The 56,454-nt window shown below is 72.0% G+C and carries 52 protein-coding genes (2 of these 52 running past the window's edge); 26 read left to right on the top strand and 26 right to left on the bottom strand.

Annotation, left to right across the window (positions count from 1 at the left end):
- Positions 1-723, top strand: partial view of an NHLP bacteriocin export ABC transporter permease/ATPase subunit gene (locus ACIRQ7_RS08840; RefSeq protein WP_404261033.1) — the final stretch only. The gene continues 2,181 nt to the left of window position 1, outside the view; only the last 723 of its 2,904 coding nucleotides appear in the window; the start codon falls outside the window, past its left edge; the stop codon is at positions 721-723.
- Between the two features lie 25 nt (positions 724-748).
- On the opposite strand, the gene ACIRQ7_RS08835 is transcribed toward ACIRQ7_RS08840, so the two are convergent.
- Positions 749-2,026 (bottom strand): extracellular solute-binding protein, encoded by a 1,278-nt coding sequence (locus ACIRQ7_RS08835; RefSeq protein ID WP_404261031.1) that lies wholly within the window; start codon positions 2,024-2,026, stop codon positions 749-751.
- A gap of 109 nt (positions 2,027-2,135) precedes the next feature.
- Positions 2,136-3,434 carry a PAS domain S-box protein gene (locus ACIRQ7_RS08830; RefSeq protein ID WP_404261029.1) on the bottom strand — a complete coding sequence of 433 codons (1,299 nt, stop codon included), beginning with the start codon at positions 3,432-3,434 and terminating at the stop codon, positions 2,136-2,138.
- A gap of 482 nt (positions 3,435-3,916) precedes the next feature.
- On the opposite strand from ACIRQ7_RS08830, the gene ACIRQ7_RS08825 reads away from it, so the two are divergent.
- Genes ACIRQ7_RS08825 through ACIRQ7_RS08815 form a run of 3 tightly spaced genes read left to right on the top strand, consistent with a single transcriptional unit; the run spans position 3,917 to position 8,711 of the window.
- Positions 3,917-5,290, top strand: a complete 1,374-nt coding sequence (locus tag ACIRQ7_RS08825; RefSeq protein ID WP_404261028.1) for an acetyl-CoA carboxylase biotin carboxylase subunit family protein — start codon at positions 3,917-3,919, stop codon at positions 5,288-5,290.
- Positions 5,287-7,308 carry a PEP/pyruvate-binding domain-containing protein gene (locus ACIRQ7_RS08820; protein ID WP_404261026.1) on the top strand — a complete coding sequence of 674 codons (2,022 nt, stop codon included), beginning with the start codon at positions 5,287-5,289 and terminating at the stop codon, positions 7,306-7,308. Before ACIRQ7_RS08825 ends, ACIRQ7_RS08820 begins: the two co-directional genes overlap by 4 nt.
- 41 nt (positions 7,309-7,349) lie before the next feature.
- Entirely contained in the window at positions 7,350-8,711 is a 1,362-nt protein-coding gene (locus ACIRQ7_RS08815) for an MFS transporter (RefSeq protein ID WP_404261025.1), read from the top strand.
- Between the two features lie 52 nt (positions 8,712-8,763).
- Here ACIRQ7_RS08815 and ACIRQ7_RS08810 read toward each other — a convergent pair whose 3' ends face one another.
- Positions 8,764-9,249: a peroxiredoxin gene (locus ACIRQ7_RS08810; RefSeq protein WP_404261024.1), complete on the bottom strand. Its 486-nt coding sequence runs from the start codon at positions 9,247-9,249 to the stop codon at positions 8,764-8,766.
- Positions 9,250-9,447: 198 nt separating this feature from the next.
- Between ACIRQ7_RS08810 and ACIRQ7_RS08805 the strand changes: the two genes are divergently transcribed.
- From ACIRQ7_RS08805 to ACIRQ7_RS08795, 3 genes are all read left to right on the top strand, one after another.
- Positions 9,448-9,945, top strand: coding sequence for a winged helix-turn-helix transcriptional regulator (locus ACIRQ7_RS08805; protein WP_404261022.1), 498 nt, complete (start codon positions 9,448-9,450; stop codon positions 9,943-9,945).
- 120 nt (positions 9,946-10,065) lie between these two features.
- Complete coding sequence (locus ACIRQ7_RS08800) at positions 10,066-10,590, top strand: SRPBCC family protein (RefSeq protein ID WP_404261021.1); 525 nt, start codon at positions 10,066-10,068, stop codon at positions 10,588-10,590.
- A gap of 4 nt (positions 10,591-10,594) precedes the next feature.
- Positions 10,595-11,656, top strand: a complete 1,062-nt coding sequence (locus tag ACIRQ7_RS08795; RefSeq protein ID WP_404261019.1) for an LLM class flavin-dependent oxidoreductase — start codon at positions 10,595-10,597, stop codon at positions 11,654-11,656.
- Positions 11,657-11,661: 5 nt separating this feature from the next.
- Here the strand turns inward: ACIRQ7_RS08795 and ACIRQ7_RS08790 are convergent, their stop codons facing one another.
- Positions 11,662-12,987 carry an MFS transporter gene (locus ACIRQ7_RS08790; protein ID WP_404261018.1) on the bottom strand — a complete coding sequence of 442 codons (1,326 nt, stop codon included), beginning with the start codon at positions 12,985-12,987 and terminating at the stop codon, positions 11,662-11,664.
- A 67-nt stretch (positions 12,988-13,054) separates the two neighbouring features.
- Between ACIRQ7_RS08790 and ACIRQ7_RS08785 the strand changes: the two genes are divergently transcribed.
- Positions 13,055-14,008 carry a LysR family transcriptional regulator gene (locus ACIRQ7_RS08785; protein WP_404261016.1) on the top strand — a complete coding sequence of 318 codons (954 nt, stop codon included), beginning with the start codon at positions 13,055-13,057 and terminating at the stop codon, positions 14,006-14,008.
- A 19-nt stretch (positions 14,009-14,027) separates the two neighbouring features.
- Here the strand turns inward: ACIRQ7_RS08785 and ACIRQ7_RS08780 are convergent, their stop codons facing one another.
- Positions 14,028-16,901, bottom strand: coding sequence for a SpoIIE family protein phosphatase (locus ACIRQ7_RS08780; RefSeq protein WP_404261015.1), 2,874 nt, complete (start codon positions 16,899-16,901; stop codon positions 14,028-14,030).
- 274 nt (positions 16,902-17,175) lie between these two features.
- Between ACIRQ7_RS08780 and ACIRQ7_RS08775 the strand changes: the two genes are divergently transcribed.
- Entirely contained in the window at positions 17,176-18,351 is a 1,176-nt protein-coding gene (locus tag ACIRQ7_RS08775) for an aromatic acid exporter family protein (protein WP_404261013.1), read from the top strand.
- Between the two features lie 46 nt (positions 18,352-18,397).
- Here ACIRQ7_RS08775 and ACIRQ7_RS08770 read toward each other — a convergent pair whose 3' ends face one another.
- Positions 18,398-19,612 carry a PP2C family protein-serine/threonine phosphatase gene (locus ACIRQ7_RS08770; protein WP_404261012.1) on the bottom strand — a complete coding sequence of 405 codons (1,215 nt, stop codon included), beginning with the start codon at positions 19,610-19,612 and terminating at the stop codon, positions 18,398-18,400.
- Between the two features lie 185 nt (positions 19,613-19,797).
- Here ACIRQ7_RS08770 and ACIRQ7_RS08765 point away from each other — a divergent pair, with 185 nt between their 5' ends.
- From ACIRQ7_RS08765 to ACIRQ7_RS08710, 12 genes are all read left to right on the top strand, one after another.
- The gene (locus ACIRQ7_RS08765; protein ID WP_404261010.1) at positions 19,798-20,337 is read left to right on the top strand and encodes an isochorismatase family cysteine hydrolase; all 540 of its coding nucleotides are present in this window, start codon (positions 19,798-19,800) and stop codon (positions 20,335-20,337) included.
- Positions 20,338-20,580: 243 nt separating this feature from the next.
- A complete protein-coding gene (locus ACIRQ7_RS08760) occupies positions 20,581-21,738 on the top strand; it encodes a Vms1/Ankzf1 family peptidyl-tRNA hydrolase (protein WP_404261009.1) in 1,158 nt (385 codons plus the stop codon).
- A gap of 127 nt (positions 21,739-21,865) precedes the next feature.
- On the top strand, positions 21,866-22,192 hold the full coding sequence (locus ACIRQ7_RS08755) for a plasmid stabilization protein (RefSeq protein WP_401468259.1): 327 nt from the start codon (positions 21,866-21,868) through the stop codon (positions 22,190-22,192).
- Between the two features lie 69 nt (positions 22,193-22,261).
- The gene (locus ACIRQ7_RS08750; protein WP_404261007.1) at positions 22,262-23,041 is read left to right on the top strand and encodes a VOC family protein; all 780 of its coding nucleotides are present in this window, start codon (positions 22,262-22,264) and stop codon (positions 23,039-23,041) included.
- Positions 23,042-23,210: 169 nt separating this feature from the next.
- The gene (locus ACIRQ7_RS08745; protein WP_401468265.1) at positions 23,211-23,531 is read left to right on the top strand and encodes a gas vesicle protein; all 321 of its coding nucleotides are present in this window, start codon (positions 23,211-23,213) and stop codon (positions 23,529-23,531) included.
- Between the two features lie 35 nt (positions 23,532-23,566).
- Positions 23,567-24,022: a gas vesicle protein GvpJ gene (gvpJ, locus tag ACIRQ7_RS08740; RefSeq protein WP_404261005.1), complete on the top strand. Its 456-nt coding sequence runs from the start codon at positions 23,567-23,569 to the stop codon at positions 24,020-24,022.
- A 3-nt stretch (positions 24,023-24,025) separates the two neighbouring features.
- The gene (locus ACIRQ7_RS08735; protein ID WP_404261004.1) at positions 24,026-24,766 is read left to right on the top strand and encodes a GvpL/GvpF family gas vesicle protein; all 741 of its coding nucleotides are present in this window, start codon (positions 24,026-24,028) and stop codon (positions 24,764-24,766) included.
- Position 24,767: 1 nt separating this feature from the next.
- Positions 24,768-25,052, top strand: a complete 285-nt coding sequence (locus ACIRQ7_RS08730) for a gas vesicle protein GvpG (protein ID WP_404261002.1) — start codon at positions 24,768-24,770, stop codon at positions 25,050-25,052.
- Between the two features lie 7 nt (positions 25,053-25,059).
- Positions 25,060-25,425, top strand: a complete 366-nt coding sequence (locus ACIRQ7_RS08725) for a gas vesicle protein (RefSeq protein WP_401469240.1) — start codon at positions 25,060-25,062, stop codon at positions 25,423-25,425.
- Entirely contained in the window at positions 25,422-26,234 is an 813-nt protein-coding gene (locus ACIRQ7_RS08720; protein ID WP_404261001.1) for a GvpL/GvpF family gas vesicle protein, read from the top strand. The genes ACIRQ7_RS08725 and ACIRQ7_RS08720 overlap by 4 nt, the downstream gene beginning before the upstream one ends.
- 3 nt (positions 26,235-26,237) lie before the next feature.
- Positions 26,238-26,468 (top strand): gas vesicle protein, encoded by a 231-nt coding sequence (locus ACIRQ7_RS08715; protein WP_404261000.1) that lies wholly within the window; start codon positions 26,238-26,240, stop codon positions 26,466-26,468.
- Positions 26,465-26,773 (top strand): gas vesicle protein K, encoded by a 309-nt coding sequence (locus ACIRQ7_RS08710; RefSeq protein WP_404260999.1) that lies wholly within the window; start codon positions 26,465-26,467, stop codon positions 26,771-26,773. The genes ACIRQ7_RS08715 and ACIRQ7_RS08710 overlap by 4 nt, the downstream gene beginning before the upstream one ends.
- A gap of 30 nt (positions 26,774-26,803) precedes the next feature.
- On the opposite strand, the gene ACIRQ7_RS08705 is transcribed toward ACIRQ7_RS08710, so the two are convergent.
- The 6 genes from ACIRQ7_RS08705 to ACIRQ7_RS08680 all read right to left on the bottom strand — a co-directional run bounded on the left by ACIRQ7_RS08705 (position 26,804) and on the right by ACIRQ7_RS08680 (position 35,109).
- Positions 26,804-27,781, bottom strand: a complete 978-nt coding sequence (locus ACIRQ7_RS08705) for an SRPBCC family protein (protein ID WP_404260998.1) — start codon at positions 27,779-27,781, stop codon at positions 26,804-26,806.
- A gap of 3 nt (positions 27,782-27,784) precedes the next feature.
- On the bottom strand, positions 27,785-28,432 hold the full coding sequence (locus ACIRQ7_RS08700; protein ID WP_404260997.1) for a hypothetical protein: 648 nt from the start codon (positions 28,430-28,432) through the stop codon (positions 27,785-27,787).
- Positions 28,433-28,951: 519 nt separating this feature from the next.
- A complete protein-coding gene (gene araA, locus ACIRQ7_RS08695; protein WP_404260995.1) occupies positions 28,952-30,457 on the bottom strand; it encodes an L-arabinose isomerase in 1,506 nt (501 codons plus the stop codon).
- Entirely contained in the window at positions 30,454-31,161 is a 708-nt protein-coding gene (locus ACIRQ7_RS08690; RefSeq protein ID WP_404260994.1) for an L-ribulose-5-phosphate 4-epimerase, read from the bottom strand. The genes araA and ACIRQ7_RS08690 overlap by 4 nt, the downstream gene beginning before the upstream one ends.
- Before the next feature lie 4 nt (positions 31,162-31,165).
- The gene (locus ACIRQ7_RS08685; RefSeq protein ID WP_404260993.1) at positions 31,166-32,863 is read right to left on the bottom strand and encodes a ribulokinase; all 1,698 of its coding nucleotides are present in this window, start codon (positions 32,861-32,863) and stop codon (positions 31,166-31,168) included.
- A 155-nt stretch (positions 32,864-33,018) separates the two neighbouring features.
- Entirely contained in the window at positions 33,019-35,109 is a 2,091-nt protein-coding gene (locus ACIRQ7_RS08680) for a SpoIIE family protein phosphatase (RefSeq protein ID WP_404260992.1), read from the bottom strand.
- A gap of 289 nt (positions 35,110-35,398) precedes the next feature.
- On the opposite strand from ACIRQ7_RS08680, the gene ACIRQ7_RS08675 reads away from it, so the two are divergent.
- A complete protein-coding gene (locus tag ACIRQ7_RS08675; protein WP_401469243.1) occupies positions 35,399-36,388 on the top strand; it encodes a LacI family DNA-binding transcriptional regulator in 990 nt (329 codons plus the stop codon).
- Between the two features lie 115 nt (positions 36,389-36,503).
- Here ACIRQ7_RS08675 and mmsB read toward each other — a convergent pair whose 3' ends face one another.
- From mmsB to glyA, 10 genes are all read right to left on the bottom strand, one after another.
- Positions 36,504-37,748, bottom strand: a complete 1,245-nt coding sequence (mmsB, locus tag ACIRQ7_RS08670; protein WP_404260990.1) for a multiple monosaccharide ABC transporter permease — start codon at positions 37,746-37,748, stop codon at positions 36,504-36,506.
- A gap of 3 nt (positions 37,749-37,751) precedes the next feature.
- Complete coding sequence (mmsA, locus tag ACIRQ7_RS08665; protein ID WP_404261360.1) at positions 37,752-39,278, bottom strand: multiple monosaccharide ABC transporter ATP-binding protein; 1,527 nt, start codon at positions 39,276-39,278, stop codon at positions 37,752-37,754.
- A gap of 125 nt (positions 39,279-39,403) precedes the next feature.
- Entirely contained in the window at positions 39,404-40,456 is a 1,053-nt protein-coding gene (gene chvE / locus ACIRQ7_RS08660; protein ID WP_404261358.1) for a multiple monosaccharide ABC transporter substrate-binding protein, read from the bottom strand.
- A 383-nt stretch (positions 40,457-40,839) separates the two neighbouring features.
- Positions 40,840-41,640: a uracil-DNA glycosylase gene (locus tag ACIRQ7_RS08655; protein WP_404260988.1), complete on the bottom strand. Its 801-nt coding sequence runs from the start codon at positions 41,638-41,640 to the stop codon at positions 40,840-40,842.
- On the bottom strand, positions 41,641-41,895 hold the full coding sequence (locus tag ACIRQ7_RS08650; RefSeq protein WP_404260986.1) for a hypothetical protein: 255 nt from the start codon (positions 41,893-41,895) through the stop codon (positions 41,641-41,643).
- Positions 41,896-42,509: 614 nt separating this feature from the next.
- Positions 42,510-43,127: a sarcosine oxidase subunit gamma gene (locus tag ACIRQ7_RS08645; protein WP_404260984.1), complete on the bottom strand. Its 618-nt coding sequence runs from the start codon at positions 43,125-43,127 to the stop codon at positions 42,510-42,512.
- The gene (locus ACIRQ7_RS08640; protein WP_404260983.1) at positions 43,120-46,023 is read right to left on the bottom strand and encodes a sarcosine oxidase subunit alpha family protein; all 2,904 of its coding nucleotides are present in this window, start codon (positions 46,021-46,023) and stop codon (positions 43,120-43,122) included. Before ACIRQ7_RS08640 ends, ACIRQ7_RS08645 begins: the two co-directional genes overlap by 8 nt.
- A complete protein-coding gene (locus ACIRQ7_RS08635) occupies positions 46,020-46,388 on the bottom strand; it encodes a sarcosine oxidase subunit delta (protein ID WP_404260981.1) in 369 nt (122 codons plus the stop codon). Before ACIRQ7_RS08635 ends, ACIRQ7_RS08640 begins: the two co-directional genes overlap by 4 nt.
- A gap of 12 nt (positions 46,389-46,400) precedes the next feature.
- Positions 46,401-47,621 carry a sarcosine oxidase subunit beta family protein gene (locus ACIRQ7_RS08630; protein WP_404260979.1) on the bottom strand — a complete coding sequence of 407 codons (1,221 nt, stop codon included), beginning with the start codon at positions 47,619-47,621 and terminating at the stop codon, positions 46,401-46,403.
- Positions 47,618-48,967 carry a serine hydroxymethyltransferase gene (glyA, locus tag ACIRQ7_RS08625; RefSeq protein ID WP_404260977.1) on the bottom strand — a complete coding sequence of 450 codons (1,350 nt, stop codon included), beginning with the start codon at positions 48,965-48,967 and terminating at the stop codon, positions 47,618-47,620. The genes ACIRQ7_RS08630 and glyA overlap by 4 nt, the downstream gene beginning before the upstream one ends.
- A gap of 95 nt (positions 48,968-49,062) precedes the next feature.
- Here glyA and ACIRQ7_RS08620 point away from each other — a divergent pair, with 95 nt between their 5' ends.
- The gene (locus ACIRQ7_RS08620; protein WP_404260975.1) at positions 49,063-49,722 is read left to right on the top strand and encodes a GntR family transcriptional regulator; all 660 of its coding nucleotides are present in this window, start codon (positions 49,063-49,065) and stop codon (positions 49,720-49,722) included.
- A gap of 118 nt (positions 49,723-49,840) precedes the next feature.
- Here the strand turns inward: ACIRQ7_RS08620 and ACIRQ7_RS08615 are convergent, their stop codons facing one another.
- Positions 49,841-50,839, bottom strand: a complete 999-nt coding sequence (locus tag ACIRQ7_RS08615) for an aldo/keto reductase family protein (protein WP_404260974.1) — start codon at positions 50,837-50,839, stop codon at positions 49,841-49,843.
- Between the two features lie 440 nt (positions 50,840-51,279).
- Here ACIRQ7_RS08615 and ACIRQ7_RS08610 point away from each other — a divergent pair, with 440 nt between their 5' ends.
- Together ACIRQ7_RS08610 and ACIRQ7_RS08605 are read left to right on the top strand one after the other, a co-directional pair.
- A complete protein-coding gene (locus tag ACIRQ7_RS08610) occupies positions 51,280-51,600 on the top strand; it encodes a hypothetical protein (protein ID WP_401468326.1) in 321 nt (106 codons plus the stop codon).
- A 232-nt stretch (positions 51,601-51,832) separates the two neighbouring features.
- Positions 51,833-52,450, top strand: coding sequence for a CBS domain-containing protein (locus ACIRQ7_RS08605; RefSeq protein ID WP_404260971.1), 618 nt, complete (start codon positions 51,833-51,835; stop codon positions 52,448-52,450).
- Between the two features lie 139 nt (positions 52,451-52,589).
- Here ACIRQ7_RS08605 and ACIRQ7_RS08600 read toward each other — a convergent pair whose 3' ends face one another.
- On the bottom strand, positions 52,590-53,165 hold the full coding sequence (locus ACIRQ7_RS08600) for a hypothetical protein (RefSeq protein WP_404260969.1): 576 nt from the start codon (positions 53,163-53,165) through the stop codon (positions 52,590-52,592).
- 194 nt (positions 53,166-53,359) lie between these two features.
- Between ACIRQ7_RS08600 and ACIRQ7_RS08595 the strand changes: the two genes are divergently transcribed.
- Positions 53,360-54,073 carry a response regulator gene (locus ACIRQ7_RS08595; RefSeq protein WP_404260968.1) on the top strand — a complete coding sequence of 238 codons (714 nt, stop codon included), beginning with the start codon at positions 53,360-53,362 and terminating at the stop codon, positions 54,071-54,073.
- Positions 54,074-54,218: 145 nt separating this feature from the next.
- Here the strand turns inward: ACIRQ7_RS08595 and ACIRQ7_RS08590 are convergent, their stop codons facing one another.
- The gene (locus ACIRQ7_RS08590) at positions 54,219-55,958 is read right to left on the bottom strand and encodes a GAF domain-containing protein (protein WP_404260966.1); all 1,740 of its coding nucleotides are present in this window, start codon (positions 55,956-55,958) and stop codon (positions 54,219-54,221) included.
- A 168-nt stretch (positions 55,959-56,126) separates the two neighbouring features.
- On the bottom strand, positions 56,127-56,454 hold the 3' portion of the coding sequence (locus ACIRQ7_RS08585; RefSeq protein ID WP_401468341.1) for a hypothetical protein. The gene runs 110 nt beyond the window's last position; only the last 328 of its 438 coding nucleotides appear in the window; its start codon lies beyond the right edge, outside the window; the stop codon is at positions 56,127-56,129.

Raw genomic sequence — 56,454 nt, 5'->3', positions numbered from 1 at the left:
CTGGCCGGCGGCATCGAGGCCCGGAAGCTGTCCTTCCGCTACACCGACGACGGCCCCCTGGTCCTCGACGACGTCTCCCTCCAGGTGCAGCCGGGCGAGTTCGTCGCCATCGTCGGCCCCAGCGGCTGCGGCAAGTCCACGCTGCTGCGGCTCCTGATCGGCTTCGACAAGCCGGCCGCCGGCAACGTGCTCTACGACGGCCAGGACCTGTCCGCCCTCGACCAGGCCGCGGTACGCCGCCAGTGCGGCGTCGTGCTGCAGAACGCCCAGCCCCTGTCCGGCTCGATCCAGGACTGCATCTGCGGCACCGAGGCCTTCAGCCAGGAAGAGGCCTGGGCGGCGGCCGAAATGGCGGGCCTGGCCGAGGACATCAAGCGCATGCCGATGGGGCTGCACACGATGATCTCCGGCGGCGGCGCGATCTCCGGAGGCCAGCGGCAGCGCCTGATGATCGCCCAGGCGCTGGTCCGCCGCCCGCGTATCCTGTTCTTCGACGAGGCCACCAGCGCCCTGGACAACGAGACCCAGCGCATCGTCATCGAGAGCACCCGCGCCCTGAGCGCCAGCCGGGTCGTCATCGCCCACCGGCTCACCACCGTCATGGACGCCGACCGGGTGATCGTCATGTCGGAGGGCCGGGTCGTCGAGCAGGGCCGCCCGGCCGATCTGCTCGCCGACACGAGCGGTCACCTGCACGAGCTGGTGCGCCGCCAGCTGACCTGAGGCACCCGCCGGGACCGCCGCGGCGTCAGGCGGTGTCCTGGGGCCCCGCCTCGGCCGCGTTCGCGGTCGCCTGGAGCCCGTCGAGCACCCGCTGCGGATCGCCGTCCGCGGCGACCGCGGAGCCGATCCGCTGCCGCAGCGCGTCGCGGACGGTGGGCCAGGAGCTTCTGCCCACGGGGTGGAATTCGGCCTTCGGCATCTGGTCGATGAAGGGGCGCAGCGGCCGCTGGGACGTCTGCGCCCGCAGGGCCTCGGAGGCGGACACCGTGACCGGGAGGGTCCCCTGGCCGGCGGCGAAGCCGGAGGCGCGGGTGGTGTCGTAGAGGAAGCCGAGGAAGGCGCCGCACTCCTTGCGGTGCCCGTTGCGCCGGAACGCCATCAGCCAGTCGCTGAGTCCCACCGGTGGGGCCGCGCCGCCGTGCCGCATCGGGAAGGCGGCGTGCCCGTACGGGATCCGGGCCTGCCGCGCCGCCTTGATCAGCACCGGGTGGGCGGCCATCATCCCGACCTCGCCCTTGAGGAAGGCCGCGTAGGCGGGAGTGCGGCTGAACCCCGCCGGATCGCCCCCGGCCGGCCCCGCCGTCACGAGGTGGTCCTTCACCCAGGTCAGGGCCTCGACGTTCTCGGTTCTGGCGAAGTCGTAGCCGGACGGGCTCGCGTAGCCCCCGCCGGCCGCGAGCATCCACGCCAGCGCCTCGTCCTCGGCCGCCTCGGGACCGAACTGCAGCCCGTACGGACGCCGCACGCCGGACGATTCGAGTGCGAGGACGGCGTCCCGGAGCCCGGACCAGGAGGTGGGCGGCCCGTCGAGGCCGGCCCGTTCGAAGAGGCCCTTGTGGTAGAAGAGCCGCGGCGTGCTGGCGAGGAAGGGTATCCCGTACTGGGTGTAGCCGACCTCCCCCGCCCGCGCGAAGGACGTGATGAAGTCGGCCTGCGCGGGGATGCCGAAGAGCTGGTCCGCGCGGTAGAGCTGCCCGGCCTCGGCGTAGTCCGCGAAGACGTACGACTGGGCGATGTCGGGTGCCCGGCCGTCCTTCACCCGCTGCGCGAGGGTCTTGTCGATCTTCCCGAGGGGGACGAGTTCGAGGTCGATGGTGATCTGCGGGTGGCGCTTCTCGAAAAGGGCGATGGAGGCGTGGCACCGGTCGACGAGGGAGGAACCCACGCTCCGGCCGTAACTCGCCGCCAGCACCTTGAGGGTGACGCTCCCGCCCGTCTCCTCTCCGGAGCCGCAGCCGCTCAGTCCGAACGCCGCCGCACCGGCCATGCCTGCCGTGCGGGAGAGAAAGTGCCGTCGACGCACTGCTGTTGCCACCTCTTGCCTGGACCGACCGTGAAGGAACGCCAACCGTACGCGGTGAGTGGCAGTTCGTGCCATGCAGGCATGTAGTGCACCTCGCTGGGGGCCGGGCTCAGGTCGCGCTGTGCGGATGCGTCGCGGTGGCCGACCGCGGCGGCCACGCCTGCGGCGCCAGGATCCCCAGGACGTAGGCGCGGGCGACGAGTTCGGGCCTGGTCGCCGCGCCCAACTGGTCCCGCAGCCGGCTGAGGTGGTAGTCGACGGTCTGCCGGGACAGCCGCAGCGATGCGGCGATCTCGCCGTTGCTGCGCCCGCCCGCCAGCAGTGACAGGATCCGGACCTGGCTGGCGGTGAGCGGCGGATGGGCCGGGTGGGCGAGCCCCTGGTGCGTGATGACCGCCCAGACGCTCGCCGCGCGGGCCGAACTGCGGCCCATCGTCGTCAGATGCAGCCGGACGCGGCGCTGCCGGCCCAGGGTGTCGACGAAGACGGTGGACGTCTCGACGCGCCGTCTGCGGCGGGCTATCAGATCGCCCCACCCGCGCTGCAGGGCGTCGAGTTCGGGGGCGGGTGCGAGGACCGTGTGCGCGCGGCGGCCGACGAGATCCGAGAGCCGGGTGTGCAGCAGCTCGGCGGCGGCGCTGCTCGCCTGCTGGATCCGGCCGCCCGCCGAGATCAGGGCGCAGGGCAGCCCGCTGTGGTCGCGGAGCGCGTACAGGCTCTCCTCGGCCTCCCGCCGCTGGCTCAGCGCGCGGGTGTAGTCGGTGATGTCGACGTAGATGCCGGCCACGCAGGTCTGGTCGCCCTCGCGGACGGGGAACCGGTGGCCGGCGGCATGCCCGACGCCGCCGTCCGGACGGTGGTAGGTCAGGGTGTGCCGCACCGGCTTGCCGCGGGAGAGGATGTCCCGGTCCAGCGCGAGGAACTGCGCGGTGTCGGCCGGGGAGTTGAACTCCCGCACATTGCGCCCGATGACGTGCTCGGGCGTGGTGCCGTAGAGGTGCGCGTAGGCGTGGTTCATCCAGCGGTAGCACCCGTCCCGGTCCCGGATGAAGGCCGCCGCGGGGGCGAAGTCGGCGAAGGCGTCGTAGCGGCGGGCGGCCGCGGTCGGTGAGCCGACCTCCACGGCCACGCCGCGTGCCCTGCCGTGGCGCGGGACGCCGCCGAGCAGCCGGCTCACATCGAAGAGCCGGCCGTCGAACTGCGCCTGCCCGTGGCTGATTTCGGGGGACGGTTCCGGGACGGAATCCTGGCACAGGGTGTCGAGGAAGCGCTGTGCCGTTCGCGCGTCATCGAAGGCGCCGCCGCCGCTGTCCACGACGCGCTCCCCCTCGGTCTCCCACCAGGACACGGGGAGGTGTTCGAGCAGTGCTTTGAAACTGGCCTCGTCCACGAACGGCCTTTCTGCCATGAGGTATGCACCGGCTCACCCGGCGTGACATGGCCATGCGTATCCCATGCGGTTCCGGTGCACGCACGCATCTCGGCCGAATCGGGTGGCTTTCCGGCGCGATGTCCCTCAGAACGGCGGGCCCAAGGCCTCCTGCCGGTATACGCGCCATACGCCATCACAGAACCTTCACGAGAGATCGACGACTCCTACAACTCAGGCATTTGCCTGACCGGTCACCCCCGGAAGGGGGGTTGTGTAAGTCCCGCAGCTGATTGGCTTGAGGGGATGGCGCGCGGCCGAGTAGCCGCCGCCCGTCCCCGCTGTTCCGACGCACCGTCCCACAGCGAACCACCGCGAGCCCCGTCACGAACCCCGCCACGCACCCTCGTGGCGACCCCGTTCGACGAACGCCGCACCACCACGCGCTACGCGCGTCAACTGCTGCACCACCCCCGCTACGAACCCGCAACGAGCCCCGTACGAGAAGGAGTCGGATTTCTGTGAGCAAGGTGCTGTTTGTGCATGCCAAGGGCGGCCCGCCCCTGGGTTATGCCCTGTCACGGGTCGCCGCGAGGTCGGCAGTGCACCTGCTGGCGCTCAGCGCGCTTCCGCCCACCGTCGCCGCGTCCGCCGAGCGCCGGTGCGCCTCGGTCCTGATCCCCACCGAACAGGAGCGCCACGACCTGGTCGCCCTGATCGTCGGCCACGCCCAGGCCATCGGCGCCGACGCGGTCGTGACCTTCTCCGAATACGCCGTCGTGGCGGTGGCCGAGGCCTGCGAGAAGCTCGGCCTGGCCGGCGCCGGCAACTCCTGCGTCGCAGCCCGCGACAAGCGGATGATGCGCCGCACCTGGCACGAACGGGGCATCGCCCAGCCCCGGTTCCGCCCCGTCGCCACCGAGCGGGATCTGCACGACGCGGCGGCGACGCTCACCTTCCCGCTGCTGCTCAAGGCCGCCTGGAGCGCGGGCTCCACCGCACACCGCATCCTCCGCACACCGCAGGAGGCCCCGGCGGCCTGGGAGCAGGCCCGGCACGTCATGGCCGAATCCGCCCAACTGGGCTACGCCGAACTCCATGTGGCCGACGCCGGTGCGGACTTCCTCGTCGAGGAGATCGTGCAGGGCAGCGCGGGGGAGTGGTTCGAGGAGCCCGGCTGGGGCGACTACGTCAGCGTCGAAGGTGTCGTCATCGACGGCACCTTCCACCCCGTCTGCCTCAGTGGTCGCATGCCGACCGTCGCACCGTTCACCGAACGCGCCGGCATCACGCCCGCCCCGCTGCCGCCCGCCGCCCAGGAGCGCGTCATCGCCCTCGCGCGCGACGCCGTCGACGCACTGGAACTCGGCAACTGCGGTATCCACACCGAGATCAAGCTCGGCGCCGACGGCCGGATGTGGGTCATCGAGACCGCCGCCCGGTTCGGCGGCGCGATGACCGTCCCGCAGATCGAGGAGGTCTTCGGCCTGGACCTCATCGGCATGCTCGTCGACCACCTCCTGGGGAAGCCGGTGTCCTGGCCCGCGCGGGCCCGCACCCCCGAGGAGGCGCGCGGCGCCGCCGGTTCGCTGGTCGTGCTCGCCGTCGACGGCGCCGGCGACGCCTGGCAGGACCGGCGGGTCTGGGACTTCCCCGCGGTCACCGCAGCCGTACCGCTCAGCGACGGCAGCAGCCTGACCGTGGTGGGCGAGAACTCACTCCCCGACGGCACCCCCGTCCCGGTCTACGACCCGGCCGCCGGCGCCAACACCATGGCCGCGCTCTGCCTGCTCTCCGCCACCGACCCGCAGACCGTCCTGCACGACTTCCGGACGCTGGTGGACGCCCTTCCGCGGATCCTTCCGGCCCTCGGCGCCGAGGAGGCGCGGTCATGACCACCGCAGTGCTGCCCGCCGGCACCCCCGGCCCCGCCACCCCCGCCGCCGACCGCACCGTCATCGGCGAGAACCTCTCCCTCCCGCTCTTCCGCACCCTCTCCGGCGTCCTCGCCGGCCACCCCTACCTCAAGGTCGTCGTGGACCGGGCCGAGGACACCTGGCACCTCCTCGACACCGAAGCCCACCCCTTCCACGTCAACTACATCGCCACCCGCATCCTCGGCATCAGCCTGGAGACGCTGGACGCCTGTCTCGACGCCTTCAACGCCTCCGTCTACATGGACCCGGAGCGCCGCTTCCTGCTCGGCGTGCTCTCCCTGCACACCGACGAGGACGCCGAAGGACGTGAGCGGCCCTTCCTCGTCCTGGAGACGACCGAGGCCGACACCATGCACGGCGCGCTGCTCGACGAGTTCTACACATTCGCCCGGCACCGCGTCGACGGCCGGCTGCCGCTGCTGCTCAAACCGGCCAACCACGGCCAGGAACACGAACTGATCGCCATCAGCGACCTGCGCGTGCCGCGGATCCTCAGCCACGAACTCTTCGGCAACCGCACCCGCACCCCGCTGAACCCCGGCGAGGCCGTCGGGCGGCTGCGCCACTTCCGCACCTCCGAGGAGTACGCGGCCGCCGCCGGCACACTCGGCTGGTCGGACATCGTGGCCATGCCCTGCCTGCCGGACGATGTGCCGCGGGTGGCCGGGTTCCTCAACACCGCACCCATCACTCCGCTCTCGCACACCAACGTCCTCGCCTCCGGCTGGGGCATCCCCAACGCGATCGTCCGCGACCTGGACCGGATCGTCGAACGCCACGGCCTCGACGGCCGGTGGATCCGCTACCGCGTCCAGGACGACGAGATCTCCCTCGTGCCGCTCGCCGACACGCCCACCCTGCAGGCGCCCCTCTGGCACCAGCAGCGGATACGGCTGGAGCAGCCCCTCCTGGAGGACGTACCGGCACAGTCCCTGCACCTGCTGCGCCGCGCCGACCAGGACCGCTACGGCACCAAGGCCGCCAACCTGGGCGAACTGCACCACGTACTCGCCGGCCGTACCGCCGACCTCACCGCCTACTACGGGCAGCCGCGGCCACCGCGCCAGGACCTGTACGGGCACCTCGCCGCGCGCCTCGGCATCCCGGACGCGAACGCCGGTGAACTGCGCCGGGCGGCAGCCGCATTCGCGGCCCGCACGGTCTCCGCCCCCGAGGGCATCGCCCTGCCGTTCGCGCTCCAGCACCGCTTCCTGACCTCCTCGCCCGCCCTCCAGCAGGGTATCGGCAAGCTGAAGATGGCCCTCGAACTCGATGCCGTCGACGTCCTGGACCCGCTCTGCCTGCACCTCCAGCAGCTCGTCCGCAACACCCCGCTGCCCGACGACGTGACCCGGCAGATCACCCAGGCGCTCCCGCCCGGCCTCGCCTCCGGCATGCGCCTGGTCGTGCGCTCGTCCTCCAACGCCGAGGACCTGCCCGGCTTCTCCGCCGCCGGGGTCTACGACTCCGTCACCACCGTCCACGGCGCCGCCGAACTCCTCGACGCGGTACGGCAGGTGTGGGCCTCCCTGCTGTCGCCGCGCAGCGTGCGGCTGCGCCACCAGGCCGGCATCTCCCTCGACGACACCTACATGGGCGTGATCATCCAGCGCTACGCGCCGGCCGGCCTCGGCGGCGTCCTGGTGACCTGCGACCCCACCCGGCGCGCCGACTTCCGCAACGTCTACCTCAACTGCTCGCCGGGATCCCCGGAAAGCGTCGTCGACGGTACGACCCTGCCGCTGCAGTACCTCTACAACACCGTCGAGGGCGGCGGCCGGACCGTGGCCCTCGGCTCGTGCGGCGAGGACCTGCCCGACGCGACCCGCAACCGGCTCGCCGACCTCGCGCTCACCGGCCGGCTGCTGCAGTCGCACTTCGGTGGCGCGGACGCGGCCGACCCGCTCGACATCGAGTGGCTGATGACCGATCAGGGGGACTTCCGCCTGGTCCAGATCCGCCCCTACGCGCTGTGATCCGCCGCCACCCCGGCCCGCGCCCCGCCACCGGCTCACCCATGACGGCGCCGGCCCGCCGCATCATCCGGCTGAACAACGGCTTCCAGCTGCTGTTCAACCTGCTGTGGTGGATGCCGGTGTTCTACGCCTACCAGCGGCAGGCGGGGCTGTCCGACGGCGAGATCTTCGGCATCCAGAGCATCTACTACGTCGCGTTCTGCCTGTTCGAGATCCCGACCGGCATCGTGGCCGACCGCATCGGTGCCCGTAACTGCCTGCGGGCCGGGGCCGTCGTGATGACCGCGGCGAACCTGGCCCCGGTCCTCGCGCCCTCCTACACCGGCTTCCTCGTCCACTTCCTGGCCATCGCCGCCGGCCGCTCCCTGACGTCCGGCGCCGCCAGCGCCTACCTCTACGACGGCCTGCGGGCCGAGGGCGCCGACGAGCACTATCTGAAGGCCGAGGGCCAGGCACGCGCCCTCGGGCTCGCCGCGAAGGTCCTCTGCTGGCCGCTGGTCGGCCCCCTCATGGCCGTCGCCCATGCCGCTCCGTACGTCCTCAGCGCCGCCGCCGCGGCCGGCTCCCTGGCCTGCGCCGTGGCCCTGCCCAGGCTCGCGCCGCACGACCCGGACACCGGTCGGGCGCCGGACAAGGGCGGCGGGAAGGGCGGCGGGAAGGGCCGGGCCCGCGGTGTCCTGCTGCGCGATGCCGGCGCCGCCCTGCACTGCGTACGGGCCTCACCCTGGCTCGCCCTGGTGATGGTGCAGGGCGTGGCGGTCTTCACGCTCTCCCGCATCTGCCAGGTGAACCTCTTCCAGCCCGTACTGCTCGATCACGGCATCGCCGAGAACTCGCACGGCGGGGTGCTGGCCGCCATGACCGTGGCGGAGGCGGTGGCATCGGCCCGTCCCCAGTGGCTCGGCCGGCGCCTGTCGCCGGTCACCTGGGTGTCCCTGCTCAGCCTCGCGCTGGCGGGCACCCTCGCCGGCATCACCCTCGGTGGCCCCTGGACCGTCGTGGCACTGCTGTGCGTGTTCGCCGCCATCACCGGCTTCGCCTATCCCCTCCAGCGCAAGCTGATGAACGACGCCATCCCCGCGCACGCCCCGCGCGCCACCCTGCTGTCCGTCGAGAGCATCATCGACCGCGCGGTGTGCGCACTGGCGGCCGTGGCAGCCGGCGCGTACCTGTCCGCCGGCCGGCTCGACGCGCTGCTGTGGCACAGCGCGCTGGTGACGCTCGCGGTGATGATCGCCCTCCAACTCGTCCTGCGCAAGGGCTCATCGGGACCTAGACACCGGCCGGACGGGCCCCCGGAGTCCGCCCTCCCCGAGGCCGGCGACCAGTTGGCGGGCGTGCCCGGGAGCGGCGTGCCCGCACGCCGGCCCCTCAAGGATCGGGCCTCCGGGGGCGGGCAGTGACCCGTCCCCTCCGGCGGTGAATCCGCTGGCCCCCGGCCGCATGTGCCGGGGGTCAGCCCTGCCGGAGCGCGGTGAGGCGCTCGGTGAGCGTGCCGAGGGACTGGAACGTGGCGCCGAACAGCGCGACATGCTTCCAGCTCAGGGTGCCGTCGGGGCCGACGAGGAACACCGACCTGCGCAGCCCGATGCCGGGCGCGGCGATGCCCAGGGCGCGGGCGACCTGCCGGTCGGTGTCCGCGAGCAGCGGCATCCGCAGCCCGTGCTTGCGGGCGAACTGCTCATGACTGTCGACGTCCTGCGGGCTGATCCCCCATACCTCGGCATCCTGGTCCTGGAACTGCTCCAGCCCGGACGAGTAGGAACACAGCTGCTTGGTGCACACACTCGTGTCGTCGCCGGGGTAGAACGCCAACACCAGTGGCGTGCCGCGCCGTTCGGACAGCGTGTACGCGCCGCGCTCGAACCCGTCGTCCTTCAGCACCCCACCGGGGAGCGTGAAGTCGGGCACGGGCATTCCGGTCTGAAGTCCTGAGGCCATCTCGTCATCCCTTGATCCGGGGGCGGGGGAGGGGCGGCGCGGCGCCGTCCGTACTGCCGGCCCATCCTCCTCCCCGCGCGTGCGGGGCCGTCGGCGGGGGGCGCGGGGCCGGCAGTACGGAGGAGCGGGCGGGCACCCTGCCCGTGCGGCCCTCCCGACCTGCCGGGTCCCGGCCGGAGACCCTCGTACGCTGGAAGGATGAGACGGACATCCTTTGCGGCCTGGCCGTGCTCCATCGCCCGCACGATGGACCTGCTCGGGGACTGGTGGACGCCGCTCGTGCTGCGCGAGGCGTTCTACGGCATCACCCGCTTCGACGAGTTCCAGAAGGAGCTGGGCGTCGCACGGAACACCCTGACCGACCGGCTGCGGCGACTGGTGGACGAAGGGCTCCTGGAGAAGCGGCCCTACCAGCAGGACCCGGTGCGCCACGACTACGTGCTCACCGAGAAGGGCCGTGACTTCTTCGGCGTGCTGGCGGCGATGAACACCTGGGGCAATCGCTGGCTGAGCGGCGAGGAGGGGCCCCCGGTCGTCTTCCATCACGACCCCTGCGGTCACGACGGCGACGCCGAGGTGGTCTGCGCCGACTGCAAGGAGCCGATGACCGCCGCGGACACCCACGCCCGGATGGGGCCGGGCTATCCGGACCGTCTCGCCGCCCGTCCGGAGGTGCGCCGCCGCTTCCGGTCCTGAACGGCGCCCGGGTACCGGCCGGGCTCCTTCCCTTCCCCTCCCTTTCCTTGACAGGTGAGTTCATCTAAGCAACTCTCAAGGTCAGGGCACCTTTCTGGCGCAGGGAACGGAGACCGGCACATGGAGTGGACGGGCGCACGCTACGCGGACAACCCGACGGCCGAGGCGCGGACCTGGATCGCCGCCCCACCGGAACGCGTCTGGGAACTGGTCTCCGACATCGAGCTGATGCCGAAGCTGAGCGCCGAACTGCGGTCGGTGCGATGGCTCGACGGGGCGACGGGGCCGGCCCTCGGCGCCCGCTTCACCGGCCGCAGCGAGCACCCGGAGCTGGGGGAGTGGGAGACCACCTCCCAGGTCGTCGCCCACGAACCGCCGCGGGCCTTCGCCTGGGCGGTCGGCGACCCCGAACACCCCGCCGCACTCTGGCGGTTCACCCTCGCGGCGCGGGACGGCGGCACCGAGCTGTGCCAGTGGATGCGGCTGGGCCCCGGCAGCTCGGGCCTGTCCTTCGCCATCGACCGGATGCCGGACAAGGAGCAGAAGATCGTGTTCGTCCGGATGCGGGAGTTCGAGCGGAACATGACCGCCACCCTCGACGCCGTCAGGCGGCTGGCCGAGGCCCCGGCACCGGCAGGTGCGTGAGCCGATGCGTACGTCCACCACCATCGAGGCGTCCGGCGGGGACTGGCGCGAGACCGTCGACTTCGTCACCGAGGCGGAGAGGCTCGGGATGGACATCTGCTGGGTGGCCGAGGCGTGGGGATCGGAGGCCCCGTCGCCGCTGGGCTATCTCGCGGCGCGCACCGACCGGATGCTCCTCGGGTCCGGGATCATCCAGCTCGCCACCCGCACCCCGATGGCCATCGCACGGGCCGCGGTCACCCTCTCCCAGATCTCCGACGGACGCTTCCTGCTCGGCCTCGGCCCGTCCGGGCCGCAGGTCATCGAAGGGCTGCACGGCGTGCCGTTCGCACGACCGCTCGGCCGGATGCGGGAGACCGTACAGATCGTCCGGCAGGCGGCCGCCGGCGAGAAGATCACGCACTCCGGGCAGGAGTTCCGCATCCCGCTGCCGGGTGGCGGGGCAAAGCCGATGCGGCTGTCGATGCGCGCGGAACACGACATCCCCGTCTATCTGGCCACCCTGTCACCGAAGATGCTGCACCTGACCGGCGAGATCGCCGACGGCTGGCTGGGCACCAGCTTCGTCCCCGAAGGTGCGCAGGAGGCGTACTTCGACCACCTCGACGCGGGGCTGGCCGCGGCCGGCCGCACCCGCGCCGACCTCGACATCTGCCAGGGCGCCGAAGTGGCGTTCGCGGCCGACGAGGACGCGCTGCGGACGATGGTGGCCGGACGCAGGAAGGAACTGGCCTTCAGCCTGGGGGGCATGGGCTCCGCCACCACGAACTTCTACAACAACGCCTACAGCAGGCAGGGTTGGGCCGACACCGCGGCCGAGGTGCACGCACGCTGGCAGAGCGGCGACCGGGACGGCGCGGCCGCTCTGGTCACCGACGACATGGTGCTCGCCACCACACTGATCGGCACCGAGGACATGGTGCGGCAGCGACTGCGCGTGTGGCGCGACGCCGGTGTGCGGACGGTCCGCTTCTATCCCGCGGGCGACACCCTGGACGCCCGGCTCACCACCCTGGGCAGGGCGCTGGACCTGGTGCGCGAGGTGGACCGGGAAACCGGCGGCTGAGCGCCTCAGGGCGCGGGGTCGGTGGACGGCGTACCGTCCGCCGGTCCCGCGGCCCGCCCGGATGCTCCGGCCGCCGGGCCGCCGGACAGCTGCGCCGAGCCCCCGGCGGCGGCCGCCGATCGCGCCGCGGGGCGCAGCCGGCGCAGCGTCACCGCGCTGACCAGGGCGAGGGCCATCAGGCAGGCGCAGTACACCGTCACGCCCTGCCACGCGCCGGCGGAGTAGGCGAGGCCGCCGAGCGAGCCGCCGATGGCGCTGCCGATGTAGTAGAAGAACAGATAGACCGCGGCGCCCTGGGCGCCGAGCGCGGTGGCCCGGCCGCCGACCCAGCCACTGGCGACCGCGTGCGCCGCGAAGAACCCCACGGTGAAGATCACCAGTCCCGGGACGACGGCGCCCAACCGCGGTACCAGCATGACCGCGAGGCCGACGAGCGTGATGACGAGCGAGGGCGCCAGCACCCGGGGACGTCCGTACCGGTCGACCAGGCGCCCCGCGGCGGCCGACGAGAACGACCCGGCGACATAGGCGATGAAGAGCAGCCCGGCCGCCGTCTGCGACAGGCCGAACGGCGCTGCGATCAGCCGGAATCCGAGGTAGTTGTAGACGGTGACGAACGCGGCCATCGCCACGAAGCCGATCAGGTAGAGCCGCAGCAGCCCGCTGTCCGGCAGCGCCCGCGCGATGCCGGAGGCCATGGCGCGCGGCCTGGGTTCGCGGCGGACGAAGCGCACGGACGCGGGGATGGACACCCGGAAGAGCACCGCGCACACCGCGGCGACCAGCCCGACCGCGCCCAGCGCCCACCGCCAGCTGCCGGTCACCTCCAGCACACCGTCGGCGATGAGCCGCCCCACCATGCCGCCGATGCCGTTGCCGGCGACGTACAGGCCCATCGCCCGGCCGAGCGAGGCGCGGTGGACCTCCTCGGACAGATACGACATCGCCGTGGCCTGCAGACCGGCGAGGGAGAGGCCCTGCAGGACGCGGATGGCCAGCAGCGTCCCGAAGTCGGGCGCGAAGGCCGCGCCGATGCCGAGCAGCGCGGCGGCCGTGAGGGACAGCGTCATCATCCCCGTCCGGCTCCAGGCGTCCGACACGGCGGTCAGCGGGACCACGGCCACGGCCATGGCGGCGGTGGAGACCGAGATCGTCAGCGACGAGGTGGCGGGGGAGAGGTGCAGGTCGGTGGAGAAGGCCGGAAGCAGCGCCTGGACGCAGTACAGCGTCATGAAGGTGGTCATTCCCGCGGCGAACAGGGCGCCGGTGGCCCGCCGGAAGAGCGGCGTTCCGTGGGTGTGGGCGGGAGGCGTTATGGCGCTGTCGGTCACTCCGGCGACGCTAGGTCCGCCCCGGATGATGCGTCCAATGCATAAAACGCCACGGTACATTCCATATATGGAACGAAGCGCCGACGGCGGACCCCTGACCTCGATGTCCCAGGCCGCCCTGGTGGGCATGTGCCCGGACCTCGTCAGATTCGCCGCCGTCGCCCGGCTGGAACACCTCTCCGGGGCGGCGGACGAACTGGGGGTCCCGCAGTCGACGGTCAGCCGCAGCGTCGCCCGGCTGGAAGCGGCCGTCGGCACACCGCTGTTCGGCCGGGAGGGCCGCGGACTGCGCCTGACCCGCCAGGGCCGCACCTTCCTGGCCCGGGTGCAGCGCGGGCTGGAGGAGATCGCCACCGGCTGCGAGGAGCTGCGCCAGGCCACCGACCTCCCCGGCACGGTCGCCCTCGGCTTCCTGCCCGCGCTCGGCACGGCCCCCGTCCCGCTGCTCGTCCGCTGGTTCCGCGCCCGCCACCCCCACGTCCGCTTCCAGTTCGTCCAGGACCATGCCGAGGCGCTGCGGGAGCGGCTGCGGGCCGGCGAGGTGGACCTCTGCCTGACCTCGCCCCTGACCGACGCACACGGCATCACCAACCTGCCGGTCGCACGCGAACCGCTGCGGCTGGTCGTCCCGGCCGGCCACCGCCTCGCCGACCGCCGCCAGGTGCGGCTGGCGGAGGCCGCGGCCGACGACTTCGTGATGGCGACCTCCGGCTACGGCCTCCGCCGCCTGGTCAACGACCTGTGCGCGGCGGCGGGGTTCACCCCGCGGGTGGCCTTCGAGGGCGCCGAGATCGCCACCATCCGCGGATTCGTCGAAGCCGGCCTCGGGGTCGCCGTCCTGCCGCCCTCCCCGGTGGCGATGTCCGGACTCGTCGACCTGCCGCTGCGCGAGCCGGACGCCTACCGCACCGTCGGCATCACCCGCATCACCGCCCGCACCCCCACCCCGATCGTGTCCGACTTCGTGGACCTGGTCATGAGCCGCGCCCAGGACTGCTTCGGCGAACGGGCCCGGAGCTGACCGCCACCCGCGGACGGGCTCACCACGCGGCGTCGTCCCACTGGTCGAGCAACGCGTCGCCGTCGGTGTCATCGCCCGCCGACGCCCCGTTCTCCAGGGCCTGTTCGGTCCAGATGACCTTGCCGTTCGCCGCGTACCGGGTCCCCCACCGCTGGGAGAACTGCGCGGCGAGATACAGCCCGCGGCCGCCCTCGTCCGTGGTCGCCGCCCGCCGCAGATGCGGGGCCGTGCTACTGCCGTCGGACACCTCGCACACCAGACTCCGGGTGTGCAGCAGCCGCACCCGGACGGGCTCCGCGCCGTAACGGATGGCGTTGGTGACCAGTTCGCTCAGGATCAGCTCGGTGGCGAAGCTCAGGTCCGAGAGGCCCCAGCTGTCGAGCCGGCCGGCGACATCCGCGCGCACCGGCGCGACGGCCGCCGGATCGCTCGGCACGTCCCACTCGGCGATCTGCGAACGGTCCAGCAGCCGCGTACGCGCCACCAGCAGCGCGATGTCATCGCTCGGCCGGGACGGCGCGACGGCGTCGAAGACGCGCCGGCAGGTCTCGTCGGGCCCGGCGTCCGGCAGCTGCTCCAGCGTCCGGTGGAGCAGGTCCAGGCCGGTGGCGTAATCCCGGTCGCGGTCCGTCACCAGTCCGTTCGTGAACAGCACCAGCCGGCTGTCCGGCGGCAGCTGCACCTCCAGGGTCTCGTAGGGCTCGCCACCGAGGCCCAGCGGCGGCGACACCGGGACCTCGGGGAAGCTCACGCCCCCGTCCGGCAGCACCAGCGCGGGCCCCGGGTGGCCGTTCGTCGCCATCGTGCAGAGGCCCGAGGCGGGGTCGTAGATGGCGTACAGGCAGGTGGCGCCCGCGGTCTGCGCGCTCTTGTCCTCCGCGGTGCGGTCCTGGTCGATCCGGGTGACCAGCTCGTCCAGACAGCCCAGCAGCTCGCCGGGCGGCAGGTCGAGCGCGGAGAAATTGTGCACGGCCGTGCGCAGCCGGCCCATCGTGGCGGCGGCGTGCAGACCGTGGCCGACGACGTCCCCGACGACCAGGGCGACCCGCGCGCCGGGCAGCGGGATCACATCGAACCAGTCGCCGCCCACCCCCGCCTTCTCCGCCTGCGCCGGCAGATAGCGGTACGCCACCTCCACCGCGTCCTGCTCGGGCAGCGCCCCCGGCAGGAGGCTGCGCTGCAGGGTGACGGCGGTGGTGTGCTCCCGGGTGTAGCGGCGGGCGTTGTCGATGCACACCGCCGCCCGGCTGCCCAGCTCCGCCGCCACCGCCCGGTCCTCCTCGTCGAACGGTGCGGAGCTGCCCGCCCGCCAGAAGTTGGCCAGCCCCAGCACCACGCCCCGGTGCAGCAGCGGCACCGTGACGAGCGAATGGATCCCGGCCGCCCGGAGCCGCCCCACCCCGTCCGGATCCTGCCGCTCCCAGCCGGGCACGGCCAGGAGTCCGGGCACGAGGGACGGCTCGGCGGCGTCCAGCGCCCGGCACTGCGGGGCGGCGCCGCCGTAGGTGATCCGCTCGTCCAGTGGGAACAACGTGCCGTCCCGCAAGGCCGCACTGCCACCCGACGGCCGCGCGCCGACGGCCGCCCGGCGCAGCCCCGCCCCGCCGCCCGCGTCCGGCTCCTCACCGTTCAGCACCGGCTCCACCAGCTCGACGGTGACGAGGTCGGCGAAGCGCGGGACGGCGACCTCCGCCAGCTCCTCGGCCGTCCGGCGCACGTCCAGCGTCGAACCGATCCGCGCACCGGCGTCGTGCAGCAGCCGCAGCCGCTCCCGCGCGGCCTCCGCCCGCCCCGACAGCGCCTGCAGTTCCGTGGTGTCCCGCAGCGTCGCTACCCTGCCCTGCGGGCCGCCCTTCGCCTCGGTGGGCCGGATATTGACCGCCAGCAGCCGGTCCCCGGCCGGGCACACCTCGTCGGTCGCGACCCGGCGCGACGTCAGCAGCTCCAGCGTCTGCTCGTCCAGGCCCAGGTCCGCCACCTGCTGCCCCTGGGCGTCGGGGCCCAGCTCCAGCAGCCGCTGTGCCTCGTCGTTCGCCAGCAGCAGCCGGCCGTCCTCGTCCAGGATCACCACCCCCTCACGGACCGAGTGCAGGACCGCGTCGTGGTGCTCGTACATCCGGGTCATCTCGACGGGCCCGAGGCCATGGGTCTGGCGCCGCAGCCGGCGGCCCAGGAGCAGCGTGCCGCCGGCGGACAGCGCGAGCGCCCCCGCCGCGCCGCCCAGCAGGAGCGGCAGCTGCCCGGCCGCCGCGCTCTCGACCTGCTGGACCGTGATCCCGACCGAGACCAGACCGGCGATCGAACCGTTACCCCTGGTCACCGGCGCGATCGAGGTCACCGTGGTGCCCGTGCTGGAGTCGATGGTCCGGGTGAAGGGCCGGCCCGTGAGGGCGTCCTTGTAGGGGCCGATGACGTGCTTGCCGATCAGGGACGGGTCGGGATGGGTGTACCGGATCCCCCGCAGGTTGAACACCACCACGCTGTCGACCCCGGTGTTCCTACGGGTCTGCTCGGCGAACGGCTGCAGCACGGCGGACGGATCCGGACCGTCCAGCGCCCGCGCCATCCCCGGCCCGTTGGCGAAGGCCACGGCAACGGCCTGCGAGCGCTGGCGCGCCGCGCCGGTGAGATCGGAACGGGACTGGAGCACCAGGGCAGCCGTGGCGGCCGCCACCAGAAGCACGGTGAAGACCAGCTGAAGGAGCATCAGCTGGCCCGCCAGGGTGCGCACACTCAGCACCGACCGCAGGGGAATCCCTGAGGAGGCGTGCGAGCCGTTGCGCCCGTTTCCCGGCGGAGGGTTCCCGTTGTGCGTCGCGGCGCCCCGCCGCCGGTCCCGCTGTGACCGGCCGCGGAACAGCGGGAATCGAGATCGACGCAAATGTTCGATCATATCCCCTTTTATAGCACTGGACTGTGCTGCGCCGCCCTCGCGCTCGGCGGGAGCGCGGACAGGCGGACGCGCCGCGCAACAGCGTTCCGGGAGGCCCGGTTGGGTGAGTGAGGGGCCTGCCGAGGGGCACCCGGCGGCTCCGGGGGTGAGTTTGGAGGCACCTCGGCACGCGCCGACGACGGCCGGTGGTCCGAAGAAGGCCGCAAGGAGAGAACCGACAGCTTGCCCTGGGGGCCGCCAGGGCGCATTCCTGATCCGACCGGAGGCGTCAAGCGTGCAGCTCACGGTAAGGGGGACGGCCGTGCGGGCCGGCCTGTGGTGGCGCCGGGCATGGGGATCGGACGGCCACGAACGCCATACCGCGCTGCTGATCGGCAAGAGCACCCTGGCCGCGACGCTCGCCTGGGTGATCGCCCACCTCCTCCTGAACGCCGCCTCGCCCGCGTTCGCGCCGTTCTCGGCGGTGCTGATCATACAGGTCACCATCTACCAGTCGCTGGTGCAGGCACTGCGCTATGTCGGCGCGGTGGCGGCCGGGGTGGCGGTCCAGGCCGCTCTGGGCTTCCTCGTCGGGACCGAGGTGCTGACGTTCGCGCTGGTGGCGCTGGTCGCCCTGGTGATCGGGCGATGGCCGGTCCTGGGCGCGCAGCGCACCCAGGTGGCCACGGCGGCGTTCTTCGCCTTCTCCACCTATGCATCCCTGACGGGAAGCGTCGAAAAGATCAGCGCGCTCGGGCAGATCGTGCTGCTGGTCGTCATCGGATGCGTGGTGGCGCTCGCCGTGAATTTCGCGGTCCTGCCGCCGATGCGCTACCGCAGCGCCGAGCACAGCATCCGGACCCTCGCCCAAGCCCTGTGGGAACTGCTCGACGACATCCACCCGGCCCTGTCGGCGGGTGACTTGGACGAGGAGCGCACCGGACGGTGGCGCATCCGGGCCGCGCAGACCGAGGATTTGATCGCCCAGGCCAGGGCCGGTATGAGCACGGCGCGGGAGAGCCTCTACTACAACCCGCGCCGGCTCCTGCGCCGGCACCGCGGGCGCACCGGCTTCGAGAACTACGGCGCGGTGCTGGAGGCGCTGGAGCGGACGCTCTACCAAACCGGTTCCCTCATCCGCAGTCTCGATCAGTGGCGTGACAGCGAGATGAGCTACAGCTTCCGGCCCTTCCTGGGGAGCTACGGCGCGTTCCTCGGCGCCATCGCCGAGAACGCCCGCCTCCTGGGCAACCTGGACGAGGACCATCTGGCCGACCAGGCCGTTGAACTGTGCCAACTGGCGGAGCGGGCCCAGAACTACCGGAGCCAGGTGATCGCGCAGGCCGAGCACGCCGGCCTGCCCCTCACCGATCCGGCCCGCCCCTACGGGGTGTTGGTGGTGGAGGCCACTCGTCTGATGGAAGAGTTCCAGCACACCAGCGATGTCCTGCGGCGCTATCACGACACGTGACCCGGCCGGGCCGGGCGCAAGCATCGGCCACGGCCGTCGGCGCCGATCAGCCGGGCCCGGTGGACGGCTGCCCGTCCACCCCGCGCCATTCGATCAGCAGGATGGTCGCGTCGTCGTTCAGCGCGTCCTCGTGGTGCTCGAGGATCGAATGCATCAGCCGGCGTAGCGCCTCGGCGGTGAGTTCGCCCGCGGCGGTGGCCCGGATGATGTAGTCACTGAACTGCTCCAGGCCGAACTGCGGGCCGTTCGCCAGGCGCGCCTCGGTCACCCCGTCGGTGTAGAGCAGGACCCGGTCGCCGGGCTCCAACGCCATCCGATGCACTTCCCGCGGTGTACCGGCAAGCTTGGCCGGCATGCCCATCGGAGGTTCCCCGGGGCGTTCCAGGGCGCGGTCGAGCACCTTGTGGTCACGGATCAGGAGCGGCGGCGGGTGCCCGCCGTTGCACCACTTCAGCACTCCCGCGGTCAGATCGAGCTCCGCCACGATCCCCGTGCAGAACTGATCGGGGAGCCATTCGGCGAGTACGTCGTCGACGGTGGTCACGAGTTCGCGCAGTCCGCCGCCCATCCGGCGGGTGCTCCGGCAGCCAGCCATCGCGATGGCCGTGGTCAGTCCCGAGGCGAGGTCGTGGCCCATCGCGTCGAGGATGACCACGTGCAGCGTGGACTCCGTCAGGGCGTGGTCGAAGGCGTCCCCGCCCAGTTCGTAGGCGGGTTCCAGCACCGCGGTCGACACGACACGGTCGCCCCCGATGGTGCGGGGCGGCAGCAGGGCCCGCACCATTTCCGCCGGCAGCGACATGGTCTCGGTACGGGACTGCTCCACGAACCGGTCGCTGAACGCCCGCTTGGAGGTGATCGCCATGGCAAGGACGGACGCCAGGGTCCGCAGCCGCCGCAGCCGTGCGGTGTCCAGTGACCGCGTGTAGCAGGCGATGACGCCCAGCCGCTCCTCCCCGTCGACGAGCGGAAGCCAGACGATCATCCCTTCCGTACGGGTCTCCTCCACGCGGAGCGCGAGGGCCCGGTACGCCCAGCCGGCCATCGAGGAGTCGACCAGCAGCTTGTCCTCCCCCGACAGTGCGGTCAGCCAGCGCTGCTGGAGGTCGACGAGGTAGATGACGACCCGCTCCACCCCGATGCGCGCGGCATAGCGGTCGACGAGCGACGGCAGCCCCATCGGTGCTGTCCGGTGCACGTCTGCCAGCAAGCCCTGCAACAGTTCCTCGCCGCCGCCGGCCGCGAGGCTCTCCTCCGGCACCCGGCACCTCCAGCCCGGTTGGTGGTGATCCGACTCCCCTCCAGGATCACGGGGGACCGGTGCGTCGGCATCCGGGCCGATCCGCGCGCAGGGCGGCCGCGCGGCGGCGTCCGTGCACCCGGCCGTTGCCGCGCGGCCCGCGGGGCATCCATGGCGTCGGGTGGGCCCTGTGGTGGACTCCGGGCATGGCGACAAAGGCTCTCATCGTGGTCGATATGCTCAGCCTGTACGACCACCCGGATGCGGAACTCCTCCGTCGGTCGGTCAGGGACGTGCTCCCGAATGTCCGCAGGATGATCGAGCGGGCGCGGGCCTCCGATGTCGTGGTGATTTACGTCAATGACAATTTCGGCCTGTGGCGCTCGCATCATGACGAACTGCTGGACATCGTCCTGAGCGGTCCGCACGCCGAGTTGGTCGAGCCGGTCCGCCCCGAACCCGACTCGCTCTTCGTCGTGAAGACCCGGCACTCGATCTTCTACGACACCCCCTTGGAATACCTGCTCGGCCGGCACGGTATCGATTCCGTTCTCCTGTGCGGTCAGGTGACCGAGCAGTGCATTCTCTATTCGGCGCTCGACGCCCACATCAGGCATCTGGACGTGATCGTCGCAGAGGATGCCTGCGCGAGCATCCACCGTGACCTTGCCGCCGCCGCATTGCAGATGATGGAACGAAACATGCAGGCCCGCGTGGTGCGTTCCACGGACGACGGGTTGTTCTGAGGGGCGGCGCGGGCCGGTGCGTCCCGGCCGATCGGCTGTCGCGCGGCCGATGTCCCAGCGGCGTACCGTGGACGCAAGCGCTCTTCACAAGGGTGGCCAGGGACGGTACGGGCCTCGCGTGCATAACGCTCTGGACAGCGGGAACGGGCTCCGTAAGAGCGGTGCCGCGGGCAAAAGCGATCCGCCGTACCGCCGGCCGAATGTCCGGGTGAATCCTCCGGATCCGTACGAGGAGGCAGCGCCATGCAACTCTCGCTCCTGCAACCCGTTATCGATCGGCCCGGTCCGTGGGCTTCGGTTTATGCCGACGCCTCGCACCACACGGAAGACGCGGCCAAACAGCAGGAGTTGGCGGCGCGGGCCGCCGCCGACCGCCTTTTCGCACTCGGGGCGGACGAGGCCACCTGCGGTGCCGTGCACGAGGCGCTCACCGCTTCGCCGCGCGCCGGCGAGTCCGCAGCGAACATCGGCCGCGCGGTGTTCGCCACCGCGGGCGAGGTGGTCCTTGACGAGTCGCTTCCCGGGCGGCCCACCGCACCCTTCACCACGTGGGGGCAGTTGCCCCGCCTGACGCCGCTGATCGAGGCCCTCGGCAGTGACCCCGTCTGCCTCGTCGTCTACGTGGACCGCACCGGCGCCACCTTCGTGCTGCGTACCGACCGGGGGAGCGACGCCGCCGGGGAGGTCGCGGGCGATGACTGGCCGGTCCACCGCACGGCGACTTCGGAATGGTCCGAGTCGCGCTTCCAGGCGAAGGTCGAGAACACCTGGGAGCACAACGCCGAAGAGATCGCCGGAGCGGCGCGCGGGGTGTTCGACACCTGCGACGCCGATGTCGTGCTGCTGGTCGGCGACCCGCGCGAGCGCCGCTCCGTGTTCCACAAGCTCCCCGAACCGGTCCGCGCCGTGACCTACGAAAGTGAGCACGGCGGACGCGCGCACGGAGCGCAGAGCGAGCTTCTCGAGCGGGACATCGCCCAGGTGCGGGCGGCCCACGAACGGGAGCACGTGGACGACGTGGTGGGACGCTTCCGTACGGGTGCCGGACCGGGCGGCAGCGACGCGCCGTACGCGGTGGCGGGCGTGCCGTCCCTGCTCGACGCGGCGCGCGAGCACCGCATCGACACCCTGCTGATCGGTCCGGACGGCTCCGACGTCGCCCGGGAGGTCTGGGTGGGGCCGGGCGCCGACCAACTCGCCGTCCGCGGCTCCGAATTGCAGTACCTGGGCGAGGTGCACCCGACCCCCGCACGTGCGGATGACGCCCTGGTCCGCTCGGCGATGGCGAACGGCGCCGAGACGGTGGTCGTCCGCGACCCGGCACAGGCACCGTCCGGCGGACTCGGTGCCCTGCTGCGCTGGGCCGAGCCCGGCCATGAGCACGGGCCTGGCCAGGCCTGAGCGGTCGGCCCGCTCCGCCCCTCGTGTCGCGCGCGCTGCCGTTTCGGCGTGAAGTGGTAGATGCCGACCCGAGGGAGTGCGGGGCGGCGTCCCCCCATCCGTCCAGCCGCGGAAACAGGAGCGAACCATGCCGGCAGGAGCCAGCCGCAAGCGTGAGCGGCAGTACGAGCACATCAAGGAAGGCGCAGAAAAACGCGGCACCTCGGAGAGCCGCGCCGAGGAGATCGCCGCGCGGACCGTCAACAAGGAACGCGCCCGCTCCGGCGAGGCGAAGTCCCCCGGCAAGGTGTCCACCCGTGATCCGAAATCGGCCTCGCAGCGTGGCGGAGAGCGCTCGCACCGCGGCCCCGGCGGGCCCACCAGGGACCAGCTGTACGAAGAGGCGAAGAAGAAGAACGTCGAGGGACGCTCGCACATGAACAAGGATGAACTCCGCAAGGCAGTCGGACGCTGACCCGCGCGCGGTCGGCTCACGCCCAGGTGGCCGTCCGGGCCGAATGAGGACATAAGGAGAGACCCGGTCATGCCTGTTTCCGCCGCGCACGTCGAGCCGGTACGCGGGGCCCCGTGCTGGGTGAACCTGCTGACCCATGACCTGCGGGCCGCCAAGGCCTTCTACAGCGAGGTCCTGGGCTGGAGCTTTCGCCGCGGGAGCCTGGGCGAGGAGTTCGCCGTCGCCCTGCTGGACGGGCAGCCGGTCGCCGGAATCAGCGCCCTCGCCCCCGGCCTGCGGACAGCGGTCGCCTGGACCCCGTACTTCGCCGTGGACGACGCGGACGACACCGCGGACCGGGTCCGGGAGCGCGGGGCAACCGTCGCCGTCGGGCCGCTGAAGTTCGGCTGGGGGCGCGCCGCGCTCGCCGCGGACCGTGACGGCGCGGTGTTCGGTTTCTGGGAGGGCCTGGCCCTGCCCTGGTCGATCGGCGAGGGCAGGGCACCGGGCTTCCTGGAGCTGCGGACGCGGGACGCGTTCGACGCCGCCATCTTCTACGGCGGCGTCTTCGACTGGAGCAAGCCCGGCGGGTGCGAGGTCAACTACGCACACGACCGGGTCCAGGTCAGCGACCGCACCCACACCGTCGCCACCCTCTACGGCGGGGCCGTCGAGGCAGCACCCGATCCGCAGGTCAGGCCCCGCTGGAGAATGCATCTGCGGGTCGACGACGTGGCGGCGGTCACGGCCGCCGCGCTCGCCGCCGGCGGCACGGTCCTCCCGATGACACCGGTCGAGGGGCGGCCCGGGAATCACGCGGTGGTCCGTGACCCGGACGGCGCCTTCTTCGCCGTCACCGATTCCCCGTAGCTCCGTGCGCCGGTAGCCCCCATACCCGCCCCTCCGCCGTGCCCCGGCGTGCCATCCGGCCCTCCGGTGCACGGCGCCGCTGTGTGCGGGAAGCCGTGCGTACGGGGGGCGCCGACATGATTGGACCCGCTCAGGATGCGCGTGGCACCAGGGAGCTGACACTGGGTACATGGCAGAGCACTCCCGGACACGGTCTCGTTCCACGTCGACGGCAGCCCGAAAGAGCAAACAGTCCCAGAACGGGCCGGGCGCCGCCGCACGCGGCGCGGCCGAAATGCTGCAGAGCCTGATCAGCCACCGCACGGAGGGCGTTTCGGCAGTGCGGCGCACCGAAGACGGATGGTGCGTCGAGGTCGAGGTCCTCGAATTGCCGCGCATTCCGGATACCACGAGCCTGCTGGCGACGTACGAAGTGCGGCTCGACCAAGACGGTGAACTGCTCGAATACTTCCGCACCCGTCGCTATCGCAGGGGCGCGGCCGACGAGTGAGCAAGCTGCTGTGACCAGCTGAAAGGAATCGCACGATGACCACCACCTATTCCGGCGAGGTCGTACCGTGCCCGCCGAGGGCAGGCACGTTGTACGACGTGCTGGAGCTCATCCTGGACCGGGGAATGGTCATCGACATCTTCATCCGGGTGTCGCTGGTCGGTATCGAGATCATCAAGATCGACGCACGCATCGTCGTCGCCAGCGTCGATACCTACCTGCGCTTCGCGGAGGCGTGCAACCGGCTGGACCTGGAGCGGGATTCGGGCAGTGTCACCGTCCCCGAGTTGTTCAGCGGCCAGGCTGCCAAGAGCATCGGGAAGAAGAAGGCCAAAAAGGCCGTCAAATCCGTTGGCGACACCGTCCGGGAAGTGGTGGGCGGCGGCGATTCCGACGAGGAATCGGAGAAGGAGGAGCGGCCGCAGCAACGCCGGAGCGCACCCGCCCGGTCCGGGGCCGCTTCGCGTCGCCGCCGCGCCGAGGAGGACTGATCGGTGGCGGACCACGGCACGTATGTCTACGGCATCGTCCGGGCAGGTCACCGGGTGCCCCCGGGCCTGCGCGGGGTCGGCAGCCCGCCGGGGGAGGTCGCCGCGCTCGTCGAGGGGCGGGTAGCGGCCGTCGTCAGCCCGGCGCCCTCGGACCTGCGCGCCCGGCGCCGGGATCTCCTGGCGCATCAGGAACTGCTGCTGGGCCTGGACGCGGACGGGCCGGTACTGCCCATGCGGTTCGGCATGGCCGCGGCGGACGAGGCAGCGGTCCGCCGCCTGTTGGCCGACGCGGAGGAGCAGCATCTGGCGGTGCTGGAGCGGGTGGACGGCCGGGTCGAGATCAACGTCAAGGCGATGTCTGCCGATGACTCCCTCGCCGCGCTCGTGAAGGAGGAGCCCACGATCCGCCGGCTGCGCGAGGCGGTGCGCAAGCGGCCGACGTACGAGGCGAATGTGCGCCTGGGGGAGGCCGTGGCCACCGCGCTGTCGCGCCGGGCGGCCGAAGCGGGGCAGGGAATCGTGCGCGATCTGGAGCCCTTGGCGCGGACGCTGTCCCCCGGCCCGGAAGTCCCGGGGTGCCTGGTGAACATGTCGTTCCTGGTCGACCGCGGCGGCGCCGCCGCCTTCACCGCGGAAGCGGAACGCCTCGCGCAACGGCATCGCGACCGCGTCGTCCTGCGGGTGGCCGGCCCGCTGCCCTGCTACAGCTTCCTGGAGCCCGCAACCGCACCCGTCGGAGCGTGACATGGGGCTGTTCAGCGCGTTGCTGACCCTGCCGCTGGCTCCGGTGCGGGGCGTGACCTGGGTGGCCGATCAGATCGCCCAGGCGGCCGACCGCGAGCTGCACGATCCCGCGCTGATCCGTGCCCAGCTCGCCGCCCTGAACCAGGAATTCGAGAACGGGCACCTCGGCACCGAGGCGTTCGAACGGGAAGAGGACAGGCTGCTCGACCTGCTGCACCCCCGCGCGGTACGGCCCTGGGGGCCGGCGCACCCGCACGCGACGACGACGAAGATTGGGAATGAGTGACAGCCAAGTGACCGACGTCGATTTCCGGCAGGGCGTCGATGCCGCCCGCGCCAACGGTCCCGGTACCACCAACCTCGCCGACATCCTCGAACGCGTCCTCGACAAGGGCATCGTCATCGCCGGCGACATCAAGATCGACCTCCTCGACATCGAGCTTCTGACCATCCGGCTGCGGCTGTTCGTCTCGTCCGTCGAGACGGCCAAGAAGGCCGGGATCGACTGGTGGGAGACGGATCCGGCGCTCAGCTCGAAGGCGGCCCGCAGCGAACTGCAGGACGAGAACCGCCGCTTGCGCGAGCGTCTGGAGGCCCTGGAGTCCGGCGACGACGACGCGTCGAGCTCCTCGCTCACCGAGGGCGAGGCGGGAGCATGACCGGCCCGGACGACACGACGGCCACCTATGTCTTCGCCGTCTGCCGGCGGCTCGGTCCGGCGGCGCTCTCCGCACTCTCCGGGCTCCCCGGGCTGGCCGGGGGCGCCCCGGTGCGCGGCCTGGCTTTCGGTCCTCTCACGGCCGTGGTCCAGCAGGTGCCCGCCGCCGAGTTCACGGAGGAGGCATGGCAGCAGCGGCTGACCGACCGTCAGGATCTGGAGCGGTGTGCGCGGGCGCACCATGAGGTGGTGACCGCGGCAGCCGCCTGTGGGCCGACGGTGCCGCTGGCGCTGGCCACTCTCTACCGCGGAGACGACCGCGCGCGAGAGGCGCTCACCGAGGACGCGGAGCGATTCGCCGCGGCACTGGTCCGCGTCGAGGGCCACGCCGAATGGGGCGTCAAGGTCTACTTGCCGGCCACCGCCCCCGAACTTTCCGGCGTCGGCGCCGCTGCCACCGCGTCGCCGGTCGGCGGCGGATCCGGCAGCGGGGCGGGCCGTGCCTACCTGGAGCGCAAGCGCGGCCTGCACCAGGCGCGGGAGCGCCACCATGACCGCACGATGCGGACGGCCGAGGACGTGGACGCCGAGCTGACGCAGCTCGCGGCGGCATCCCGTCGCCTCCGCACGCACAGCCAGGAGGTGACGGGCGAGAAGCATCGCCTTCAGGTCCTCAACGCCGCGTACCTGGTCGCCGCCGAGCGCGAAGGTGAACTGGCGGACGCGGTGGAGGGCCTGCGCATCCGGACCGGAGCGCAAATCGAGGTGTCCGGCCCGTGGGTGCCGTACTCCTTCGCCGGGGAGGTGTGAGCCGTGACCGTGCGCGAGCCCGTTCCCTGGGAGACACCGGGCCCCCTCTCCGGGCCCATCGGCGTCCCGCTGGTGGACCTCCTCGACCGCCTGCTGGCCACCGGAGTCGTCGTCAGCGGCGACCTGGTCATCGCCATCGCGGACGTCCCCCTCGTACGCCTTTCGCTGCATGCGCTGCTGTCATCGGTCAGCGAGCGGATGCCGGCGCCGTGGGCGGACGGAGGCCCGCTGTGACGCGGGGAGAGACGAGGCCCGAGCGGCGGCCCGAGAGCCGCTTCGACATCGACCGCGATCAAATGGGCAAGGACCTGGTCGCGTTGGTGCTGACGATCGTGGAACTCCTCCGCCAGCTGATGGAGCGGCAGGCGATCCGACGGGTGGAGCAGGGGGATCTGAGTGAGGAGCAGGTGGACCGGATCGGCGATACCCTCATGCACCTTGACGAGCGGATGACCGAGCTGTGTGACCAGCACGGCCTGAGTCTGGAAGACCTGAACCTCGACCTGGGACCGCTGGGTTCGCTGCTGCCCCGCGCCTGACCGGTGGAGTGCCGGCCAGGCCGGCAGGCCTTACTCCTCCTCCTCGTCTTCCTCTTCCCCTTCCTCCTCCTCGTCGTACTCGCCGTCCTCCTCCTCTTCCTCCTCGTCCGGCTCGTCTTCCTCGTCCTGCCCTTCCCCTTCTTCCCCTTCTTCCTCTTCGTCCTCGTCCCGGCCTTCGTCGCCCTGGTCGTCGTCCTCCAGGCCCTCTTCGTGGGTGCGGACGACTTCCCCGTCGCGGATCTCGCCGCGCCAGCCCTCGATGTCCTCGTCCTCGGTGAGGGTGACGTACCGCTGGAAGTGCTTGAGGTCCAGGCGGAGCCGGCGGCCCTGCGCGCGCCAGATGTTTCCGGTCTTCTCGAAGAACCCGGAGGGGTAGTACTCGACCACCACGACGATGCGGGTGAGGTCCGGAGTCAGCTCATGGAAGCTGACGGCGCCGCGGGTGGAGCCCTTTGAGCCCTCGGAGGTCCACACGATGCGTTCATCGGGGACCTGCTCCTGGACGGTCGCCTTCCAACTGCGGTTGGAGAACGCGACCTTGAGCTTCCAGTCGCTCTCGATCTCGTCCGACTGCGAGACGCTCGTCACGCCCTTGGTGAAACTGCTGAACTCTTCCAGCTCGCACCACCGGTCATAGACCGTGCGCAGCGGCATGCCGATGTCGAGAACTTCGATGATATTGGTGACCTTCGTGTTACCGGCTTTCCCGCCACCGCCGCCGAAGGCGCTCTTGACGGAGTCAACGGCCTTGTCCTTGAGGCTGCCTGCCTTTTCGCTGAGGAAGGCCTTGACCGGATTCTCGCCGCCGAGGGCGCGCTTGCCGGCGGAGAGCAGGTCTCCGCCTCCGTCGCCCACGTCGTTGAGGCCTTGCGTCACGTCGCTCAGTTTGCCGCCCAGTTTGTCCACGAGCTGCTGACCCCTCGCTTCGGCGTATCCGGCGAGCTGCTGTTTGAGCTGGTCGAGGCCGGAGAGGTTTTCCGTTGCTGCGTCGTCCTCCTTCTCGGACATGAGCTACCTCCCCCGGCTGCGGGACGTCTTCTTGGCGGCGGCCTTCTTGGCGGGTTTCTTCGCGGCAGTCTTCTTTGCCGTGGACTTCTTCGCCGCGGTCTTCTTGGCAGGTGTTTTCTTGGCCGGCGTTTTCTTCGCAGATGTGGCGGGGGCCTTCTTGGCGGGGCGCTTCTTCGCGGGTCGTTTCTTGGCAGGGGCCCGCTCTTCCTCCGCCTCCTCGTCCTCTTCCGCCGCCTCGTCGTCCTCGTCCGGCTCTTCTTCTTCCTCTTCCTCCTCGGATTCGTCGTCCTCCGCGCCTTCGCCCTCTTCCTCGCCCTCTTCCTCGTCCTCGTCCGCGGGGAGGCCCTGCAGGGCACTGGTGCGCTGTTGGATGGTGCCGGCGAGTGAGCTGAGCCCGCGGTCCGCCGTCGCGGAGAGCGCGGCGCGGGCAGCTTCCATGAGCTCCCCTCGGACCTGCTCGATGAGCTGCTCGACCTGAGGGGTCTGGGACAGCTTGCGGGCGCCTTCGGTGGCCAACTCCTGTGGCCCAGGGAGACGTTGGCCGACGAGCAGTGAGGCGAGCCCTATCGCGAGCTTCCCCTTCTTCGTCCGGCCGAGGAGATAGCCGGCGGCTATGGCGCCGGTGAGAGCGACTTTCGTGCTGGTGTCCATATTCGGCCTCGCGGCATGGTCGTAGGGCCGGCTGCTCGGAGTCGCGCGCAGCTCTGTCCCACCGTCGCTGACTCCCCGGATGCGCGACCGCACGGTGCGTATCGAGTGGGCGGTGGCCTCCATTCCACCTTCACCCCACCCGCGCGGCAGCGCATCTCCGGTGGCGGAGAGGGCGGTCCGTGCCGGGATCCGTATCGGCCTCCACGGCCCGTATCGGGCTCGGTCGCCTGCCGTGCGGAACGCGTCGATGAAGGTGCCGCAGGACGCGGCAAGGTCGTCCGGCCTGAGAGTGCGGATGAGGGCGGCGCCGTGAAGCCCTTCACCTGTGCGTCGCCCCGCGTGCCGCCGCGATGGCGTCCGTCCCCGATATGGCTGCCGCGCCGCCCACCCCGCGCCGGAAGAGCGGCTGCTGTCTGTACGGGGGCGGTCGCGGCCGGCTGTCCGCACCCCGGGTGACCTGGGGGTGCGGACAGCCGGCCGGACGGATCGCGCGGGGAGGGGCGCTCTCGTCGCGAACGGTCAGAAGCCCTGGGCCAGGCGGTGATAGGCCTGGTTCCAGCGGATCTCCTTGGTGAACTGGCGCATCGTTGTGGCCGTGTCGATGGTCAGCAGTTCGGTGCCGGCCATCTCGGCGAAGTCCGTGAGCTCTTCCGTCCCGATCGCGCTGGAGAGCACCGTGTGATGCGGGGCGCCTGCCGTCAGCCAGGCCTCGGCGGAGGTCCGCAGATTCGGCAGTGGCCGCCAGACGGCGCGCGCGACGGGGAGCCGGGGGAGGGGCTCGACCGGCTCCACCACGTCGATCTCGTTGGCGACGAGCCGGAACCGGTCGCCCATGTCGGCCAGTCCGGCCACTACGGCGGGGCCCGGCCGGGCGTCGAAGACGAGCCGGACCGGGTCCTCGCGGCCGCCCATGCCGAGCGGATGGATCTCGCAGGACGGGGTGGCGGCCGCGACGGACGGACAGACCTCCAGCATATGGGCGCCCAGAATGAGTTCTTGACCGCGCGTCAGATCGTAGGTGTAGTCCTCCATGAAGGAGGTGCCGCCGGGCAGACCGGCCGCCATCACTTTCATCGCGCGCAGCAGGGCGGACGTCTTCCAGTCGCCCTCGCCGCCGAAGCCGTAGCCGTCGGCCATCAGCCGCTGGACCGCCAGACCGGGCAGCTGCCGCAGCCCGCCCAGGTCCTCGAAGTTCGTGGTGAAGGCGTGGAAGCCGCCCTCGGACAGGAAGGCGCGCAGCCCCAGTTCGATGCGCGCCGCATAGCGCAGCGCGTCGTGCCGGGCGGCGCCGGTACGCAGCTCGGGGGCGATGCGGTAGGTGTCCTCGTACTCCTTGACGAGGTCGGTCACCGCGGCGTCGGCTGTCGCGTCGACGACCTCGACCAGATCGTTGACGCCGTAGGTGTTGACGGCGACGCCGAACCGCAGCTGCGCCTCGACCTTGTCTCCCTCGGTGACCGCGACCTCGCGCATGTTGTCGCCGAACCGCGCCAGCCGCAGCTCGCGCAGCGCCGCGCTGCCGGCCGCGGCCCGTGCCCAGGAGCCGATGCGGGCGGTGACCTGCGGATCGCTCACATGGCCTGCGACGGTCTTGCGGGGCACCCCGAGCCGGGACTGGATGTATCCGAACTCGCGGTCCCCGTGCGCCGCTTGGTTGAGGTTCATGAAGTCCATGTCGAGGGACGACCAGGGCAGTTCCACATGGGCCTGGGTGTGCAGATGCAGCAGCGGACGGCGCAGCGCGTCCAGGCCGGAGATCCACATCTTGGCGGGCGAGAAGGTGTGCATCCAGGCGATGACGCCCACGCAGGAGTCGGTGGCGCTCGCGTCGAGGCAGACCCGCCGGATCGCCGCGGAGTCGGTGAGCACGGGCTTCCAGACGACCCGCACCGCGATGTCGGCGGAGTCCTCCAGGGCGCGGGCGATCTGCTGCGACTGCGCCGCGACCTGCCGCAGTGTGGCCTCGCCGTAGAGGCCCTGGCTGCCGGTGAGGAACCAGACCTCGCGGGCGTCGGGTGCGGTCATGCGCGTACTCCTTGCGACGGGGGCTGCTGCTGCCCGTAGACGTTCTGGTAGCGGTCGTGCAGTCGGTCGATGTCGGTGGGCAACAGGGGCTGTGGCTCGCCGAGTTGCCGGGAGATGTGCACGGTGCGGGCGACGTCCTCGCACATCACCGCGGCCTTCACGGCGGCCTTACCGTCCTTGCCGATGGTGAAGACCCCGTGGCCGGCCATCAGCACGGCCGGTGAGCGGTGGCCCCGGAGGGTCTCGACGATGCCCTGGCCGATGGAGTCGTCGCCGATCAGCGCGAACGGGCCGACCGGGATCTCGGCCCCGAACTCGTCGGCCATGGCGGTCAGGACGCACGGCACCGGCTCATGGCGGGCCGCCCAGGCGCATGCGTAGGTGGAGTGGGTGTGCACCACGCCGCCGACCTCGGGCAGCTGCCGGTAGACGTAGGCGTGCGCGGCGGTGTCGGAGGACGGCGAGAGCTCGCCCTCGACGACCGTCCCGTCCAGATCGCAGACGATCATGTTCTCCGGTGCCAGGTCCTCGTACGCGACCCCGCTCGGCTTGATGACGAAGAGATCGTGGCCGGGGACCCGGGCCGAGACGTTTCCGGCGGTCCACACCACGAGGTGGTAGCGGACGAGTTCCTGGTGCAGATCGCTGACCTGGCGGCGCAGGCCGGCGACGGCCTCGACGGCGGAGGCGGGAAGAGAGCTCACGAGTTCAGTCCTCGCTGGGGGTGACGGTGGCCAGGGCGTGGTTACGGATCCGGCGCAGGCGGTGCAGCAGCTTGTCCGCGCCGGTGCCGAAGTGGTCGTGCAGCGCGCGGTATTCGGCGTAGAGCGCGTCGTGGACGTCGGCGCGCGCCGGGTCGGGGCGGAACGCCGCGCGCTCCACCCGGCCCATCGCGTCGGCGGCGGCGCGGACATCGGGATACGCGCCGGCCGCGACGGCGGCGTGGATGGCCGAGCCGAGAGCGGGGCCCTGGTCGGACGCGGCCAGGGAGACGGGGCGGCGCAGCACATCGGCGTAGATCTGCATCAGCAGTGCGTTCTTCTTGAGGCCGCCGCTGACGATGAATTCGCTGACCGGTACGCCGCCGCCCTCCAACGCCTCGACGATGACGCGGGTGCCGTAGGCGGTCGCCTCCAGCAGGCAGCGGTAGATCTCCTCGGGGCGGGTGGCCAGGGTGAGCCCGGCGATCACGCCGGAGAGGGTGTGGTCGACGAGGACGGAGCGGTTGCCGTTCATCCAGTCGAGCGCGACGAGCCCGTGGCCGCCGACCGGCAGACCGGCGGCCTTGCGGGTGAGCAGTTGGTGCAGATCCTCGCCTCTCGCCGCTGCCTCGTCGGCATACCCGGCGGGCACTCCCTGGCCGGTCCACCAGGCGAAGATGTCGCCGACGGCGCTCTGCCCGGCCTCGTAGCCGTACGCGCCGGCCACGATGCCGCCGTCCACGACCCCGCAGATCCCCGGGATTTCGGGGGCGAGTGCGGCACCGTTGACGACATGGCAGGTGGAGGTGCCCATGATGGCGAGGAGCTGCCCGTTTTCGACGGCCTTCGCCGCGGGCGCCGCGACATGCGCGTCGACGTTCCCGGCGGCGACCGCGATGCCTTCGGGAAGCCCCGTCCAGCCGGCTGCCCGCGCGCTGAGCGAGCCGACCCGCGACCCGAGCGGGGACAGCGGGTGTTCCAGCCGGGTACGGGCGAAGTCGGCGAAGCCGGGGTGCAGCGCGGCCAGATAGTCCTCGTCCGGGTACTTCCCGTCCTGGTGAATGCCCTTGTACCCGGCCGTGCAGCTGTTGCGGGTCTCGCTGCCGCACAGTTCCCAGACGATCCAGTCCGCGGCCTCGATCCACCGCGCGCAGGCGGCGTACACCTCGGGTGCCTCCTCCAGGACCTGGAGTGCCTTGGCGAACTGCCACTCGGCGGAGATCCTGCCGCCGTACCGGGACAGCCACTTCTCGCCGCGCTCATGGGCCAGCGCGTTGATCCGGTCGGCCTGTGGCTGGGCCGCGTGGTGCTTCCACAACTTGGGCCAGGCGTGCGGGTGGTGGGCCCATTCGGCGGTCTCGGCCAGCGGGACGCCGTCCGCGCGGACCGGCAGCACCGTACAGGCGGTGAAGTCGGTGGCGATGCCGATGACGTCACCGGGATCGATGCCCGCGTCCGCCAGCGCGGCGGGGACGGCGGTGCGCAGCACCTCCCGCCAGTCCGCCGGATGCTGGAGCGCCCAGTCCGGTGGCAGCGGCTGTCCGGTGCCCGGCAGGGTCCGTTCGATCACGGCGTGCGGGTAGGGATGGACGGCGGAGCCGATGATCTCGCCGTCGCTCACCCGGACCACCACGGCACGTCCCGAGAGCGTGCCGTGGTCGACGCCGATGACGTAGCGGTGCTGAGGGCGCGGGTGCACGGTCACATCCGTTCTTGGGAGGGGGGACGGCACGGGCGGGCCGGCCGGGATCTGTGCAGCTGACCGCTACTGTGAGCGCTAACATTCAGTGGTGTCAAGGGACACGGAACGGGGCGTGGGGGCCTGGCCGGCCCGGGGCAGGAAGGGGCGCGATGCACCAACTACCCCTCATCCAGCAGCTGTTCCGTCCAGATGGCCTTGCCGGAGGTGGTGTACCGGCTGCCCCAGCGGTGGGTGAGCTGGGCGATCAGGAACAGACCGCGGCCGCCCTCGTCGGTGACCCGGGCCCGGCGCAGATGCGGCTGGGTCTGGCTCGGGTCGGCGACCTCGCAGATCAACCGCTGTTCCTTGATCAGCCGCAGGGTGATCGGTGCGCAGGCGTAGCGGACGGCGTTCGTGACCAGCTCGCTGACGATCAGCTCGGTGGCGAAGACCAGGTCATCAAGGCCCCACTCGACGAGCTGGGCGCCGATGACGGCCCGTGCCCGCGCCACCTCCCGCGGCTCGGCGTCCAGCTCCCATGCCGCGGTGCACGCGCGCGGCAACTCCCGGACGCGGGTCAGCAGCAGTGCCACATCGTCCTCCGGCGAGGTGGCGTGCAGCCGCTCCTGGACCCGCCGGCCGGCCTCGGCCATCGGCTGACCGGACCGGGCAGCGGCCTCCGCGGCCTCCCGCACCGTCGCGAGCCGGTCCTTCGCCTCCGGGGAGTCCCAGGCCAGGGCGCTGCTGTGGAACGCGAGCACATCTCCCGGCTTCAGCTGCAGCTCCGTCGGCTCGAACGGCTCACCGCCCGTTCCCAGCGTCGGCCCGCGCGCGATCCGCACCTCCTCGGCGCCCGCATCCCCCTGCCGTACCAGGATCGGTGCCGGGTGCCCGGCGGAGGCCACGAGGCAGCGGTGGGTGACCGGATCGTAGATCGCGTAGACGCAGGAGGCGCCGCACAGCGCGCCCGCGGCGCCGGGGCGGATGTTCTCGCGCTGTTCGGTGCCGCCGAAGCGCACGACGAGATCGTCGAGATGGCTGAGCAGTTCGTCCGGCGCCGGGTCCAGATCGGCCAGCGTCTCGACGGCGGACCGCAGCCGGCCCATGGCGGCCGCGGCACGGAGCCCCTGCCCCGGCACGCTGCCCACCACGAAACCCACCCGGGTCGAGGAGAGCTCGATGACGTCGTACCAGCTGCCACCGATGCCCGCCGGGGTGTCGGCCGGCACGTGGATACCAGCCGTCTCGGCCGCCGCGGAGTCCGCCACCGGCCGGGGGAGCAGGCTGCGCCGCAGGGCCTCGGCGGTGCGGCGCTCGTTCGTGTAGCGGCGGGCGTTGTCGATGCCCAGCGCCGCCCGCGCGCCGACCTCCTCGGCGAGGTCGGCGTCGGACCGGTCGAAGGGCCGGCGGTCACCGGTGCGCCACAGGGCGACGGAGCCCAGCACCAGCCCCCGCGCCCGTAGCGGGATGACCAGGAGGGACGTGGCACCCTGCGGCAGCTCCGGACGGGACGCCCCGCTTTCCTCCGTCGGCAGCTTCCGGACGTCGGCCAGGTCGGGCAGGAAGCCCACCGAATCGTGCCGCAGGTGCTCTCCCGCCACGTCCTTGACGTACAGCGTGGCGCCGAGCGGATGGCTCTCCCGCGGCCACCGGCCGTCGGCGGCGGCGACCGCCGTCCGGCGCATCGCCACCTCACCGGAGTACTCACCCGGCTCCTCGCCCAGCACCGCCCCGGTGAGGTCGACGGCGCCCAGGTCGGCGAAGGCCGGCACGAGCACCTCGATCAGTTCCTCGGCATTGCCGGCGATGTCGAGGGTGGTGCCGATCCGCGAGGCGGTGGCGTTCAGCAGATCCGTACGGGACGAAGCACCGGAGTCGGCCGGTAGGACACCCGGTCCCGCGTCCGGGGGGACGGCCCCGGGGGCGCCGTCCGCGGGGGTCAGCCGGACCAGCAGCCGCGCGCCGTTCCCGGAGCCCGTGACGAGCGTCGCGACGTCGAGGAACACGGCCCGTTTGCCGCCGTCCGCCCCCAGCAGCACGGCTTGCCCCGCCTGCCGCACACCCCCCAGGGCTCTCGGGACGAGCAGGGCCCACTGCGCCGGATCCTCGAAGTAGCTCGTGAAGTCATGCCCGCACAGCCGCTCGGGGCTGCTGCCCAGCAGATCCTGCGCGGACGGGGTGCAGCTCAGAACGGTGTGTCCCGCGTCCAGCACGAACTCGGCGGGCACCCCCGCGGCGGGGAGCCGCCGTGCTGACCGGTTGTCACTCATCCGTGACTCGATTCGTACGAGGCCGGTCGGGCATGCCTCCATTCAAACGCGTCACCGTCCCGGCCGCCTCTCGCCCCGGTTGCCCCGTCCCGGCCGGTCCGTCCTCGGCCGGGTCGGGGCCCAGGTCAGCGCCCCGACCCGCGCTCTGACCTGTGAACGTGAACAAATAGACTCGGATCAGCGCGCGACGAGACCGACCGGATCGACCGGATCCACCGGATCGACGAGACCGACGAGAGGCCCGCGAGTGGCAACACGACGTACAGACCCGGAGCCGCGTCAGCCCGCGATGACGGATGTGGCCCGCGTCGCCGGAGTGTCCCACCAGACGGTGTCCAGGGTCCTCAACGGCGCACCGCACGTCCGCCCCGACACCCGGGACCGGGTCCTCGCCGCCATCCGCGAGCTGGACTACCGCCCCAATTCCGCGGCCCGCGCCCTGGTCACCCGGCGGTCCCAGACCATCGGCGTGGTCAGCTTCGGCACCGCGCTCTACGGGCCCGCCTCCATGCTGGAGGGCATCGAGCAGGCCGCGCGCAGCGCCGGCTACTACGTCAGCGTGGCGAGCCTGCGCTCGCTCGACAGCCGCTCGGTGCTGGAGGCCGTCGACCGGCTCCGCGACCAAGGCGTCGAGGGCGTCGTCGTGATCGCGCCGCAGACCCCCGTGGTGAGCGCCGTAGGGCAGCTGTCGACCGCCGTGCCCGTCGTCGCCGTCGGCCCGGACAGCCGCTTCAGGCTGCCGACGGTGGCGATGGACAACGAGGCGGGCGCCCAGGAGGCCACCCGGCACCTGCTGGACCTCGGGCATGCCACCGTGCACCACATCGCGGGCCCGTCCGGCTGGCTGGAGACCGCGACCCGCATGGACGGCTGGCGCGCGGCCCTCGAAGCGGCCGGGGCGCCGGTGCCGCCGGTGCAGAGCGGGGACTGGAGCGCCCGCTCAGGACACCAGGCCGGGCGGCGCATCGCCGAGAACCCCGAGGTCACCGCGGTGTTCTGCGCCAACGACCACATGGCGCTCGGCCTGCTGCGCGCGCTCCACGAGGCGGGCCGGTCCATCCCGGACGACATCAGCGTGATCGGTTTCGACGACATCCCCGAGGCGGGTTACTTCGCCCCGCCGCTGACCACGGTGCGCCAGGACTTCGGCGAGCTGGGCCGCTGCGCCCTGGAGCTGCTGGTCGAGGAGCTGACCGGGGTGGAACACGCCCGCAGCCACGCCTTGGTCCCGCCGACGATGGTGCTGCGGCGGAGCACGGGGCCGGTGCGGCGCGCCTAAGGTCTGTCGTGTGGTCCGTCCGCGCGGTCCCTCTGGCGGGTGCCTCCCGTTCCGACCGGGCCGGTGATCCGGGCCGGTCCGGACGGAAGGCCTGTGCAGTGTGTCGCCGCGGCGCTCAGGAGCCGATCTTGCGCTTGTTGCTGACGTCGAAGCCGACCGCCGCCAGCAGCACCAGGCCCTTGATGACCTGCTGGTAGTCGGTGCCGATACCGACCAGCGACATGCCGTTGTTCAGCACGCCGAGCACCAGCCCGCCGATCAGCGCGCCGAGGACGGTGCCGACGCCGCCGGAGGCCGAGGCGCCGCCGATGAACGCCGCCGCGATCGCCTCCAGTTCGAAGTTGATACCGGCCTGCGGGGTGCCGGCGTTGAGCCGGGCCGCGAAGACCAGACCGGCGAGCGCGGCCAGCACACCCATGTTGACGAAGGCCAGGAAGACGATCCGTTTGCTCTTGACGCCGGAGAGCCGGGCGGCAGGCTCGTTCCCGCCGATCGCGTAGGTGTGGCGGCCGAGCACGGAGTTGCGCATCAGGTAGCCGAAGGCGACGAGCAGCACCCCGAGGATGAGCAGCACGATCGGGAACCCGTGGTAGCTGGCCAGCAGCAGGGTGAACGCCGTCACCGCGGCGGTGATGGCCGCCAGTTTGACGAGGAAGAAGCCCCTCGGCAGCAATTCGAGCCCGTATCCGGCGGTCTTGCGGCGGCCCCGGATCTCCTGGACGACGGCCAGCACCAGCACCGCGAGACCGAGCAGCAGCGTCGGATTGTGGTAGTCGGTGTACGGGCCCACCTCCGGCAGGAACCCGCTGCTGATCTTCTGGAAGCCCTTGGGGAAGGGCGCGACGGACCGGCCCTGCAACAGGATCTGGGTGCCGCCGCGGAACAGCAGCATGCCCGCCAGCGTCACGATGAAGGACGGGATGCCGACGTAGGCGATCCAGAAGCCCTGCCACGCGCCGGCGACCGCGCCGATCAGCAGCGCGGCGACGAGCGCGACCGGCCACGGCATCCCGTGCTTGACCATCATCACCGCCGAGGCGGCGCCGACGAAGGCGGCCAGCGAGCCGACCGACAGATCGATGTGCCCGGCGATGATCACGATCATCATGCCGACGGCCAGGATCAGGATGTAACTGTTCTGCTGGATCAGGTTGGTGACGTTGAGCGGCTTGAGCAGCGTCCCGTCGGTCCAGATCTGGAACAGCACCACGATCAGGGCCAGCGCGACGATCATGCCGTACTGCCGGACGTTGCCGCGTACGGCCTGGACGAGGAGCGCGCCCACGGCGCCGGACGCCGCCGCGGGCTGTTTCTTCGTCGGCGGCTGCGGCTCGACTTCGAGGGTCGGGGAAGGGGCCATCCGTCACACCTGCTCGTTCTGGTCTGCCGCGGTCGCGGTCATGAGGCGCATAAGGGATTCCTGGGTGGCGGCCGCGCGGTCCAGCTCGCCGGTGAGCCGGCCGGCGGCCATCGTGTAGATCCGGTCGCACATGCCGAGCAGCTCGGGCAGTTCCGAGGAGATGACCAGCACGGCCTTGCCCTGTGCCGCCAAGTCGGCGATCACGGAGTAGATCTCGGCCTTCGCCCCGACATCGATGCCGCGGGTGGGCTCGTCGAGGATCAGCACCTCCGGCTCGGAGAAGATCCACTTGCTGAGGACGATCTTCTGCTGATTGCCGCCGCTGAGCTTTCCGGCCGCCGCGAACACCGACGGCGCCTTGATGTTCATCGAGGTGCGAAAGCGTTCGGCGACCCGGGTCTCCGCGTGCTCGTCGACCCAGCCGCGCCGGGAGACCTTGCCGAGCGCGCTCAGCGAGATGTTGCGGCTGACGCCGTCGGCAAGGTTGAGCCCGAGGTGTTTGCGGTCCTCGGTGACGTACGCGATGCCGTGGCCGATCGCCTCGGGGACCGTGCGGGTCCGGATACGCTTGCCGTCCAGCCGGACCCGGCCGCCGGTGCAACGCCCGTAGGAGCGGCCGAAGACGCTCATCGCCAGCTCGGTGCGGCCCGCGCCCATCAGCCCCGCGATGCCGACGATCTCACCGCGCCGCACATGCAGCGAAACCCCGTCGACCACCTTGCGGTGCAGGTCGATCGGGTGCAGCACGGTCCAGTTCTCGATGGCGAGGGCTATCTCGCCGATCTGCGGGGTGCGTTCGGGGTAGCGGTGCTCCAGGTCGCGGCCGACCATGCCCCGGATGATCCGGTCCTCGGAGATGCCGTCGGCGCCGACCGTGAGCGACTCGATGGTCCGGCCGTCCCGCAGGATGGTGAGCGAGTCGGCGACCCGGGCGATCTCGTTGAGCTTGTGCGAGATGAGGATGCAGGCGATGCCCTGGGCCTTGAGCTCCAGGATGAGGTCGAGCAGCTGACGGCTGTCCTCGTCGTTGAGCGCGGCCGTCGGCTCGTCCAGGATCAGCAGCTTGACCTCCTTGGCGAGGGCCTTGGCGATCTCGACGAGCTGCTGTTTGCCGACGCCGATGTCCGCGACCCGGGTCAGCGGGTTCTCCCGCAGCCCGACGCGGGCCAGCAGCTTCTGCGCGGAGCCGAGCGTGCGGTGCCAGCTGATGATGCCGCGCGCGGCGTGTTCGTTGCCGAGGAAGAGGTTCTCCGCCAGGGAGAGATAGGGGACCAGGGCGAGTTCCTGATGAATGATCACAATGCCGTGCCGCTCGCTGGCCCGGATGTCCTTGAACGCGCAGGGTGCGCCCTCGAAGAGGATGTCGCCCTCGTAACTGCCGTGCGGATGAACGCCGCTGAGCACCTTCATCAGGGTGGACTTGCCGGCGCCGTTCTCGCCGCAGATGGCGTGGACCTCACCGGGCGCCACGGTCAGATTGACGTCGGACAGCGCCTTGACGCCGGGGAAGGACTTGCTGATCGAGCGCATTTCGAGGACGGGTGCGGCCACGATGCTGCTCCGTTCGGCTCGGGGCGGTGCGGACGGCAGGCCGGGGTGGGCCGCCCGCACGGCCGGTGGTGCGACCCGGGGCCCGGGTCCGTGTCGTGCGGGGGCTACTTGAGCTGGGCGGGCGTGTACTGCCCGGAATCCACCAGCACCTTGCGGTAGTTGTCCTTGTCCACGCTGACCGGCTGCAGCAGATAGGCGGGGACGACCTTGGTGCCGTTGTCGTACTGCTCGGTGTCGTTGACCTTGGGTTTGCCGCCGGTGAGCACCGCGTTGCCCATCTGGACCGCGACCTCGGCGAGCTTGCGGGTGTCCTTGTAGACGGTCTGGGTCTGTTCGCCCGCGATGATGGACTTCACCGAGGGGATCTCGGCGTCCTGGCCGGTGACGATCGGCAGCGGCCGGCCCGCGTCGCCGTAGCCGACGCTCTTGAGGGAGGACAGGACGCCGATCGAGATGCCGTCGTAGGGCGAGAGCACCGCGTCGACCCGGTGGGACGAATAGGCCTTGCTCAGGAGGTTGTCCATCCGGGACTGGGCGATCCCGCCGTCCCAGCGCAGGGTGGCCAGCTGGTTGAAGCGGGTCTGCCGGCTGCGGACGACGAGTTTTCCGGAGCTGAGGTACGGCTTGAGGACGCTCATCGCGCCCTTGAAGAAGTAGGCGGAGTTGTTGTCGTCCGGTGAGCCGCCGAACAGCTCGATGGTGAACGGGCCCTTGCCCTTCTTCAGGCCGAGCCTGTCGGCGATATAGGTGCCCTGCAACACGCCGACCTGCTCGTTGTCGAAGGTCGCGTAGTAGTCGACGTTCTCGGTGCCCAGCAGCAGCCGGTCGTAGGAGATCACCTTGATGTTCGCCTCCGCGGCCCGCTGCAGGACGTCGGAGAGTGAGGAGCCGTCGATCGCGGCGATCACCAGCAACCGGGCGCCCTTGGTGATCATGTTCTCGATCTGGGAGACCTGGTTCTCGACGACGTCGTCGCCGTACTGGAGGTCGGTCCGGTAGCCCTTGTCCCGGAACTGCTCGACCATGCTGCGGCCGTCGTCGATCCAGCGCTGCGAGGACTTCGTGGGCATCGCGATGCCGACCAGGCTGCCCTTGGCGTCCCCTCGATCCGCGTGCGGGCCCACGCCGTTGGCGCTCTGGCCGCAGGCCGCCAGCATCAGGGCGAGCGCCGCGGCCGCGAGGCCTGTCAAAACCTTCCGCACACATTCCTCCAGAGGTGGGCCGTGACCTGAATGACCTGAATGACCGGGTGGGGCGGCGCGGGGCGCCGGGGTGTCCGTACGCCGTGGTCCGGCGGTGCGGACGCCGTCACCGGTGGCACCGGGCGCGGCGCCGGGCCGTGCCCGGTGGGTGTACGGACACGGCCGCCGGAACGGGCCCGGCCGCCGTCCGGCCAGGCCCGTCATCCGGCCTGGTGCACCTGAGTGTTAACGCTAACAGTGGGGTCGTCAAGAGCCCCGTGGGTCACCGTTGCGTATCGCGGCCGCCCCACCGCCGGCGCCTGCCGGACGCCGTCCCGGCCCCCGGACCAGGGCGCCGCTCACCCCGTCGCGGGCCCCTGGCCTGCCAGTCCCGCGAGCCCCGCGGCACGGGAGAGCAGCGCGACGAGCATCGCAAAGGTGAGCCGGCCGGTGAACGTGTTGCGCCGGCTCGGGTGATAGCTGCCGAGCACGTGCAGCTCCTGCCGACTGCCGTTCGCGGGCAGCGTCAGCTGCGCGCCGTGGCCGAACGCGGGCCGGGGGCGGGGGAGTTGCCACCCCGCAGCGCCGAGGACCGGCAGCAGCGCCTGCCACCCGAACGCCCCCAGCGCGAGGACCGTACGCAGCCCGGGACCCAGGAGATCCAACTCCGCGGACAACCACGGCCGGCAGGTGTCGCGCTCGGTGGGGGTGGGCTTGTTCTCCGGCGGAGCGCAGTGGACGGGCGCGCTGACCCGCACCCCGTACAGCTCCAGCCCGTCCCCGCGGTGCGTCGCGGTGGGCTGCGACGCGAGGCCGACGGCATGCAGCGCCGCGAACAGGAAGTCGCCCGAGTCGTCGCCGGTGAACATCCGGCCGGTGCGGTTGCCGCCGTGCGCGGCGGGTGCCAGCCCGACGATCGCCAGGGCCGCGTCCGGTGCCCCGAATCCCGGCACCGGCTTTCCCCAGTACTCCTGGTCACGGAAGGCCGCGCGCCGCGTCCGGGCCACCTCCTCCCGCCACTCCACCAGCCGGGGACAGGCCCGGCAGCCGGCCACCCGCGCGTCCAGCTCGGCAAGGTCGCGGCAGCGCGGCGCGTGATACGCCGGGAACATGACGTCGCTGCGGGCCGGCGGCGGGCCCGCCGGTACGGACTCGGCCATCTACGAACCGTCGCGCGCGTCCGGCCGGATGAGGCGGTAGGGGCGGCGGGCCGGGTCGGCACGGAACCGGTGTGGGGCGACGCGGCCGGGGGCGTGCGGGAACGCGGGCCGCCAGGCGCCGTCCACCCGGAGACCGACCCGGCCGGCACACGCCTCGCCCGCGGCCTCGCCGCCCGGCAGCCGCCTGAAGAAGCCGGCGAATGCCCGCGGCTCGGGACAGCCCAGGGCGACGGTGCGGACCTGCGCGACGGGCATGCTGCCTCCCTGGGACGACCGGACGACGTCCTCATTGTGCTCCGTCATTGCGCTCCGGCGGCCGCACCACGGCACGAGAGCGACGTGGGGGCGCGGCGCCGGGCCGCCGCGGCGTGGACGCCGCGGCGGGCCTGCGCGCACTTCGGCCAAGGACCGGCACGTGAGCATGGCGCGAGCGGCGAGCGGCGGGCGGTGGATGCCGAACGCCGAAGGCCGGACGCCCCGCGCGCCTCGGCCGGTGGGGCGGTGATCGCCAGGCCCTGTGCCCGCATGCACCGGCAGAACCTCCCCCCACGTACCCGAATGCCGCCAAGTCCGTTGTGTGGCAACGGAGTTCCATGGTGTGACGGGGGCGACCGGATCCGGGCTCCAGCCGGTGGGCCGACGGCCGTGTGCGACCGTCCGGGCAGCACGCCGCCCTCGCGGCCGGACGCGGAGCCCGCACTGCGCCTCACCCCCCACCAGCAGGGCCGAGGAGGACGCCGTCCACCACAGCCGGTCATCCGGCAGCTCCCGGCAGCTCCCGGCAGTCCGGCCGGCGTGGCACCATCCCCGCCCTGACGCGCGAGGCGCCGGGCGGGGCGGGGACGCACGCGGGGGGCGCGCGGCAGGCGTCAGGGCACCTCCGGCAGGGCGTACTCGCTCATCGCGTCCATGAGCCAGTGCGCGAGGTGGTCGGCGAACGAGGAACGGGGCAGCAGCCGGTAGGCGTCGTCGCCGGTCTGCCACAGGATGACCGGCACCGGCCCGATCCGGGTGGCCAGAGCCTGTCCGCGGCCGAAGGCACGCGGATGGAGATCGAGCGCGCAGCCCTTCTCCAGCACCTCGCGGGCGGCCGGGCCGCGCAGCTCCAGCACGGTGCGGTTGGCGGAGACGTCCACCACCGATCCGGGCTCCCCGGCGAGCGCCTCCTGCAGCTCGTCGGTGACGGACGGCGCCCCGGGCGGCGAGACGACCAGCCATTCATCGGGGCCCAGCCACAGGGCGGTGCGGCCGCGGGCGGTCGCCGTGTCGCCGCACCGGGTGGGCAGCGGGCCGCCCAGGGTCTTGGCGAGCCGGCCCGCCGCCGGGGAGTCGGGGTCGGCGCGCAGTGCCGTCATCGAGGCGCAGGGCCACTCGGCGAGGGACACCGCCCGTGGCCCGGTGACGGTGGCGGCGCGCAGGGCGCCGGTGAGGTGTGCCAGCGGGCTGCGGCGCAGCGCGGCCGGTCCGGCGGCGGAGAGGTCAGCCATCTCGCTTGGTCCCTTCGGGGTCGTAGAGCACGGGGGAGCCCACCTCGACGGGCACCAGTTCGTCGCCGACCACGGCGCGCAGTGTCGCGCCGGCCCGGTCGCGGCCCGCGGACACCAAGGCCAGCGCGAACGGCCGGCCGAGCGCCGGGCTGTAGTAGCTGGAGGTGACGTGGCCCAGCATCGGCACGGGCCCGTCCGCGGGAGTGAGCGGGACCCCTTCGTCGATGATCTGGGTGCCCTCGGGCAGCCGGGTGCTGCGGTCGGTGGGCAGCAGCCCGACCAGGTGCCGGCGGTCGGTGCGGGCGGTGTCGGGGCGGGTGAAGGAGCGTTTGCCGACGAAGTCCTTCAGTCGGGAGACCACCCAGGACATTCCGGCGTCCTGCGGTGTGACGGTGCCGTCGGTGTCCTGGCCGACGATGATGAAGCCCTTTTCGGCGCGCAGCACATGCATCGTCTCGGTGCCGTAGGGCGTGCCGCCGAAGGGGCGGGCGGCCTCGTCGACCTGGTCCCATACGGCCCGGCCGTACCAGGCGGATACGTTGATCTCGTAGGCGAGTTCACCGGAGAAGGAGATCCGGCACACGCGGGCCGGGATGCCGGAGGCCAGGGTGGTCTCGCGCACCGCCATGAAGGGGAAGGCGTCGTTGCTGACGTCCAGGTCCGGGGCGAGCCGCGCGATCACGTCACGGGAGCGGGGCCCGACCACGGCGACGGTGGTCCACTGCTCGGTGACCGAGGTGCAGCTGACGTCGAGTCCGGGCCATTCGGTCTGCAGCCATTCCTCCAGCCAGTCCAGTACGGCCGCCGCGTTGCCGGTCGTGGTCGTCATGAAGTAGCGGTCCTCGGCGAGGCGGAGCGTGACCCCGTCGTCGAAGATCATGCCGTCCGGCTTGCACATCACTCCGTAACGGGCGAGGCCGGGCTTCAGCTTCTTGAAGCCGTTGGTGTAGATGCGGTTGAGGAATTCCCCGGCGTCCGCGCCCCAGATCTCGATCTTGCCGAGGGTGGAGGCGTCCATGAAGGCCACCCCCTCGCGGGCCGCCCGGCACTCGCGGATCACGGCGGTGTCCATGTCCTCGCCGGGCAGCGGGTAATACCGGGGCCGCTTCCACTGGCCGACGTCCTCGAACTCCGCGCCCCGCTCGACGTGCCGGTCGTGCAGCGCGGTCCGGCGCACCGGGTCGAAGAGCGCGCCGCGCTCTCGCCCGGCCAGCGCGGCGAAGGACACCGGCGTGTAGGGCGCGCGGTAGGTGGTGGTCCCGATCCCGCCGGGCGATTCCTCGCCGAGCAGTGCGGCGATGACCCCGATGGCGTTGACACCGGACGTCTTGCCCTGGTCGTTGGCGGTGCCGAGTGAGGTGTAGCGCTTGATGTGCTCGGCGCCGCGCATCCCGGCGCCGGTGGCGCGGTGCACATCGGCGACGGTGACATCGCGCTGCAGGTCGACGAAGTGCCGGTCCCAGTCGCCCGGATCGGCCCCGTCGCCCGCGACCAGCCACAACGGGCGTACGGGGGCGGGCGTGACGGCCCCGTACGCGGGCGGGGCGGGCAGCGGCGGCGTGTCCGCCTCCGAGTGCGGATGCCCGGCCGCTGCTGCCGCCCGCGCGCCGGCCCACGCCCCCTCCGCGAGGCAGCCGGCGACGTCGTAGGTGCCCGACACGGCACCGGCCAGATGCTGCCCGTCAACGGCCTCGGAGGGCAGGAAGGCCGCGCGCTCGGCGTCCCAGCGCAGGGTGCCCTGCCGCTGGCTGTGCAGATGCACCACCGGACTCCAGCCGCCCGATACGGCCAGCAGATCGCAGTCGACGTCCTGGCCCGGCCCGGTGGGCAGCCCCTCCTCGTCCAGGGCGCGGAGCGTGACACCGGTGAGCCGGGAGGCGCCCGCGGTGTCCGTCACGGCGCTCGCGCTGTCCACCCGCACACCGGTCGCGACGGCGAACTCCGCCGCACATGGCGACAGTTGGTGGCGGGCATCAACGACGGCGGCGACCGTGACACCGGCGGCGACCAGATCCTCCGCGGTGGCGTACGCGCTGTCGTTGGTGGTGGCGACCACGACCCGCGAACCGGGCGCCACCGCATAGCGGTTGAGGTAGGTCCGCACCGCGGACGCCAGCATCACGCCCGGCCGGTCGTTCCCCGCGAACACCATCGGCCGTTCATGGGCGCCGGTCGCCAGCACGACCTGGCGGGCCCGGATGTGCCACAGCCGCTGCCGTGAGACCCCCGCGGGGGCGTCGTCCCCGAGGTGGTCGGTGCGGCGCTGCACGGCCAGCACGTAGTTGCCGTCGTACGAGCCGAAGGCGCTGGTCCGGGTCAGCACCCGGGTCTCGGGGGCGGCCGCGAGCGCGGCGCGGGTCGCGGCCGCCCACGCACGGAGGTCCTCGCTCCCGGCCGCCCCCGCCCTCTCGGAGAGCAACGCACCGCCGGTTTCCGGCTGTTCGTCGAGGAGGATCACCCGGGCGCCGGTCGCGGTCGCCGCCGCGGCCGCCGCGAGGCCGGCCGGTCCGGCGCCGACGACCAGCACATCGGTGTGCACGTACTTCTTGTCGTACACGGCGGTGTCGGGCGTCGGGTCGAGCCGGCCACGGCCGGAGAGGGTGGTGGCGGCGAGCCCGTCGTGGAGCTCGACGGTCGTGGCCGGCAGCATGCTCTCCGCGCACGGCCCGGCGAGCCGGAGCAGGGCGTTGGGTTCCTCGGTGCCCGCGGCGAGGATGCCGCGCGGGCGGGCCCGGTAGAGGGACGGCGCCACCTCGATGACGCCGCACGCCAGCATCGCGGAGGCGACGGTGTCGCCCGGATGGCCGGTCAGCTCCCGCCCGTCGAGGGTGAAGCGCAGTGCGGTGGTGCGGTCGATCCGGCCACCGCGGGGCAGCCGGAAGTGCTGGTCGGTCATCGGGGTCCTCCGGCCTCTTCCGCCATCCGGCGGTCGTCGGTGCGCGGTGCGTCGGCTGACGGGCCGGTGGCCGGCGGATCTCCGTCGCCGGGGGTCACCGGGCTCGGGTCGCCGGGCCGGTAGGTGGCCAGCACGCGGTAACTCACGGTGTCCCGCACGGCGTTGAACCAGCGTCGGCAGCCGGTGCCGTGCATCCACCGCTCGGCGAACGGCCCCTTGGGGTTGTCGCGGTAGAAGACGTACTCGGCCCACTCCCGGTCGTCCAGCTCGGCAGGGGCCGCGGGGAAGGCGATATGGGCCTGGCCCCCGTAGTGGAATTCGGTCTCGTCGCGCGGACCGCACCAGGGGCAGTTCAGCAGAAGCACGATGACCTTCTCTCAGTGGGCCACGGCCGCTGCGCCGTGTTCGTCGATGAGGGCGCCCGTGGTGAAGCGGTCGAGGGCGAAGGGCTCGTTGAGGGGGTGCGGCGCGCCGGTGGCGAGCGTGTGGGCGAAGGTGAAGCCGGCCGCCGGGGTGGCCTTGAAACCGCCCGTTCCCCAGCCGCAGTTGACGAAGAGATTGCCGACGGGCGTGGCACCGATGACGGGGGAGGCGTCGGGGGTGACGTCGACGATGCCGCCCCAGGTGCGCAGCACATGCGCGCGGGCGAACACGGGGAACAGCTCCACGGCCGCCGCCATCTGCTCCTCGATGACGTGGAACGCACCGCGCTGCCCGTAGCCGTTGTAGGAGTCGACGCCGGCTCCCATCACCAGCTCGCCCTTGTGGGCCTGCGAGACATACACGTGCACGTGGTTGGACATCACGACGGTCGGGTGGACCGGTTCGTGCAGCTCGGAGACGAGGGCCTGGAGGGGGTGGGACTGCACGGGCAGCCGGAATCCGGCACGTTCGGCGAGCACACTGCTGTGCCCGGCGGCGGCGAGCCCGACCCGTCCGGCGTGGATCCGCCCGCGGTTGGTCTCGACCCCGGTGACCCGGTCGCCGTTCTTGACGAACCCCGTCACCTCGCAGCCCTGGATGAGGTCGACGCCCAGCTGGTCCGCGCGGCGGGCCAGCGCCCAGGCGACGTGGTCGTGCTTGGCGATCCCGGCCCGGGGCTGGTAGGTGCCGCCGAGCACCGGATAGCGGGTGTCGGGCGAGGTGTTGAGGATCGGGCAGACCTCGGCGACCTCGTCCGGGGTGAGCCATACGGAGCCCACGCCGTTGAGGCGGTTGGCGTTGGCCCGCCGGGTGCCCTCGCGGACGTCCTGGAGGGTGTGCGCGAGATTGAGCACGCCGCGCTGGCTGAAGAGGAAGTCGTAGTCCAGCTCCTCGGGCAGCCGTTCCCACAGCTTCAGCGCGTACTCGTACATCGCCGCGCTCTCGTCCCAGAGGTAGTTGGAGCGGATGATGGTGGTGTTGCGCGCCATGTTGCCGCCGGCCAGCCAGCCCTTCTCCAGGACGGCGACGTTGGTGATGCCGTGGACGGCGGCGAGGTAGTAGGCGGTGGCCAGGCCGTGTCCGCCGCCGCCGACGATGATGACGTCGTAGGAGGAGCGGGGCTCGGGGTTGCGCCAGAGGTGTTCCGGGTGTTCCGGCAGCGGTGCGGTGCTCATACGGCGGATCCCCCCAGGTGGTCGTAGAGCGGGAACGACTTCGCCAGCGCCGTCACGCGGTCGCGCAGCACTCCGGCCCGTACGTCGTTCAGCCCGTGGTTGCGGGTCGGCTCCCCGCTGTCGCCCGCGTCGCCCTTCAGCGCCTGCGCGATGATGTCGGCGACCTCCCGGAATTCCGCGGCGCCAAAGCCCCGGGTGGCCAGGGCAGGGGTGCCGATGCGCAGCCCCGAGGACACCATCGGGGGGCGCGGATCGAAGGGCACCGCGTTGCGGTTGACGGTGATCCCGATGCGGTGCAGCCGGTCCTCGGCCTGCCGTCCGTCCAGCGCCGAGTCCCGCAGGTCGACGAGGACGAGATGCACCTCGGTGCCGCCGGTCAGGACGGAGATGCCGGCCTCGGCGATATCGTCGGCCAGCAGCCGGCCGGCCAGGATCCGGGCGCCCGCCAGGGTCCGCTGCTGGCGCTCGCGGAAGCCGGCCGAGGCGGCGGCGTGGAAGGCGACGGCCTTCGCGGCGATCACATGCTCCAGGGGTCCGCCCTGCTGGCCGGGGAAGACCGCGCTGTTGATCTTCTTGGCGAGCGCCGCCCGGCTCAGGATCACCCCGCCGCGCGGCCCGCCCAGCGTCTTGTGCGTGGTCGTGGTGACGACATCGGCGTACGGCACCGGGCTGGGATGCAGTCCCGCGGCCACCAGCCCCGCGAAGTGCGCCATGTCGACCAGCAGAAAGGCGCCGACCTCGTCCGCGATCCGGCGGAAGGCCGCGAAGTCCAGCTGCCGCGGGTAGGCCGACCAGCCCGCGACGATCATCTTCGGCCGGTGCGCGTGGGCCAGCCGCGCCACCTCGTCCATGTCGACGCGGAGGTCGGACTCCCGTACGTGGTAGGGGACCACGTCGTAGAGGCGGCCGGAGAAGTTGAGCCGCATGCCGTGGGTGAGGTGGCCGCCGTGCGTGAGGTCGAGGCCGAGGAGGGTGTCCCCGGGCTCCAGCAGTGCGGCCATCGCGGCGGCGTTGGCCTGTGCTCCGGAGTGCGGCTGGACGTTGGCGGCCTCGGCGCCGAAGAGTTCCTTGACGCGCTCGACGGCGAGGCGCTCGATGACGTCGACATGCTCGCAGCCGCCGTAGTAGCGGCGGCCGGGATAGCCCTCGGCGTACTTGTTGGTGAGCACCGACCCCTGCGCCTGCATCACCGCGGCGGGCGCGAAATTCTCCGACGCGATCATTTCGAGGGTCGACTGCTGGCGGTCCAGTTCCGCGTCGATCGCCGCGGCGACCTCGGGGTCGAGAGTGCTGAGCGGGAGGTCGAGGGGTGAGCTGTCGGTGGTGACCGAGGGATTCTCCGGCATCTGCGCACCATCCTGAAAAGCGGTTGATGGGCAACTGATATATCAGCCCTTGCGGTAAGGTATGGGAGTCCGTTGAACAGGTCAAGGGGGGCCAGATGAAGCCTGCGGAGCCGGCCGCCGAGGACCTCTCGTACGCCGAACGCGCCTATCGGGACCTCCGCGACCGCCTCGTCATGCTCGACATCCGCCCCGGCGCGCCGATCAACGAGGACCAGCTCGCGCAGTCCCTCGGATTCGGCCGCACGCCCGTCCGCGAAGCCCTCAAGCGGCTGCAGTACGAGCGGCTGATCGCCAGCTACCCCCGGCGCGGCACCTTCGCCACCGAGGTCAACATCACGGACCTGGCCCATATCTCCGAGGTGCGCCGCCAGCTGGAGCCGATGGCCGCCGCGCAGGCCGCCCGGCGGGCGACGGACGACGACCGCGACCGGCTCACCGCCCTCCTCGAAGAGCTGGAGAGCGACCGCGCCCAGCGGCGCAGCGCCGATGCCCACCTGCGCCTGGACCTCCAGGTCCACCGCGCCATCTACGCCGCGACGCACAACCCGTACCTGGAAGACACCCTGGTGCGCTACGACAACCTCGCCACCCGCGTCTGGTGCCTGTTCGTCGACCGGCTGCCCGGCATGGCCGGACACGTCGGCGAACACGGCCCGCTGCTGCGCGCCGTCGTCGCCGGCGATCCGGACAAGGCAGGCGCACTCGCCGGCAGTCACGTCGACGGCTTCGAACAGGCCATCCGCGCCGCCATCTGAAGCTCACCGCGCGAGCCCAACAGCGGTTACCCGCGCGGGACATGACGAGCGGGCCCCCGGCGTACGACTCCGTGGGCGAGCCGTGCGCCGGGGGCCCGGACGTCCTTGGGGTGTCCGGTCAGTCGTTGCCGGGATGCCCGGCGGTCAGGCCCGGATCGCGCTCCACCACCGGATCCAGCGCGTCATCCACCGCCTTCAGCAGATCCGCGTCGAGCCGCACACCCGCTGCCTTGACGTTCTCCGCGACCTGCCCCGGGCGCGAGGCGCCCATGATGGCGGTGGCCACGTTGGGGTTCTGCAGCACCCACGCCACCGAGAGCTGGGCGAGCGTCAAGTCCGCCTGATCGGCGAGGGGTTGCAGCCTCTGGACCCGCTCCAGCACCTCGTCGCGCAGCCAGCCGGCGACGAAGGTGGCGCCGCCCTTCTCATCGGTGGCGCGGGAGCCCGCCGGAGGAGCGCCGCCCGGCGTGTACTTGCCCGTCAGAACGCCCTGGGCGAGCGGAGACCACACCACCTGGCTGATGCCCAGCTCCTGCGAAGCAGGCACCACATCGGCCTCGATGACCCTCCACAGCGCGGAGTACTGGGGCTGGTTGGAGATCAGCGGCACCCGCAACTCGCGGGCCAGCTCATGGCCGGCGCGCAACTGCTCGGCCGTCCACTCCGAGACGCCGATGTAGTGGGCCTTGCCGGAGCGGACCACGTCGGCGAAGGCCTCCATGGTCTCCTCCAGCGGGGTGGAGTGGTCGTAGCGGTGTGCCTGGTAGAGGTCGACGTAGTCGGTCCGCAGCCGGCGCAGGGAGTTGTCGATCGACTCCATGATGTGCTTGCGGCCCAGGCCGCGGTCGTTGCGGCCGGGGCCGGTCGGGAAGTAGACCTTGGTGAAGATCTCCAGTCCCTCCCGGCGCTCACCGTGCAACGCCCGGCCGAGCACGGCCTCGGCGCGGGTCTCGGCGTAGACGTCCGCGGTGTCGAAGGTGGTGATCCCGGCATCCAGGGCGGCGCGGATACAGGCGGCTGCCGTGTCCTCCTCCACCTGGGAACCGTGAGTGAGCCAGTTGCCGTACGCGATCTCGCTGATCGTCAGGCCGCTGCGGCCGAGTCGGCGGAATTCCATGGACGAACTCTCTTCGGCTGGTGACGGATGGGGGCGCGGCCCGGGATCCGGTGCGCGCCCGGCTCCCGCGCCGCGCTCCGGTCGATCCTGCCCGCGACGCCGGTTTCCAGTCGTCGGGGCCCGCTCGCGCCGCGGCCCTGATGCCGAACCGGCGCCGGTCGACGGCATGGTGGGAGTCGCCGTGGCCCCCGCGGTCGGCTGCTGCCGGTGCTCACCTGCACCGTCGAGGATGACAGGACCGCTCATTACGGCGTGAGCACCGCCGCGCCCCTCCGGCACATCGGCCTCGCGGTCCTCAACTGACAGTGTGGACACGGGCGATGACAGAGCCACCCGCCGTCCGAATCCGACCGCCGGCCCGGCCTGTTCGCCGCCCGGAGCAGCCGAGTTCCGCTACCGTCTCCAGATCCAGTCCCACCCGAACGCGGGAGGAGATCCCCGTGGATGACGTCACGACCCACGGTGCGTACGAGGACGCCTACAACGAACTGCTCGATGCCGCCGGCCGGCTCGACACGCTGCGGCGCCTGCAGGGCGATGGCGTCGAGCCGCACGCCACCGCCGCCCTGCACGCGGTCCGCTTCGCAGCCGCCCTCCTGTGCCCGACCGTGCCGGGCGCCGCGCGGCCGGGCTTTTCCACCGACACCGAGCGGCTGCTCAAACTCGCCGCCCATTGGCGCGAGGCGGCGCTCGCGCTCGGCGCCTTCGCCCCTCCGCCGCCCGCCCTGCGGCTCGTCACCGACGAGAACGCCTCCACGTAGCCCTTCGCCGCCGCGCCCCCGGGGCACCGGCTACCGCGCGGCGCACGCCGGCTCCTGCCGCGCCGCCGGTACTGGGGCCGGTCGGTCCCCGGCCGGCCCGGACGGCCCCTGTGAACGGGCGCCGCGGCGGCCGATGGTGGGAATCCGGGGCCGGGGAAGGCAGACGCGCGGCGTCGTCCTGGGCGGATGCCCGAGGCCCGCGGAGCCGGTGCGCTTCGGAAAGGGGCACGAGATGAAGCGCCGCAGGGTCGGAAGCGTGATGAGCGGCGATGTCGTGCGGGCGCGGGGCACCATGCCGGGCCCGGACATCGCACGGCTGCTGGCCGAGCACGACATCAGCGGGCTGCCGGTGGTGGACGCCGACGACAAGGTGCTCGGGGTCGTCTCCGCGACCGACCTCAAGCGCCCCGCACGGCCGGCCGGCAAGAGCACCGCGGCCACGGCCGCCGAGCTGATGTCCGTCCCGCCGCGCACCGTACGCGCCGATGACTCCCTCGTGCGGGCGGCCCGCCTCATGACCGAGCACCGTGTGGAGCGGCTGCCGGTCGTCGACGAGGAGGCCCGCCTCGTCGGGATGGTCACCCGCCGCGACCTGCTCCGGATCTTCCTGCGCACGGACACGGAGATCCGTGAGGAAGTGCTCGACGAGATCATGGTCCGCGCGCTGTGGCTGTCCCCGCACACCGTCACTGTCGCGGTCGACGCCGGCGTGGTGACGCTGACGGGCCGCCTGGAGAACAGCGGTGACGCGGCCATCGCCGTCCGGATGACCCGCCAGGTCGACGGTGTGATCGCGGTCGTCGACCGCCTCACCCACCGCCACGAGGCGGCGCACCACCAGCCGGCGTAGCCGGTACACGGCAATCAAGGGGGGCGGCTCCCGGTCACCGTGGGGCCGCGGCACGCTTGCGGGACCCGGGCCGAGGCCAGGGTCCCGCATCCCGCAAACATGCCCCGAGGTGTCAGGCCCGGATCCCGCACCGCGGGCCTCACGCCTCGCGGCGCCCCCACTGGGTGTCGACTTCCACCCACTCCCGCTCCCACTGAGTGGAGCGATGACGGGTGAGCAGAGCGCCGCCGGCCCGTTCGGCGCCTATCAGCAGCAGGCAGGTGCCGCTCGCGGCCACCGTGCCGAGCGCGATGCTCTGGCCCCGTACGTCCGTGGGCGTGACGGGATCCCGCAGCAGGGCGCCGCGCCCGTCGAGCCAGGCGGTGGTCCGGTCGCCGGCCCGCAGGTGCGGCGCCACCTCCGTCTCGCCCGTATGGACCGCACCGTTGGTCGCCGTCCACCGCACCGTGGCGTGGACCGGGCTGGTGACGCCGCTCATGGTGTCGACGCCGATGCGGTCCGGGGGGTTCTCGGTCAGCACCGCGGAGACCGTCTGCCGGTCCTGGCTCTGGCGTTCACCGGCGGCCTGTACGGCGTTCGCGGCCGTCAGCCCGGCGGCCGGTGCCGCCACGGCGATCAGTGCCCCGGTGGCCAGCACCATCCAGGCCTCCGCGAGGTCCGAGCGGCGCCTGAGCGGGCTCCGGCGCAGGTGCAAGAGGATGTCCTTCAGCGGCATCACGCACCCCCTTTCACCTCTGCCACGACCGTGGCACGCATCGCAGGGCGGCAAGAGGGGCCGAACGGCCCTGCCCGGTGGCCGGTGGGTGCCTGCCGCGGCGGGCACGGACCCCTTCGGCCCTGGCACGCCCGGCCCGCGCGGGCCAGGATGGGTGGGGCGGGCCGATGCCGCACAACCGCGTGGAGGGCACCATGACCGACGAGGGCGCATTCTCACCGCAGCGGCCGATCAGGGTGTTCCTGCTCGACGATCACGAAGTGGTCCGGCGCGGTGTGCAGGATCTGCTCGACGCGGAACCCGACATCGAGGTGGTCGGTGATGCCGGCAGCGCCGACCATGCGCTGGCCCGCGGGCCGGCCCTGCGGCCGGATGTGGCGGTGCTCGATGTGCGGCTGCCCGACGGTGACGGGATCACCGTCTGCCGGGAGCTGCGCTCGCACATGCCCCAACTGGCCTGCCTGATGCTCACCTCGTTCGACGACGACGACGCGTTGCTCGACGCGATCATGGCGGGTGCGGCCGGTTACGTCCTGAAGGAGATCAAGGGGGCCGACCTGGTCGCCGCGGTGCGCACGGTCGCCTCCGGGCGCTCGATGCTCGACCCGGCGACCACGGCACGGCTGATGAACAGCCTGCGCGGCGAGGACTCCGACGTGGAGCCGGAGCCGGACGCGCTGGCCGGACTCTCGCCCCGGGAGCGGGAGATCCTCGGCCTGATCGGCGAAGGGCTGACGAACCGCCAGATCGGCGGCCGGCTCTACCTCTCCGAGAAGACCGTCAAGAATCACATCTCCCGGCTGCTGGCCAAGCTCGGCGTCGAGCGCCGTATCCAGGCCGCGGTCCTCGCCACCCAGGCCGCCCCGCCACCCGCGCCCTCCGCCGACACGGGAACACACCGGATCTGAGGCGGCCCGTCAGCACCGGCTCCCGTCAGGACCGGTTCTCGTACGCGCACGGTCCCGTACGCGTACGTGCCGGGCCCTCCGCGCCCCGCCCGCCCCACGAGCCACCCCGCCCCACGAGCCACCCCGCCCCCTCGCCGCCCGGTCCTCAGGCCGTGGTGAGCGGCAGCGGCACCTGCCACACCAGCCGGGTGCCGCCGTCCCCGGGCACCTCGACCGTCAGCGTGCCGTCCAGGCTCTCGGCCCGCTTGGCCAGATTGCGCAGCCCGCTGCGGCGGCCGTCCGGTGCCATGCCCACCCCGTTGTCCGTGACGGCCAGGCGCAGCGTCCCCTCGCGCACCCGCAGCGCGACATCCACGGCGGTGGCGTGCGCGTGCCGGGTGGCGTTGCTGAGGGCCTCGGCGAGCACCGCCACCACGTGCTCCGCGATGTCCGCCGGTATGTCCGTGTCGATGAGCCCCTCCATGTGGAGGGACGGGGTGAAGCCCAGGGAGCGCGCCGCCTGTTCCACCGCCGTCACGGTCCGCATCCGCAGTCCGTGGCTGGCCCGGCCCGTGTCATGGGCGCGAAGCCCGAAGATGGTGGACCGGATGATCTTGATCGTCTCGTCCAGGTCGTCCACCGCGCGCAGCAGCCGCTCGCTGGCCTCGGGATGATCCACGAAGCGCACCGCGCTCTGCAGCGTCATGCCGGTCGCGAAGAGCCGCTGGATGGCCAGATCGTGCAGATCGCGGGCGATCCGGTCGCGGTCCTCCAGCAGGGCGAGCTGCTCCGCCGACTGGCGCTGCTCGGCCAGTTCCATCGCGAGCGCCGCCTGCCCGGCGAAGGTCAGCAGCGGGGCGGTCTCCGGCTCGGTGAACGGATGGCGCTCGTGGAGCCGGGCCAGCAGCAGCACCCCGCGGGTCCGCTCACCGGTGATCATCGGGACGGCGACCGCCGGCCCCAGGCCCTTCCAGCGCGGCGGGCCCGCGGTGATTCTCGGGTCGTGCTCGACATCGTGGCTGATCAACGGCCGTCCCGCGTCGAGGGCCGTGCCGATGAACGACCCCTCATGAGGCAGCACCAGGCCGTGGTGCGCCGCCGCGTCGACACCGGACGCCAGCACCACGCGCAGCGCGTTGCCCTCGCAGGGCAGCGCCAGGACCCCGAGGTCGGCCGACAGGATACGCAGCGCGTGGTCGACGATCAGCCGGAGCACCTGCAGTTCGTCCGCACCCTGGCGCAGGCTCCCGGGCAGCAGACCGGCGACGATCTCGCCGTTGGCCTCCAGCCACAGCTGGCGGTAGCGGGCCTCCTCGTACAGCCGGGCGTTCTCGATGGCGACGCCCGCGGCCACGGCGAGCGTCGACAGCACCGTCTCGTCCTCCGCGCCGAACGCCCCGCCACCCCGCTTCTCGGTGAGGTAGAGAGTGCCGAACACCTCGTCCCGCACCTTGATGGGCACCCCGAGGAAGGAGTGCATCGGCGGATGACGGTCCGGGAAGCCGTACGACGACGGATGGGCGGAGAGTTCCGCGAGCCGCAGCGGCTCGGGGTGCCGGATCAGCTCACCCAGGATGCCGTGCCCGGCGGGGAGCCGGCCGATGGCCCGCTGTTCCTCGTCGGTGAGCCCGACCGGCAGGAACTGCGAAAGCCGGGTGTCCTCACCGACGACACCCAGCGCGCCGAACTCGGCATCCACCAGGACCACCGCGGCCTCCACGATGCGACGCAGCACCTGGGGCAGTTCCAGCCCTCTGCCCACCGAGAGGACCGCTTCGAGAAGGAGGTGGAGCGACTCGCCGGAGCTCTGCTGCACGGCGTCCAGGCGTTCCTGGAGGTCTTCCGGCAGTGCGTCCAGGCGCCGTCGTGTGGCGCCCCTCCGGCTGGTCCCGTCGTCGCCCACCATGCCTCCGCCGTGCCCCCGCGCACGGTGGGCGGGGCCACGTCTCCACGGTAGCCGCCGTGGCATCTGCGGCATCTTGTGACGAGCGCGGCGCCGGGGGCGGAGCGCTTACGCGCCCCGCCCCCGGCGCCGGACCTTGTCCGCCCCGCGCGGGTTCCCTCCGCCGTGTGGCTACCGTGGTGCGGTGTCCCTCATGCCGGCGCACAGTGCCCAGATGATGAAGCCGTTCACCGCGATCAGCGCCACGGCCCAGAAGGGGTAGTACGGCGCCCACAGGAAGTTGGCGACCATGGCGATGCCGGCGAGGCCGACGCCCACGACTCGTGCCCACATGGCCCCGGTGAACAGCGCCATGCCGGCCAGGGCGATCACGATGCCGAGGACCATGTGGATCCAGCCCCAGCTCGTGAGGCTGAACTGGAACGTGTAGTTGCTCGTCGCGACGAACACGCTGTCCTTCGCGATGGCCGCGATGCCCTCCAGGATCGCCATGCAGCCC

It is taken from the genome of Streptomyces sp. NPDC101393, assembly GCF_044767385.1.
Lineage (GTDB): Bacteria > Actinomycetota > Actinomycetes > Streptomycetales > Streptomycetaceae > Streptomyces.
This window is presented reverse-complemented; position numbering and strand designations above follow the sequence as displayed.

Coding starts and splice junctions, on each gene's coding strand:
- ACIRQ7_RS08755 (WP_401468259.1), top strand. CDS start 21,866: ATGCCGGCAGGAGCCAGCCGCAAGCGTGAGCGGCAGTACGAGCACATC.
- araA (WP_404260995.1), bottom strand. CDS start 30,457: ATGACCGCACCCGACGCCCGCGAGGTCTGGTTCCTCACCGGCAGCCAG.
- ACIRQ7_RS08780 (WP_404261015.1), bottom strand. CDS start 16,901: ATGATCGAACATTTGCGTCGATCTCGATTCCCGCTGTTCCGCGGCCGG.
- gvpJ (WP_404261005.1), top strand. CDS start 23,567: ATGACCACCACCTATTCCGGCGAGGTCGTACCGTGCCCGCCGAGGGCA.
- ACIRQ7_RS08785 (WP_404261016.1), top strand. CDS start 13,055: ATGGAACGAAGCGCCGACGGCGGACCCCTGACCTCGATGTCCCAGGCC.
- ACIRQ7_RS08615 (WP_404260974.1), bottom strand. CDS start 50,839: ATGGAATTCCGCCGACTCGGCCGCAGCGGCCTGACGATCAGCGAGATC.
- ACIRQ7_RS08730 (WP_404261002.1), top strand. CDS start 24,768: ATGGGGCTGTTCAGCGCGTTGCTGACCCTGCCGCTGGCTCCGGTGCGG.
- ACIRQ7_RS08830 (WP_404261029.1), bottom strand. CDS start 3,434: ATGGCAGAAAGGCCGTTCGTGGACGAGGCCAGTTTCAAAGCACTGCTC.
- ACIRQ7_RS08745 (WP_401468265.1), top strand. CDS start 23,211: ATGGCAGAGCACTCCCGGACACGGTCTCGTTCCACGTCGACGGCAGCC.
- ACIRQ7_RS08600 (WP_404260969.1), bottom strand. CDS start 53,165: ATGCCGCTGAAGGACATCCTCTTGCACCTGCGCCGGAGCCCGCTCAGG.
- ACIRQ7_RS08645 (WP_404260984.1), bottom strand. CDS start 43,127: ATGGCTGACCTCTCCGCCGCCGGACCGGCCGCGCTGCGCCGCAGCCCG.
- ACIRQ7_RS08815 (WP_404261025.1), top strand. CDS start 7,350: ATGACGGCGCCGGCCCGCCGCATCATCCGGCTGAACAACGGCTTCCAG.
- chvE (WP_404261358.1), bottom strand. CDS start 40,456: ATGCTGGCGGCCTGCGGCCAGAGCGCCAACGGCGTGGGCCCGCACGCG.
- ACIRQ7_RS08680 (WP_404260992.1), bottom strand. CDS start 35,109: ATGAGTGACAACCGGTCAGCACGGCGGCTCCCCGCCGCGGGGGTGCCC.
- ACIRQ7_RS08630 (WP_404260979.1), bottom strand. CDS start 47,621: ATGAGCACCGCACCGCTGCCGGAACACCCGGAACACCTCTGGCGCAAC.
- ACIRQ7_RS08595 (WP_404260968.1), top strand. CDS start 53,360: ATGACCGACGAGGGCGCATTCTCACCGCAGCGGCCGATCAGGGTGTTC.
- ACIRQ7_RS08760 (WP_404261009.1), top strand. CDS start 20,581: ATGCAACTCTCGCTCCTGCAACCCGTTATCGATCGGCCCGGTCCGTGG.
- ACIRQ7_RS08795 (WP_404261019.1), top strand. CDS start 10,595: ATGCGTACGTCCACCACCATCGAGGCGTCCGGCGGGGACTGGCGCGAG.
- ACIRQ7_RS08765 (WP_404261010.1), top strand. CDS start 19,798: ATGGCGACAAAGGCTCTCATCGTGGTCGATATGCTCAGCCTGTACGAC.
- ACIRQ7_RS08640 (WP_404260983.1), bottom strand. CDS start 46,023: ATGACCGACCAGCACTTCCGGCTGCCCCGCGGTGGCCGGATCGACCGC.
- ACIRQ7_RS08655 (WP_404260988.1), bottom strand. CDS start 41,640: ATGGCCGAGTCCGTACCGGCGGGCCCGCCGCCGGCCCGCAGCGACGTC.
- ACIRQ7_RS08720 (WP_404261001.1), top strand. CDS start 25,422: ATGACCGGCCCGGACGACACGACGGCCACCTATGTCTTCGCCGTCTGC.
- mmsA (WP_404261360.1), bottom strand. CDS start 39,278: ATGCGCTCGATCAGCAAGTCCTTCCCCGGCGTCAAGGCGCTGTCCGAC.
- ACIRQ7_RS08650 (WP_404260986.1), bottom strand. CDS start 41,895: ATGCCCGTCGCGCAGGTCCGCACCGTCGCCCTGGGCTGTCCCGAGCCG.
- ACIRQ7_RS08675 (WP_401469243.1), top strand. CDS start 35,399: ATGACGGATGTGGCCCGCGTCGCCGGAGTGTCCCACCAGACGGTGTCC.
- ACIRQ7_RS08810 (WP_404261024.1), bottom strand. CDS start 9,249: ATGGCCTCAGGACTTCAGACCGGAATGCCCGTGCCCGACTTCACGCTC.
- mmsB (WP_404260990.1), bottom strand. CDS start 37,748: ATGGCCCCTTCCCCGACCCTCGAAGTCGAGCCGCAGCCGCCGACGAAG.
- ACIRQ7_RS08820 (WP_404261026.1), top strand. CDS start 5,287: ATGACCACCGCAGTGCTGCCCGCCGGCACCCCCGGCCCCGCCACCCCC.
- ACIRQ7_RS08605 (WP_404260971.1), top strand. CDS start 51,833: ATGAAGCGCCGCAGGGTCGGAAGCGTGATGAGCGGCGATGTCGTGCGG.
- ACIRQ7_RS08800 (WP_404261021.1), top strand. CDS start 10,066: ATGGAGTGGACGGGCGCACGCTACGCGGACAACCCGACGGCCGAGGCG.
- ACIRQ7_RS08805 (WP_404261022.1), top strand. CDS start 9,448: ATGAGACGGACATCCTTTGCGGCCTGGCCGTGCTCCATCGCCCGCACG.
- ACIRQ7_RS08590 (WP_404260966.1), bottom strand. CDS start 55,958: ATGGTGGGCGACGACGGGACCAGCCGGAGGGGCGCCACACGACGGCGC.
- glyA (WP_404260977.1), bottom strand. CDS start 48,967: ATGCCGGAGAATCCCTCGGTCACCACCGACAGCTCACCCCTCGACCTC.
- ACIRQ7_RS08705 (WP_404260998.1), bottom strand. CDS start 27,781: ATGTCCGAGAAGGAGGACGACGCAGCAACGGAAAACCTCTCCGGCCTC.
- ACIRQ7_RS08750 (WP_404261007.1), top strand. CDS start 22,262: ATGCCTGTTTCCGCCGCGCACGTCGAGCCGGTACGCGGGGCCCCGTGC.
- ACIRQ7_RS08700 (WP_404260997.1), bottom strand. CDS start 28,432: ATGGACACCAGCACGAAAGTCGCTCTCACCGGCGCCATAGCCGCCGGC.
- ACIRQ7_RS08620 (WP_404260975.1), top strand. CDS start 49,063: ATGAAGCCTGCGGAGCCGGCCGCCGAGGACCTCTCGTACGCCGAACGC.